35 protein-coding genes, 3 tRNA genes and 1 pseudogene (1 of these 39 running past the window's edge) are annotated in these 57,671 nt (G+C 63.5%); 25 read left to right on the forward strand and 14 right to left on the reverse strand.

From position 1 onward, the window contains the following. Nucleotides 1-99, forward strand: a 99-nt coding sequence (locus ACLHZ1_RS15135; RefSeq protein ID WP_427262416.1) for an IS3 family transposase, incomplete at its 5' end; no start/stop codon positions are given. 46 nt (nt 100-145) lie between these two features. Here ACLHZ1_RS15135 and ACLHZ1_RS15140 read toward each other — a convergent pair. After that, a complete protein-coding gene (locus ACLHZ1_RS15140) occupies nt 146-11,257 on the reverse strand; it encodes a retention module-containing protein (RefSeq protein ID WP_427262752.1) in 11,112 nt (3,703 codons plus the stop codon). A 261-nt stretch (nt 11,258-11,518) separates the two neighbouring features. On the opposite strand from ACLHZ1_RS15140, the pseudogene glpA reads away from it, so the two are divergent. The 6 genes and pseudogenes from glpA to ACLHZ1_RS15170 all read left to right on the forward strand — a co-directional run. After that, nucleotides 11,519-13,187: pseudogene (gene glpA, locus ACLHZ1_RS15145) on the forward strand (anaerobic glycerol-3-phosphate dehydrogenase subunit A); the annotation flags it as partial. After that, nucleotides 13,180-14,508: a glycerol-3-phosphate dehydrogenase subunit GlpB gene (gene glpB, locus ACLHZ1_RS15150; protein ID WP_427262753.1), complete on the forward strand. Its 1,329-nt coding sequence runs from the start codon at nt 13,180-13,182 to the stop codon at nt 14,506-14,508. The pseudogene glpA and the gene glpB, both read left to right, overlap by 8 nt. Beyond that, nucleotides 14,508-15,710 (forward strand): anaerobic glycerol-3-phosphate dehydrogenase subunit GlpC, encoded by a 1,203-nt coding sequence (gene glpC / locus ACLHZ1_RS15155; RefSeq protein WP_427262785.1) that lies wholly within the window; start codon nt 14,508-14,510, stop codon nt 15,708-15,710. Before glpB ends, glpC begins: the two co-directional genes overlap by 1 nt. A 219-nt stretch (nt 15,711-15,929) precedes the next feature. Continuing rightward, entirely contained in the window at nt 15,930-16,844 is a 915-nt protein-coding gene (locus ACLHZ1_RS15160; protein ID WP_427262754.1) for a serine hydrolase, read from the forward strand. A 429-nt stretch (nt 16,845-17,273) separates the two neighbouring features. Continuing rightward, entirely contained in the window at nt 17,274-18,560 is a 1,287-nt protein-coding gene (locus ACLHZ1_RS15165) for a D-amino acid dehydrogenase (RefSeq protein ID WP_427262755.1), read from the forward strand. A 157-nt stretch (nt 18,561-18,717) separates the two neighbouring features. Further along, nucleotides 18,718-19,989 (forward strand): DUF2254 domain-containing protein, encoded by a 1,272-nt coding sequence (locus tag ACLHZ1_RS15170; protein ID WP_427262756.1) that lies wholly within the window; start codon nt 18,718-18,720, stop codon nt 19,987-19,989. A 9-nt stretch (nt 19,990-19,998) separates the two neighbouring features. Here ACLHZ1_RS15170 and ACLHZ1_RS15175 read toward each other — a convergent pair whose 3' ends face one another. Both ACLHZ1_RS15175 and metE read right to left on the reverse strand, forming a co-directional pair. Further along, a complete protein-coding gene (locus ACLHZ1_RS15175) occupies nt 19,999-21,114 on the reverse strand; it encodes an HPP family protein (protein WP_427262757.1) in 1,116 nt (371 codons plus the stop codon). A 231-nt stretch (nt 21,115-21,345) separates the two neighbouring features. Then, complete coding sequence (metE, locus tag ACLHZ1_RS15180) at nt 21,346-23,610, reverse strand: 5-methyltetrahydropteroyltriglutamate--homocysteine S-methyltransferase (RefSeq protein WP_427262758.1); 2,265 nt, start codon at nt 23,608-23,610, stop codon at nt 21,346-21,348. A 160-nt stretch (nt 23,611-23,770) separates the two neighbouring features. On the opposite strand from metE, the gene ACLHZ1_RS15185 reads away from it, so the two are divergent. Continuing rightward, nucleotides 23,771-24,682 (forward strand): LysR substrate-binding domain-containing protein, encoded by a 912-nt coding sequence (locus tag ACLHZ1_RS15185; RefSeq protein WP_427262759.1) that lies wholly within the window; start codon nt 23,771-23,773, stop codon nt 24,680-24,682. A gap of 106 nt (nt 24,683-24,788) precedes the next feature. Here ACLHZ1_RS15185 and ACLHZ1_RS15190 read toward each other — a convergent pair whose 3' ends face one another. Together ACLHZ1_RS15190 and ACLHZ1_RS15195 are read right to left on the reverse strand one after the other, a co-directional pair. After that, nucleotides 24,789-25,568 carry a siderophore ferric iron reductase gene (locus tag ACLHZ1_RS15190; protein WP_427262786.1) on the reverse strand — a complete coding sequence of 260 codons (780 nt, stop codon included), beginning with the start codon at nt 25,566-25,568 and terminating at the stop codon, nt 24,789-24,791. Between the two features lie 62 nt (nt 25,569-25,630). Further along, nucleotides 25,631-27,772, reverse strand: a complete 2,142-nt coding sequence (locus ACLHZ1_RS15195; protein ID WP_427262760.1) for a TonB-dependent siderophore receptor — start codon at nt 27,770-27,772, stop codon at nt 25,631-25,633. Between the two features lie 459 nt (nt 27,773-28,231). Here ACLHZ1_RS15195 and ACLHZ1_RS15200 point away from each other — a divergent pair, with 459 nt between their 5' ends. Next, nucleotides 28,232-29,752 (forward strand): sensor domain-containing diguanylate cyclase, encoded by a 1,521-nt coding sequence (locus ACLHZ1_RS15200; RefSeq protein ID WP_427262761.1) that lies wholly within the window; start codon nt 28,232-28,234, stop codon nt 29,750-29,752. Continuing rightward, nucleotides 29,742-31,265 carry an EAL domain-containing protein gene (locus tag ACLHZ1_RS15205; protein ID WP_427262762.1) on the forward strand — a complete coding sequence of 508 codons (1,524 nt, stop codon included), beginning with the start codon at nt 29,742-29,744 and terminating at the stop codon, nt 31,263-31,265. The genes ACLHZ1_RS15200 and ACLHZ1_RS15205 overlap by 11 nt, the downstream gene beginning before the upstream one ends. On the opposite strand, the gene ACLHZ1_RS15210 is transcribed toward ACLHZ1_RS15205, so the two are convergent. Continuing rightward, nucleotides 31,237-32,199, reverse strand: coding sequence for an AraC family transcriptional regulator (locus ACLHZ1_RS15210; RefSeq protein WP_427262763.1), 963 nt, complete (start codon nt 32,197-32,199; stop codon nt 31,237-31,239). The two genes, ACLHZ1_RS15205 and ACLHZ1_RS15210, sit on opposite strands and share 29 nt — an antisense overlap. Before the next feature lie 731 nt (nt 32,200-32,930). Here ACLHZ1_RS15210 and ACLHZ1_RS15215 point away from each other — a divergent pair. Then, a complete protein-coding gene (locus ACLHZ1_RS15215; RefSeq protein ID WP_427262764.1) occupies nt 32,931-34,145 on the forward strand; it encodes a hypothetical protein in 1,215 nt (404 codons plus the stop codon). Between the two features lie 347 nt (nt 34,146-34,492). On the opposite strand, the gene ACLHZ1_RS15220 is transcribed toward ACLHZ1_RS15215, so the two are convergent. The 8 genes from ACLHZ1_RS15220 to dauA all read right to left on the reverse strand — a co-directional run bounded on the left by ACLHZ1_RS15220 (nt 34,493) and on the right by dauA (nt 43,181). Beyond that, a complete protein-coding gene (locus ACLHZ1_RS15220) occupies nt 34,493-35,821 on the reverse strand; it encodes an IS4-like element ISAeme12 family transposase (protein WP_427262765.1) in 1,329 nt (442 codons plus the stop codon). A 401-nt stretch (nt 35,822-36,222) separates the two neighbouring features. Further along, a complete protein-coding gene (locus tag ACLHZ1_RS15225) occupies nt 36,223-37,032 on the reverse strand; it encodes a hypothetical protein (protein ID WP_234035409.1) in 810 nt (269 codons plus the stop codon). 40 nt (nt 37,033-37,072) lie between these two features. Beyond that, nucleotides 37,073-37,618, reverse strand: a complete 546-nt coding sequence (locus tag ACLHZ1_RS15230; RefSeq protein WP_374842769.1) for a recombinase family protein — start codon at nt 37,616-37,618, stop codon at nt 37,073-37,075. A 112-nt stretch (nt 37,619-37,730) separates the two neighbouring features. Continuing rightward, complete coding sequence (locus tag ACLHZ1_RS15235; RefSeq protein WP_427262766.1) at nt 37,731-37,868, reverse strand: hypothetical protein; 138 nt, start codon at nt 37,866-37,868, stop codon at nt 37,731-37,733. Nucleotides 37,869-38,279: 411 nt separating this feature from the next. Further along, a complete protein-coding gene (locus ACLHZ1_RS15240) occupies nt 38,280-39,185 on the reverse strand; it encodes a hypothetical protein (protein WP_427262767.1) in 906 nt (301 codons plus the stop codon). Beyond that, nucleotides 39,182-40,954 (reverse strand): DUF6538 domain-containing protein, encoded by a 1,773-nt coding sequence (locus ACLHZ1_RS15245; RefSeq protein ID WP_427262768.1) that lies wholly within the window; start codon nt 40,952-40,954, stop codon nt 39,182-39,184. The genes ACLHZ1_RS15240 and ACLHZ1_RS15245 overlap by 4 nt, the downstream gene beginning before the upstream one ends. Before the next feature lie 127 nt (nt 40,955-41,081). Continuing rightward, nucleotides 41,082-41,169, reverse strand: a tRNA-Ser gene (locus tag ACLHZ1_RS15250). A gap of 287 nt (nt 41,170-41,456) precedes the next feature. Beyond that, complete coding sequence (gene dauA, locus ACLHZ1_RS15255) at nt 41,457-43,181, reverse strand: C4-dicarboxylic acid transporter DauA (protein ID WP_427262769.1); 1,725 nt, start codon at nt 43,179-43,181, stop codon at nt 41,457-41,459. Nucleotides 43,182-43,584: 403 nt separating this feature from the next. Here dauA and ACLHZ1_RS15260 point away from each other — a divergent pair, with 403 nt between their 5' ends. From ACLHZ1_RS15260 to ACLHZ1_RS15325, 14 genes are all read left to right on the forward strand, one after another. Beyond that, nucleotides 43,585-44,988 carry a Na+/H+ antiporter NhaC family protein gene (locus ACLHZ1_RS15260; RefSeq protein WP_427262770.1) on the forward strand — a complete coding sequence of 468 codons (1,404 nt, stop codon included), beginning with the start codon at nt 43,585-43,587 and terminating at the stop codon, nt 44,986-44,988. A gap of 204 nt (nt 44,989-45,192) precedes the next feature. Beyond that, nucleotides 45,193-45,268, forward strand: a tRNA-Asn gene (locus tag ACLHZ1_RS15265). A gap of 2 nt (nt 45,269-45,270) precedes the next feature. Beyond that, nucleotides 45,271-45,346 (forward strand) — tRNA-Asn (locus ACLHZ1_RS15270). Nucleotides 45,347-45,657: 311 nt separating this feature from the next. After that, on the forward strand, nt 45,658-47,094 hold the full coding sequence (locus ACLHZ1_RS15275) for a circularly permuted type 2 ATP-grasp protein (protein WP_182785675.1): 1,437 nt from the start codon (nt 45,658-45,660) through the stop codon (nt 47,092-47,094). Next, a complete protein-coding gene (locus ACLHZ1_RS15280) occupies nt 47,088-48,014 on the forward strand; it encodes an alpha-E domain-containing protein (protein WP_043130372.1) in 927 nt (308 codons plus the stop codon). The genes ACLHZ1_RS15275 and ACLHZ1_RS15280 overlap by 7 nt, the downstream gene beginning before the upstream one ends. After that, nucleotides 48,011-48,811, forward strand: a complete 801-nt coding sequence (locus ACLHZ1_RS15285) for a transglutaminase family protein (RefSeq protein WP_427262771.1) — start codon at nt 48,011-48,013, stop codon at nt 48,809-48,811. The genes ACLHZ1_RS15280 and ACLHZ1_RS15285 overlap by 4 nt, the downstream gene beginning before the upstream one ends. 16 nt (nt 48,812-48,827) lie before the next feature. After that, nucleotides 48,828-49,529 (forward strand): peptidase, encoded by a 702-nt coding sequence (locus ACLHZ1_RS15290; protein ID WP_427262772.1) that lies wholly within the window; start codon nt 48,828-48,830, stop codon nt 49,527-49,529. A gap of 82 nt (nt 49,530-49,611) precedes the next feature. After that, the gene (locus tag ACLHZ1_RS15295; protein WP_182785676.1) at nt 49,612-50,097 is read left to right on the forward strand and encodes a YqhA family protein; all 486 of its coding nucleotides are present in this window, start codon (nt 49,612-49,614) and stop codon (nt 50,095-50,097) included. A gap of 123 nt (nt 50,098-50,220) precedes the next feature. Further along, nucleotides 50,221-50,670: a hypothetical protein gene (locus tag ACLHZ1_RS15300; protein ID WP_005327423.1), complete on the forward strand. Its 450-nt coding sequence runs from the start codon at nt 50,221-50,223 to the stop codon at nt 50,668-50,670. 4 nt (nt 50,671-50,674) lie between these two features. Beyond that, the gene (locus ACLHZ1_RS15305; RefSeq protein ID WP_427262773.1) at nt 50,675-53,668 is read left to right on the forward strand and encodes a YncE family protein; all 2,994 of its coding nucleotides are present in this window, start codon (nt 50,675-50,677) and stop codon (nt 53,666-53,668) included. Continuing rightward, the gene (locus ACLHZ1_RS15310) at nt 53,668-54,507 is read left to right on the forward strand and encodes an FTR1 family iron permease (protein WP_427262774.1); all 840 of its coding nucleotides are present in this window, start codon (nt 53,668-53,670) and stop codon (nt 54,505-54,507) included. Before ACLHZ1_RS15305 ends, ACLHZ1_RS15310 begins: the two co-directional genes overlap by 1 nt. A gap of 76 nt (nt 54,508-54,583) precedes the next feature. Further along, complete coding sequence (locus ACLHZ1_RS15315; RefSeq protein ID WP_427262775.1) at nt 54,584-56,008, forward strand: FAD-dependent oxidoreductase; 1,425 nt, start codon at nt 54,584-54,586, stop codon at nt 56,006-56,008. 139 nt (nt 56,009-56,147) lie between these two features. Next, nucleotides 56,148-56,708, forward strand: coding sequence for a hypothetical protein (locus ACLHZ1_RS15320; protein WP_427262776.1), 561 nt, complete (start codon nt 56,148-56,150; stop codon nt 56,706-56,708). Between the two features lie 109 nt (nt 56,709-56,817). Next, nucleotides 56,818-57,671, forward strand: the 5' portion of a protein-coding gene (locus tag ACLHZ1_RS15325; RefSeq protein ID WP_427262787.1) for a hypothetical protein. It continues 406 nt past the right edge of the window; the window shows 854 of its 1,260 coding nt (coding positions 1-854); it begins with the start codon at nt 56,818-56,820; the stop codon falls past the right edge of the window.

Here is a 57,671-nt window from a genome sequence, read left to right on the forward strand (position 1 = left end):
GAATACATCCACTACTACAACCACGAGCGGATCAAAGCAAAACTAAACGGCCTGAGCCCGGTACAGTACCGAACTCAGGCCATGTCATCCGCCAACTAATGTGTCCAATAAATGGGGTTCACTTCACGAGGGCGGCCTTGTTGCATCAGGGGTGGTGGATGATGAGGTGCTGACTGTCGATGAGGGAGGTCAGGATCTCGCTCTGACTGCCCCCGCCGAGATCGAGGCTGGAGAGATCCACGTCTCTCAACGCGATGGACTGGGTCACCTGACCGCTGCCATCGGGAGAGATGTCCAGCCGCAGATCGCTGGCGCCATCGCTGCCCGCCGTCACCGACACCTGGACATGGGCGAGCAGGTCGTTGACGCTGCCAGCGCCGCTCCCCTTGAGCATGTCGCTGAGATCCAGCCTGTCTCCCTGTGCCAGGTTGAAGTCGGTGATGGTGTCCAGGGCCGGCTGGCTGGCCGTGCCCGCATCCGGCAACTGCCAGACGAAGGTGTCGCTGCCCAGCCCACCGGTGAGGATGTCACTGCCGGCGCCGCCATAGAGGATGTCGTCCCCCTGACTGCCCACCAGGTGATCATCGCCGCCGCTGCCATGGAGCTCGTTGCCCGCCACCGTGTGCACGGCCAGGGTGTCCGGGAGCGAGCGGATGACGCTGCCGCCCGAACTGGACTCGGCCTGCAGGGCAATGCTGTGATCCCCAACCCCCAGTCCGTCCAAGAAGAGGGGCAGATTGCTGTCCCCGGGCAGCAGCCAGTCGCCGTTGCCCAGATCTTGCCCCACGGTATGGCCATCCTGATCCAGCACCTGGGCACCGCCCAGGCCACTGAGCCGTATGCTGAGCTCACCGGGCTCGGGATTGGCGACCCAGGCACTCAGGCTGAGGGGCACCCAGCCCCCCGCGAGGGCAGTGACGTCATGGCTGTCCAGGGTCAGGGTGGGCTGATCGGCCTGGGCCGCGATCGCGATGCCCACCTGGCCGCTCGCCTCCAGGGCGCCGCCCGCCCCCGTGTTGCCGAGATCCGAGACCACCAGGCTGAGGTTGTCGTCTCCCCAGTAGTCGGGACTTGGCTGATAGTGCACCTCGCCGGCCAGGAAGGCGTTGAGGGCATCCTGGGAGCCCGTCAGGGTCAGGCTGTTGCTGTTGTTGCCGAGCACACTCACCCCGGCGCCAGCGGCGGCCACCAGCAGGCCGTGTTCGACCCTGAGGGTGACTTGCACCGGCGCCGTGCCCGCATCCAGATCCTTGACGCTGATGCCGCCAAGGATGAGCTCCCCATCCTCATCCACCGAGAGGCCGCCCGCAGGCAGGGTCAGCTCGGGGGCGTCGTTGACCGGCTCGACCAGGATGGGCAGCAGGTCGGTGTCGCTCAGGGCACCACCGCTGCCGGTGTTGCCAAGGTCATTGGTCACCATGGTCAGGGCATCCTGGCCATTGAAGTCCTGCTCACCCTGATAGGTCACGCCGCCTGCGAGCAGAGCATTGATGGCATCCTGGGAGCCGCTCAGCACCAAGGTGTCGCTGCCGCTGCCGCTCACCGTCACGCCGCTGCCCGCCGCCAGTTCCAGGGTGCCGTGCAGCACGGAGAGGGTCACCGAGAGAGGGCTGTCGCCCGCATCCACATCGCTCACCTGCAGCCCGTGAATGGCGAAGGGCTGATCTTCCTGCGCCACCTGGGGCGTGGTCGGCAGCTGGTTGACGGGAGCATCGTTGACCGGCTCGACCAGGATGGGCAGCACATCGGTGTCACTCAGGGCGCCGCCGCTGCCGGTGTTGCCCCTATCGTCCGTCACCATGGTCAAGGCGTCATTGCCGTGGAAGTCCGGATCCCCCTGATAGGTGACCCCGCCCGCGAGCAGGGCGTTGAGATCCGCCAGGGTGCCGGTCAGCACCACATCGCCGGTGCCATTGCCGGTCAGGGTCACCCCGCTCCCTGCCGGCAGGGTCAGGGTGCCGTGATCCACCGACAGGCGGACTTCCATGATGCCGCTGCCCGCATCCACGTCCTTGACCTGCAGACCCTGGATGACGAGGGGCTCGTCCTCCTGGGCCACCTGGAGATCCCCAGGCAGCACGTTGATGGGGGCATCGTTGACCGGGCTCACATCGAGATGGATGGTGCCGTTCACTTCGGGGCCGAGGGCGCCGTTGTCCAGGCTCTGGGCCGTCACCTTGATCTCCATGGCGCCGTTGGCGTCATGGGTCACCAGCTCCACCCCGTCGAGCTTGCCGCCCGCCGTGGTCACCTGCCAGACGCCGCCGCCCAGATCCACCACGGTGCCATCGACCCCGTCAGGCAGGCGGATCTCGGCCCCGTCGGGTACCCCTTCCAGGGTGACCCGCACCTGCTCGGGCCCGTTCTCGTGAACGTTGGGGGCGCTGCCGCCGGTGGCCTGGGTGTCTCTGGTCTCCAGCCCCAGGTTGAGGGTGACGACATCTCCCTCGGTGCCGCTCGCCTGGTCCTGGATGTCGGCGATGATGGTATCCCCCACCGGATTGACGGTGACGGTGAAGCCGCCGCTGGTCTCGAGCGGCAGGGTGAGCCCCTGGTCCAGGGTGAAGGCGCTCAGGGTGAGATCCACTGTGCCGCTAAAATCTGCCGGCGGGATCAGGGTCAGGGTGGAAAAGTCGGTGCCCACAGGCACCTGCCACACCCCGCCGCCGTTGTTGACCGCCGGGGCGGACAGGGTGAAGCCGTCCGGCACCCCTTTTATCTGCAGCGCCACTATCTGCTCGGAGCCATCATTGTCAATCAGGGTCGCGCCCAGCCCGCCCAGACTCACGCAGCCATCCTCGTTGCCGTTCACATCCTTCACCGTGAGGTTGGCCGGATCGTTGACCGGCAGCACCTCGAAGCTCGCCTGGCCGCTCCAGCTGCCCCTGTCCGTGCCCGTGGTGGCACTGTCCAGGATGTCGACCCGGATATCCAGGGGCACCTTGCCGCTGAAGTGCTCCTTGGGCACGAACACCAGATCCTTGAGGGCAGCCGGATCATCATCGACCGTCAGCGTGGTGACCGGCTGGCCGTGCTCGTCGAGGAAGTGACCATATTGGGGATCCACGGTCACGACCACCCGCTCCACCGTCTCGAGACCGCCATCGTCTACCGAGGGGCTGATGTCCGCGAGTTTGACCGAGAGATCGAGGTGGATCTCGGTGTCTTCCAGGTTGCCCGGCTGGCCGTTCTCCTCCTTCACCTGCAGCGTCAGCTCTGGCTGGCCGTCACGACCGCCGTTGATGTCCACCTCCGGGGTGATGGAGAGGGTGACCTCTTTTTCCACCGTCTTGGTGTCGCCACTCACTGTGTCGGTGTTGACCAGGCGCACGTTGAAGTGCAGGCCGTCGCCGGCGTAATCCTCCGGCAGGGTCAGGGTCAGCCGGTCGAGGTCATCGAGGCCGCCCGGCAGCTTGATGAGGTACTCGCCGTTGACGAAGTCATAGGTGAGCCCCTGCACGTTGACGCCGGGGGGCAGACCTGTGAGGACGATGCTGAGCTCGTCGTCGCCGATGTCCGCCGTGCCCAGGGTCACCATGTCCTTGAGCTGGCTGCCGAAGTTGACGCCATGGTCCTCCACTCCTGTGATGGGGGCGCTGTTGTCAAAATCGACGTCGGCCGCGATCTGGCCCGAGCTGGTCGAGTCATGGAAGTCGGCGCTGACGGTGATCTCCCGATAGACCGGGGCGCTCACGTCCCCCTCGTTGTTGTCGCCAAGATCGATCACCCTGGCGCTGACCTTGAAGGTGACGGTGCCCGTATAGTCATCGGGCGAGCGCAGGGCATAGCTGCCGAGGGCGTCGCGGGGCACAGTCCAGTTGCCCTGGCCGTCGTTGATCCCGCCCACTACCACGAAGCCGGGGGGCAGATCGCTGATCACCAGGTAGTCGATGACCTCATCGCTGCTGGGGTCCAGATCCTCGAACGCGAATACCCCGCCCAGCGGGATGTCGTGTCCGTCCGGACTCTCCAGGGCGCCCCCGGTCTGCACCAGGTTGCCATCGGGTTCGACCACGGCCTGGATATCCACATGCAGGGTGCCCTCGATCACCTTCTGGGCGGTGGCGCTGGAATCCACATCCACTTGGGTCACAGTGACATGACTCTGGATAGTGGTGTCCTTGTCACTGTCCTCGGGCCCTTTCACCAACAGCTGGCCGCCGTTTTGCAGGCTCTGCAGCTCAGCGTCGCTCAGGTCCACGGCGCCACCGTTCACATCGAGCCGGGTATCCACACCGCCCACCCGGATCCAGACTTCATACCCGGGCTCGATGCCGGAGAGGCTGAGGTGGGTCACCTGCTCGGCGCCGTCGGTCAACTCCGGCTGCCAGTCGAGCACGATGAACTGATCCTCCAGACCCTCGCTGGTCTTGGCGTAGTCGGTGGCGTCGATAGCCGGCTCCACCTTGATGGTGAGCGGCACATCGAAGCTCTTGTGATCCCCGTCGTTTTCGGTCACCACCACGTGGCCGACCAGGTGCAGGTCTTCGGTGCTGTTGGGGGGCGGCTGGATCTGCAGGTTGCCCAGGTTCGAGACGTCCACCTGATAGGTCGGCTGGCCCTTGCCATCAAGCCCGGCGAAGGTGAGGGTCAGTTCGTTGCCGTTGCCATCGAACACCCTGGCTCCTTCCGGCAAGCCTTCCAGCACCAGGTTCAGGGTTTCCGAGTGATCGAGCGGGGTATCGGTCCACTCCCCTGACTCCAGCTTGAAGTCCAGGGGTGCCCGGCCATCTTCCTCTATGGTGATGCTGTAGCCGTTGCCCTCCTGGGTCCAGTCGGTGGTGTTGAGGTCAAGATGGGGCTCATCCACCACCCCCACCAGATCCACGTGCAGGCCCTGGCTGCCGATCACCTTCTCGTTCACCACAATGTGGGTCTGGCCATTGGCATCGGTCAGGGTGGCGCTGTCCTTCACCACCCCTTCAATGGTGAGATCGAAATCGACGTTGCTGTTTTTGGGCGGCTCGAGCCTGAGCTCGCCGATGCGGTCATAGGGCACCTCGTAGTAGCCGTTCCCATCCTGGGCCACCGCCACGCCGCCGAGCCAGAGGGTGGCACCGGCGGGCAGGCCGCTGATGCGCACGAACAGGCTCTCGGAGCCATCCGTGGTGTCCCCCAGATGGGTGAGCACTATCTTGCTGCCCAGATCCAGCAGGGTATCTTCCTTGCCCTGGATCTCGCGCACCGTCAACTTGGCGTCATCCGCCACCGGGTTGACGTTGACAACCACCTCCAGCGGATCGCCGAGGGTGGTCTCCTGCCCGGTCACCACAGGGGTCTTCTCCGTGCTCACCGGGGTCAGCACCAGCTTGATGTCACCGCTGTAATCCTTGCCGGGCACCACGGTCACCTTGTTGATGTCGCCACCGGCCACCGTATAGAGGCCGTTCGCCCCCGGGATGAGCGCCTTGCCATTCAGGATCAGCGTGCCCTCGCCGGACGCCCACTCTATCCGGTAGCTCAGGGTCTCGGAGCCGTCCGTGTCGGTGAGACCCGCCTTGACGTTGAGGGCGATGCCGCTGCCGTCCTCGTCCGTGCTGTAGTGCTGATGGGTGCTGCCCGCATCCCACAGGGGTTTGTCGGCGATGCCCTGCACCGTGATCTCCAGGTTGCCGGTCAGCACCGGAGGCTTGCTCCCCTCGGTGACACCCACCTGCAGCTGCACCGGGAAGCGCAGCGGGTTGCCGCCATCGTTGTAGCTCGAATAGTCGTGAGAGGGTACGAAGGTGAGCCCCTGGGTCTGGTAGTGCTCATTGTCGCTGGTGACCATGGCCTCCGGCGGCACCTGATACCAGGTCTTGCCCCCCTGGGTGACCGTGGTGAGCGCCACCCCGTTGAAGTAGAAGGTGCCATGGGTGTTGGCGGGCGCCTGGATAAGCAGTGTCTCCACATGCTCGCCCCGATCGAAATCCCCCACATCCAGGTTCATGGTGATGGGGATCCCCTGGCCGGGATCGCCGGCCCCCGCGTCCTCGGCGCCGCTGACGGCACTGACGGTCAGCTTGCCCGCCTCGTCCCTGATGGTCAGGGTCAGCACACCGTCGTCGGTATCCCCATCCCCGTCCACCAGCTGGAAGTCTATGGTCTGCACCAGGGTCTTGTTGCTGTGGTCGATCCCGGCCAGGGCGGTGAAGCTGTATTTGCCCTCGGCATTGATCACCAGGGTGCCGATGGGCTGACCCGTGCCGTCAGTCACCGCTATGGTGGTATTGCCCGTGGCGGCGATGGGGTGCTCGGTGCCATTGATGGTCACCGCTCTCACCACCGCATCATCCGCCCCCTCGCTGGCGGTGGCCAGCAGATCGCCGCTCACCTTGGCCCCCTCGTTGAGGGTCTTGCCCGCGTCCACGGCCACGGGCACGTCATCCTCCACGCTCACATGGCCTATCACCTCGGCGCTCAGATCCCCGTCGCTGTCCAGGGCCTGCAGTGGCAGCTGGATATCCAGCAGATCCTTGCCCTGGACGCTGTGATCCAGATTGCCGGTCAGCTCGAAGGTGTAGCGGCCGGAGACATCCAGGGTCAGCGTGAAGATGAGCTTGCCTGCGCTGTCCTTGCCAAGATAGACACCCGGCTGGCTGTCGGCACTCATGGTGACGGGCTTGCCCCCCGAGGTGAGCTGATTGAGGGCGTTGAAACGGGCCACATCCAGTTGCAGGGCGGCCACCCGATCGCTCCCGGCGACGATGGTCACCTGGCCGACGGCGATCTCCCCCGTCCCGGACGGGCTGGTGCCGATGTGCTGGCCGCTGCCCCCATCGAGATCAGACTCCTTGACGGTGACGCTATCGATGGCGCTGATCACGGGATCGGCGGCATCGGTGATCACGGCAGTGGTCTCGCCGGTGATCACGCTGCCGTCGCTGTCGGTCACCTTCACCGGCAGGGTGAGGTCGAGCCTGTCATCCGCGCCGTGATCCAGGTTGGTGTGCACCGTCACCTGGTAATCCAGGGTCTGGCTGCTGTGGGCCGCGATGCTGCCCGGCACGCCCGGCAGGGTGACGCTCAGCACCAGGGTGCCGCTGGCGGTCAGGGCCTGGAAGGAATGGCCGTTGCTGCCCGCCACCTCCTGCCAGGTAAGGGTCTCGCCGTTGTGGGTGATGGGGTTGCCACTCCCATCCACCACCTGACCAGAGAGGGTCAGCCGCACGTCCACCACGGGATCGGAATCCGCCGTGATGGTCAGGGTGCCGGTGGCGTGCTGATCGTCTGCGGTCTGGTTGCTGGCGGCGCCATCGAAGCGCCCCTCATTCAGGGTCACCCCGGTGAGGCTGAGGGTCGGGTTGGCCCCTTCCGCCACGCTGATGTTGAGAGTGCCCGTGGTGCTGTCGTTGTTGCCCGCCCCCTTGTCGCTGTCGACCACATTGACCTTGAACGGCAAGTCGGTGCTGCCGCCATTGGCCTGGTGGACCCCCTCGAACAGGGTGACCTTGTAGTCAAAGCCGTTGCTGGCGGCGTTGTCGAGCTTGCCCACCAGTTCCACCTGGAGCACCTCGACCCGCACCCCGTTCACCTCCACATAACCCTTGAGGATCTGGTTGCCCGGGATGCTGGCATCGCCGTCCACCAGTTCGTATTTCACGCTCTGGCCCAACGCGGTCAGCGCCGGTTGCTCGCTGATGTCGGCAAACGACACCTCGCTCACCCGATCCGAGCCCGCGTCCACGGTGAAGTGGCCGGTGCCGGTCAGGGGGCTCTGGCCGTCGAGATCCCCTTCGTTGAGGCTCACGCCACTGCCCGCCACGAAGCCCGGCGCATGGCCGTCCTTGATGGTGAGCGGCAAGTCGGTGGAGACCCTGTCCCCATCCTTGTCGGTCAGGGTGACGGTGAGCGGCAAGTCGAGGGACTCGCTGCCCTGGTGATCCAGCTCTGCCTCCAGGGTCACCTTGGCGGTGACGCTCCAGTTGCCGTTGGTTTCCACCAGTTCCAGCTCGGCCCGCAGCACTTCGCGACCGTCGCTACTGGTCCCCACCAGCTCCCCATTGGCATTCAGGGTGAAGGTCACCGGGCTGCCATGGCTGCTGTACTTGCCATTCAGGCTGCCTTGAATGGCCGTGATATCGAATCTAAGGCTGCTTGCATCGAGCGCGTCCGAGCCGTGGTTCACGGTGAAGCTCATGGTGCTCACCAGGGCGCCGTCGCCCTGGTTCGCCTCCGTCATCTCGGTGCCGGTCACGGCGCTGATGACCGGATTGGCCCCATCGCCGATGGCCACGGTCAGGCTGGAGGAGACGGTGTCGCCATCGCTGTCAGTCAAGGTGAAGCCCGCCAAAAGCAGGCTGTCGACACTCCCCTGATCCAGCGGTTGGTTGAGGGTGAAGACGTAGTGGCCGGCTTGCCCCGCCTTGTCGAAGGTCAGGGTCAGGGTGAAGACGTTCTGGCCGTTGACGGCGCCGCTGATGCTGTTGCCGCTGATGGTGATGACCACGGGCTGGCCGCCGCTGGTGAGCCCCTGCAGGCCAGGCTGGCTGGCATCGAATGCGATATTGACCAGGGGGTCGGCCCCGGCGCTGATGGCCAGATCCCCGGTGAGGGTCTGGGTCGCGTTCCAGTCGCTGTCCTCCACCAGGGTGAGGGAGACGGGGTCGACCTGGGGTAGCACGCCGTCGGTGATATGGATATTGAGGGTGCCGAGGTTGCTCTTGTCCCCGTCAAAGTCGCTGCCCACTACTTGCAGCCCCAGGTTGATGCTGTTGGTGCTGACCGGTTGATCCAGCACGCCGTCGAGCGCCACCTGGTACTTGCCATCCAGCCCCAGGGTCACGGTCAGAATGGTCTTGCCGTCCGCATCCTGCAGGGTGATGACGTTGCCGTTGACCTGATAGTGGGTCGGCTGGCCGCCGCTGGTGAGACCATCCAGGGCGGGCTGGCTTGCCTCGAAGTTGAGGGACACCAGGCGATCGCTGCCGACACTCACCGGCAACTGGCCCTCCAGAGTCTGGCCAGAGGCCCCTTCCTGCAAGGTGATGCCGGTATCGATGCCAAGGCGGGGATCCACACCGTCGTCGATGGAGACAACCAGATCGGCGCGGGTCTCGTCACCGTCTATCTCCTTGGCGGAGACGGAAAGCCCGAGGGAGAGCTGGTCGCTGCCCTGATGATCCAGAGGCCCGACAAGGGAGACGGTGATCTTGCCATCGATATCGCTGCCATGTTGGCTGGCAGTCAGCTCGGCCTTGAGCACCTCGACCCGGTTGCCGTTGCCATCCAGGTAGTAACCGGTCAGCAGGCGATCGCCGCTGAATTCGAAAGTCAGCACATGACCGTCGCTGCTGATGCCGCTGCCATTGAGGCGAGCCAGGGTATTGGCCTGATCGGCGAAGGCGACGGAGTCCGCCAGCAGGGGATCGGCCTGATGGCCCACCACGAACTGGCTCTGTCCCACCACGGCCGCCGCATTGGTGAAATCATCCTCGGTGAGGCTGATGGGGGCTATGGTGAAGTCCGGCGGCGTGCTGTCCACCAGGTTGACGGTGAGATTGGCACTCACCCGATCCCCGTCGCTGTCGCGGTACTCCAGGGAGAACGGCAGGCTCAGGCTGTCCTGGCCGTGATCCAGGCTCTGGTGCCAGACGATGCGATAGCTGCCGTCGTTGGCCAGGGTCAGGGTGAAGACGGTCACGCCCCCCGCGCTGGCACTGAGGGTCTGGCCGCTTGTTTGATAGCTGAGGGGAGCGCCATGGCTGGTCAGGCCAAGCTGCTCGAGGGCGCTCTGATCGGCGGCGAAGCTCACCTGCAGGTTGCCATCCAGACCTGCCCCTGTGTGCAGGGATCCGGTGGCGCTCACCGGCCCCTTGGCCAGATCCGCCTCGGACAGGGTCAGGGTATCGCTCTGACCGATGAGGGGAGCCCCGTCGATCACCCGGTTGCCCGCCAGATCCGTCACCTCGGCGCGCACCTCATAGGGACCCTGGATGCCGGAGAGATCCAGGCCCCCCAGCTGCCAGCGACCATCGCTGCCCACCAGGGCGCTGCCGCTGTAGAGGGTCTGGCCGTTCTGGCCGATGAGGCTGATGGTGACGCTCTGCCCCGCCTCCACGTCCGTGGTGCTGCCGCTCAGGGCGACATTGTCATGGCCGAGGATGCTGTCGGTATCGAGGTCGTCGATGTCGATACCGGCGCGGGTATCCACCGTCACCGTCAAGGTGTCGCTGGCCCGGTTGCCCGCGATGTCCACCGCATCGACGCGAAAATCATGGGCGCCCTCGGCCAGGGTATCGGGGATGGGATACTGCCAGTTGCCGTTGCCATCCACGGTGAGCACGGCCATCACCCTGCCTTCCAGGGTCAGGGTGACGGTGGCGCCGGGCTCCCCCTTGCCTTGCAGCAGCGGCGTGCTGTCCCGGGTCAGATCGTCGGTCTGGCTGGCGCCGGTGTCGCTCTCATCGGCCAAGTCGAGCGTGATGGTGGTGATGGTGTCAAGCAGGGTCTGACCGGTGTCGACCGCCTCGTTGCCGAAGCGATCGACGGTATGGGCATGAATGGTGAGGGGGCCGTCCACCAGCTTGCCGGTGACGTCGCCAAAATCGGCGGCCCACTGGTTGCCGGGCAGCACCACTGTGGTCATTGTGAGGCGGTTGCCATCCTGATCAATCAGGGTGACGGTGACGGGCTGCCCCTCCTCCACGTCCGAGACCTCGCCCCGGATGATGAGGTTCATCACCTCGTCGGCGTTGATGATGTTGTCGCTGGTCTGGGGCTCGAAGATGGTGATGGCGGCATAGGCATCCACGTACTCACCATCGTAGCGATCACGCACCTCCTGGCGCGCGCCCTGGTGATCGGTGTCGAAACCGGCCTCGGCCAGGGTGGCGTCATTGGTCCGGTCGACCACGATGAAACCGGCGGCACTGGAGCCCGCGCCCACCACGCCGCCCCCCGCGGTGTCCCCGGGACCGGCGGCGGTGTCGGCGAAGACGGCCGTGGGGTCAACCCCGGCGCGGATGGCCTGTTGCAACGCCTCCAGATCGACATGGGTGGGCGCCTTGTCCGGCTCGCCATTGAGGGTCAGGGTGTGGGCGCTGCTGACCCAGTTGCCCTCTTCATCGACGCAAGTGGCACAATTGGGGCCCACCTGCAGCGCCTGGCCATCACTGCCCAGCCAGGCCTGACCGTGGCGCCCGGTCAGCATCACCTGACCGGGAGCGATCTGCCCCTCGGGCGGCATCCGGGAGACAGCCCCGGCCTGGTCGATAATGAACACCTCTCCTTGCACCTGCTTGACCTGAGTCGGAGTATCCATTCGATTATCTTCCATACTGCCCCCTATTTATTTCATCAAACATGAAAACGCCAGCTGAATGCTCGACAACCAAGCACGATGGCGGTCGAACCCACCACCTGAGTGCCGCCATGATAAATCAACATGATTGGTATGGATAGCCAACGGGTCCCGGCGCCAGTGGCTCACTCCACCCACAAAACTTTCGATAACGCTCATAAATTTGGTCTAAATCAAACATTTTTGCCCTGACTCAGGCCACACTGGCACCACTGTCAGTAAAAGGGAACGGGCAAGATGAACAGGGTCTCGACTAGCGTAGTCATCATAGGAGGGGGCGCAACTGGCGCCGGTATCATGCGCGACTGCGCCTTGCGGGGCATAGATTGCATCCTGCTCGAGCGCGACGATATCGCCGCCGGCACCACGGGCCGCAACCATGGTCTGCTCCACTCGGGGGCGCGCTACGCCATGACGGATCCCGAGTCGGCCAGGGAGTGCATCGCGGAGAACCGCATCCTCAAACGCATCGCCCGCCACTGCGTCGACGAGACCGGGGGCCTGTTTGTCACCCTGCCCGAGGACGATATCCAGTTCCAGGCGCCGTTCATGGCGGCCTGCGCGGCGGCCGGGATAGAGACCCGCCAGCTCGAGCCAGGGGAGGCCCTGCGCCTCGAACCCAGCGTCAATCCTGCCCTGATCGGCGCCATACAGGTGCCCGACGGCACCGTCGACCCCTTTCGCCTAGCCAGCGCCAACGTGCTCGATGCCAGGGAGCATGGCGCCCGCCTCTTCACCCACTGCAAGGTGGTGGGGCTGCTGCGCCAGCAAGAGAGGGTGCTGGGAGTGCGCGCCGTCAACCTGCGCAGTGGCGAACCGGTCGAGATCCTGGCCGAGCAGGTGATCAATGCCGCCGGCATCTGGGGTCAGCAGATCGCCGAGTATGCCGAGCTCGGCATCCGCATGTTCCCCGCCAAGGGCTCCCTGCTCATCCTGGATCACCGCCTCAACCAATGCGTGATCAACCGGGCCCGCAAGCCGGCAGACGCCGACATCCTGGTGCCCGGCGACACCATCTCCCTCATCGGCACCACCTCCAGCCGCATCGATTACCAGGAGATAGACAGGCTCGCCGTCACCCCGGGGGAGGTCGAGGTACTGCTGCGCGAGGGGATCAAGCTGGCGCCCGCCATGGCCAGGGCCCGCCTGCTGCGCGCCTATGCCGGGGTGCGTCCCCTGGTGGCGGTGGATGGCGACCCCTCGGGGCGCAACATCAGCCGCGGCATAGTGCTGCTCGATCACGCAAGCCGGGATGGTCTGGAGGGGTTCATCACCATCACCGGGGGCAAGCTGATGACCTATCGGCTGATGGCCGAAATGGCCACGGATCTGGTGGCCAGCAAGCTTGGCAACGACAAGCCCTGTCGCACCGCCCAGCTCCCCCTGCCCGGATCCCAGGATCCCGAACGCCACCCGGCCCCCGGCCTGTCGAGGCCGGTCAAGGGCGCGGCCGAATCGCGCCATGGCGAACGGGTCATCGCCTTCTTTCAAGGCAACCCCAGGGCCAATGCCCTCATCTGCGAATGCGAGATGGTGACGGCCGGAGAGATAGGCTATGCCCTGCGCGAGCTGGCGGTGGACAACCTGGTGGATCTGCGTCGCCGCACCCGCCTCGGCATGGGGCCCTGCCAGGGCGAGCTGTGCGCCTATCGCGCCGCCGGCCTGATGCACGAATACGGCAAGGCCGACGGCCAGGGCGCCTGCCAGATGCTGCGCGACTTCCTGGAGGAGCGCTTCCAGGGGGTGAGGCCCGTGCTCTGGGGCGATGCCCTGCGAGAGACCGAGTTTACCCACTGGATTTATCAGGGCTTGTGCGGCCTGTCCCCTGAGCTGGCGCCGGCCCCCGGGCCCAAAGACGCCCCCTTGTCCCCGAGCGAGACCTATCAAGGAGCATCCGCATGAGATTCGATACCCTTATCATCGGCGGCGGCATGGCGGGCCTGTGCGCCGGGCTGCGCCTCGCCGAGGCGGGCCAGAAGACCCTGATCATGGCCTCGGGCCAGAGCGCACTGCACTTCTCCTCCGGCTCGGTGGACCTGCTCGAGGGGGAAGGCGACCCCTACGCCGCCCTGCCCGCCTTCCTCGCCGCCAACCCGGCGCACCCCTACGCCAAGGTGGGCCCTGCCAACATAGCGGCGAGCCTGGCCGATCTGCAGCGCCACTGCGCCGCCCAGGGCCTGCCCCTCTATCACGAGCAGCACAACCACCTGCGGCTCACCCCCCTCGGCACCCTGAAAGCCACCTGGCTCTCCCCCCGCAGCAGCGCCTGCATCGGGGCGGCGCCCGCCCCCTCCGCCATCATGCTGGCCACCCTGGCAGGCTTTCGCGACTTTCACCCCGCCCTGGCGGCGGCCAATCTGGCGCGCCATCCCCGCCTGGCCCACAGCCGCCTGCTGACGGGGGAGATAGACCTGCCCCAGCTTGGCACCTTCGGCCGCAATCCCCACGAGTGCCGCTCCGCGGATCTGGCCCGGCTGTTCGATCGGCAAGACGCCAAGGGAGATGCACTGCTGGCCGCCCTGGCCCAGGAGATCCGCCGCCTGCTGCGCGAGCACCAGGCACCGGCTGACTGCCAGCTGGTGCTGCCCGCCTGCCTCTCCCAGGGGCTGGTCGGGTCGCGGCTCGCCGCGCTCGAGGGCCAGTGCGGCTGTACCCTTCGCGAGGTCGCCACCCTGCCCCCCTCCCTCATCGGCATGCGGATGCAGGAGGCGCTCACCCGCCGCTTCGTCGCACTGGGGGGCACCTTCCTCACCAGTGAGCGGGTCTTGGGGGCCAGGGTGGCAGGAGACAGGGTGCTCGGCGTCCACAGCCAGAACGGGGACGATCTCCTGTTCGAGGCGGATCACTTCGTGCTCGCCAGCGGCAGCTTCTTCAGCCGTGGCCTGACCTCGCGTCTTGGCGGCATTGACGAACCCATCTTCGGGGCCGATGTGCTGAGCCTGGCGGATCGCGATGCCTGGGCCGGACGCCGCCTGTTTGGCGCTCACCCCTTCATGGGTTTCGGGGTCAAGACCGATGCCCAGCTGCGGGTCCTGCGTGGTGGCAAGGCGCTCGCCAACCTCTATGGCGCCGGCAGCGTGCTGGCCCACTATGACCCCATCGTGGAGGGATCCGGCTCCGGGGTGGCGGTCGCCACCGGCTGGCAGGTCGCCGGCCACATACTGGCCCGGATGGGGGGCACCCCGTCCGACTCGGCCGCCCATCAGCTCGCCAGGGAGGCATCATGATGCCGCTAGACCATGCCAACCACAGCTTCGATCAATGCATCAAGTGCACCGTCTGCACCGTCTACTGCCCGGTGGCCAAGGCCAATCCCGCCTATCCAGGCCCCAAGCAGGCCGGCCCGGATGGCGAGCGGCTGCGCATCAAGGATCCGGACCTCTATGACGAGGCGCTCAAGCATTGCACCAACTGCAAGCGCTGCGAGGTGGCCTGCCCGAGCGGAGTGCCCATCGGCGACATCATCGCCCGGGCCAAGCACCAGTACGGCGGCGTCAAGCCGGGGGTGCGCGAGTTCGTGCTCTCCCACACGGATCTGATGGGCAGCCTGTCCACCCTGATGGCCCCCCTGGTCAACTTCACCACAGGCCTCACCCCCGTGAAGCGGGTGCTGGACAAGGGGCTGGGGGTCTCCTCCCACCGCGACCTGCCCAAGTACTCCCAGGGCACCTTCCGCGGCTGGTACAAGCGCCAACAAGCCACCCAGGCCAGCTACGGCCGCCAGGTAGCCTACTTCCACGGCTGCTATGTGAACTACAACCACCCCCAGCTCGGCAAGGAGCTGGTGCGGGTGCTCAACGCCATGAACATAGGCGTGCAGTTGCTGGCGCGGGAGAAGTGCTGCGGCGTGCCGCTCATCGCCAACGGCTTCATGGACAAGGCCAGGCGCCAGGCCGCCTTCAACATCCAGCAGATGGAGAGCACCCTGCTCGGCAACGAGATGCCGCTGCTGGCCACCTCCTCCACCTGCGGTTTCACCCTGAGAGACGAATATCCCCACCTGCTGGATCAGGACAACCGCAAGGTGCGGGATCGCATCTCTCTGGTGACCCGCTTCCTGTGGAGCGAGTTCAACAAGGGCAACCAGCCCGCCATGAAGCCGCTGGACTTGCACATCGCCTACCACACCCCCTGCCATCTGGAGAAGATGGGAGGGGTCATCTACACACTCGAGCTGCTGCGGGCCATTCCCGGGGTCAGGGTGAGCGTGCTGGCGTCCCAGTGCTGCGGCATCGCCGGCACCTATGGCTTCAAGTCGGAGAACTACGCCACCAGCCAGGCCATCGGCGAGGGACTGTTTGATCAGATAAACCGCCTGAAACCCGATCTCGTCATCACCGACTGCGAGACCTGCAAGTGGCAGATAGAGATGAGCACCCCCTTTCGCTGCGAACACCCCGTCCATCTACTGGCACAGGCCCTGGCCTGACCATGGCAACCCCCTCGCCGGTGATCCGGCGCGGGGGCATCTGCCCTCATCTTGCGCTGTTTTTCAACAAGATAGGTGCCAGGCGAGCATCGAACTGACCCCGCTCGCCCCGGGGTCAACTTATATTTAATCACTTCAAGGCGGCGGGGATTGCGGCGCGACAGAACCCGACATATAACTGAGAGGTTGATTTCGGTTTTTTTCACGCGGTAAACCATCATGATGCTATCTTCCCTTGCCAGAATGCTGCTCGGTGCCTTGCTCCTTCCCGTCAGCCTGGGGGCCTTCGCCACCCCTTTTCTCAATCCCCCCTCGGCCCAGCCCGCTCAGCAAAAGGGATTTCTCGAGCGGCGCGATGATCCCACCCTGAGTTCGGCCGCCTTCGTCATTGCCAATCCCCGCACCGGGGAGATCCTCTCCGAGCGCAACGGCAACCGGGTCATGCCGATCGCCTCCATCACCAAGCTGATGACGGCCCTGGTGGTGCTCGATGCCAACCAGCGCATGAACGACATCATCACGGTGAGCAAGGCCGATATCGACCGCATCAAGGGCACGGGCTCGCGCCTGGCCATCGGCTCGCGCCTGAGCCGGGCCGAGATGCTGCACATCTCCCTGATGGCCTCGGAGAACCGCGCCGCCTCCTCCCTCGCCCGCTACTACCCTGGGGGTCAGCGCGCCTTCATCGCCGCCATGAATGCCAAGGCCCGCATGCTCGGCATGTGGCACACCCGTTTTGCCGACAGCACAGGCCTCAACCCGCGCAACGTCTCCACCGCCCATGATCTGGCCAAGCTGGTGGCGGCGGCCTCCGCCTACCCTCTCATCCGCCAGTACACCTCGGCCCAGCAGCATTATGTGCGCACAGGCAAGCACCAGCTCCACTATCGCAACTCCAACCGCCTGGTACACGATGCCAACTGGCAGGTGCTGGTCTCCAAGACCGGCTATATCCGCGAGGCGGGCCGCTGCCTGGTGATGGAGGCGAGGATCAACCGCGAGCCCATGATCATGGTGCTGCTCAACGCCGACACCTCGGGGGCCAGGGTCGCCGATGCCCAGCGCATCAGGAGCTGGCTGGAGAGCAACAACCGCACCACCCTGGCCCGCACCACCGCCTTCAACAAGCAGTAAGCCGGCTCCGGATCTGCCCGCCTTGCCACGACAGAGCCCCGACAGGGGCTTTTTCGTTATCCGGACTACGCAGAGAGGGCCAGCCCCCTGCCTCCCATGGCTTGCCTCCCCTCCTGTCGCCCCGCCGCGCGCCATGAAATGACTCATTCAAACCTCTTCTTCCCCCATCGGCGAGGACCAAGGGGACAGGCTGCTATTGAGCAGGTCATTCATAGTCAAAAAATGGCAACACGATATGTTGCAACACCATCACCACAACGAATAACAAACCAGTAAACTATGTAAAGTTAGCGGTATATCATATTTTTTTGATGCAACATTTGCCGATTGCGCTGCCAGTGATAACGTGAGTGCCAGCCGGTCACCCTGGGGGCCGGTTTTGGTGGAAACGGCTGCCCCGCCCTGACGCGGACGCCGTGATCCCTGACATTGAAAGCGCGCAGCGAATACAAGGATGGTGCGATGAAGATAGTGGTTCTGGGAGGTGGCGTCATTGGGGTGACCAGCGCCTGGTATCTGGCCAAAGCGGGCCACGAGGTGACCCTGCTCGAGCGCCGTAGCGGGGTGGCACTTGAAACCAGCCACGGCAACGCGGGGCAGATCTCCCCCGGCTATGCGGCCCCCTGGGCGGCCCCCGGCATTCCCCTCAAGGCGGCCAAGTGGTTGCTGCAAAAACATGCCCCCTTCACGGTGCGCCCCACCTCGGATCCCTTCCAGCTGCGCTGGATGCTGAAGATGTTCGCCAACTGCACCCCGGCGGCCTATGCCACCAACAAGGGGCGCATGGTGCGCCTGGCCGAATACAGCCGCGACTGCATGAAGACGCTGCGAGACGATCTGGCCCTGGACTACGAGGGGCGCCAGCTCGGCACCCTGCAGCTGTTTCGAAGCACAGCCCAGCTCGAGGCGAGCAAGCGGGACATCGCCGTGCTCGAGGAGTACGGCGTCCCCTATGAGTCGCTCGATGCCAGCGGCTGCGAGGCGGCAGAGCCTGCCCTGGCACGGGTGCGCGGCAAGGTGGTGGGCGGGCTGCGCCTGCCCGGGGACGAGACGGGGGACTGCTATCGCTTCACCCGCGCCCTGGCCGCCGAGGCCGAGCGGCTCGGGGTCAAGTTCGTGTTCGACTGCCCCCTCGACGAGATCGAGGTGCAGGGGGGACGCGCGGTGGCGGTGCGCGGTGGCGAGCAGCGCTGGCAGGCCGATGCCATCGTCTGCGCCCTGGGCAGCTATGCCACCGGCTTCCTGCGCCCCCTCGGTCTGGATCTGCCTGTCTACCCGGTCAAGGGCTACTCCCTGACCCTGCCGATGACCAATGGTGACGCGGCCCCCCGCAGCACCGTGCTGGATGAAACCTACAAGGTGGCCATCACCCGCTTCGACGAGCGGATCCGGGTCGGCGGCATGGCCGAACTGAGCGGCTTCAACCTGGCGCTCAATCCCAGGCGCCACGACACCCTGGCCATGGTGGTGCGCGACCTCTTCCCCGAGGGGGGCGATCTCGCCCGGGCCGAGTTCTGGACAGGTCTGCGTCCCATGACGCCGGACGGCACTCCCCTGGTGGGGCCGAGCCCCATCCCCGGGCTCTGGCTCAACACCGGCCACGGTACCCTGGGCTGGACCATGGCGGCGGGTTCGGGTCAGCTGCTCAGCGACCTCATCAGCGGCCAGACCCCGGCCATCAGCGACGAGGGGCTGACCCTGGCGCGCTACGCCTGAGGCTTGAGTCCCGTCAAAACAGCAAGAGGAGCGGCCACGGCCGCTCCTCTTCGCTCAGCCCGGCGGGGCCGCTCACGGGTCAGGGCCCCTCGAGGTGATTGCGGCGCCGCCCGGAACACCCTAGGCTGGGGTGTCCCCATGCGCCACAGGAGTGTCCATGTCATTTATCCCCTCCCGCGATAGGATCCGCTTTCTGCTCAACCGCCTGCGCGAGCGGCTCTGGGTCAAGCCCCTGGCCATCTGCCTGCTCTCCATCCTGGGCGCCCTGGCCGCCAGACTCGCCGATCACGCGGGGATAGGCCGCTTCCTGCCCGCCATCACCAGCGAGGCGCTGCTTTCCCTGCTCTCCATCATGGCCGCCAGCATGCTGGGGATCGCCACCTTTGCCGTCGCCTCCATGGTGGCGGCCTACGCCTCCGCCAGCAGCGCCGCCACCCCTCGCAGCGTCAGCCTGGTGATCGCCGATGACGTGTCGCAAAACGCCCTCTCCACCTTCATCGGCGCCTTCATCTTCAGCGTGGTCGCCCTGATGGGGGTCAAGAACGGCTACTTCGAGCTGGCGGGCCGTTTCACCCTGTTCCTGCTCACCCTGGTGGTGCTGGCCATCGTCATCCTGATGTTCGTGCACTGGGTGGATCGCATCGCCCGCCTGGGGCGTCTGGGCACCACGGTCAACCGGGTGGAGCAGGTGACCCACGACGCCTTGCAGCGTCGCCGCCTCTCCCCCACCCTGGGGGCCCACGCCGCCGACGGCGCCCCGATCGGGGGCCTGCCGCTGGCGAGCCCCGAGGTCGGCTATGTACAACAGATTGACATGGCGCGCCTCCAGGCCCTGGCCGCCGAGATGGATACCCGGGTGCAGATCCTGGCCCTGCCGGGCACCCTGGTGGCGCCGGGTCAGGATCTCGCCCTGCTCCACGGCTGCCCGGAGCCGGCCAGGCTGGACAGGGCAAGGCTGGCGGGCGCCTTTCAGATAGGACGGGAGCGATTGTTCGACGAGGATCCCCGCTTCGGCCTGGTGGTGCTCGCCGAGATAGCCGGACGCGCCCTCTCCCCCGCCGTCAACGATCCCGGTACCGCCATCGGCATACTGGGCACCCTGGTGCGCCTGTTCGTGATGTGGGACGCCCCCCTGTCACAGGCTCAACGGGACGAGGGTGCCCTCCTCTACGACAGGATCAGCGTGCCGCCGCTGGCCATGGCCGATCTGTTCGATGATGCCTTCACCGCCATCGCCCGGGACGGCGCCGCCACCGTGGAGGTGGCCCTGCGGCTGCAAAAATCCCTGCAGGCACTGACCCACGGCAGCCCGGCCATGGCCGAGGCGGCGCGCCACCATGGCAGGCTGGCCCTGGCCCGCTGCGAGCTGGCCATGAGCCTGGAGGCGGACAAGGCGCTGATCCGGGCCCAGGCTCCCTGTGCCGACTGAAGGCGCGGATCAGGGGCGCTCGGCCCCGGGGTCCGGGCGCAGCGCCAGGTTGAACAGGGCCGCCACCATGTCGGACTGGGTGATGATGCCCACCAGCTGAGTCCCTTCTACCACCGGCATATGGTGCAGGCCGCCGTCGGAAAACGCCGTCACCAGGTCGTACAAGGGCTGGTAGCGCCGCGCCGTCTGCACCTCCCGGGTCATCAGCTGTGCTACCGTCAGGCTCGCCAGCACCCCCAACGCCCTGGGCTCGGCCAGGGCGGCGTCGATCAGCAGATCGTGCAAGGTGATGATGCCCGCCAGCCCCCCCGCCCCATCCACCACGGGCAGGGCCTTGATCTGGTGGTGGGAGAGGCGTTGCCACGCCGCCAGGGCGGGCTCATCTGGCCCGACCACCACCAGATCCCGCGACATCACGTCCTGCACCAGCACTGTGCCCACTCGCCCCCGCAGGGCATGCAGCTGGGCCTCCTGCAACAGATCCCGCAGATCCTCGCGGCTGATGTCGAGCAGCTCCCCGTGTTTTTGCAAGGCGAAGTCGATGTCCCTGGCCTGGGTGGCCAGCCGCTCGCTCGGCTGGGGATCCCGGGTCTGGTGTGGATGGGGCGCCGCCCTGCCCGTGTTGGGGTAGCGTCGCCCCAGCAGCCGGTTGTAGAGCAGGGCCATGGCCAGCAGCAGGAAGGAGTTGATGAGCACGGGGATCAACACATAACCCATCCCCAGGCTCGTCACCCCTTCGCCGCCGATCACCGCGGTCAACGCCACGGCGCCGCCGGGGGGATGCAGGCTGCGGGTCAGGAACATGGCGGCGATGGCCAGCATGACGGCGCCGCCGGCGGCCAGGGCCGGATCCGGGATCACGCTCGCGGCCAGCACCCCCATCAGGGCCGAGACGCCGTTGCCCACCAGGATGGACCAGGGCTGGGCCAGGGGGCTGGCCGGGGCGGCGAACAGCAGCACGGCGGAGGCCCCCATGGGAGCGATCAGCCAGTGGGGGCTCACCCCGAGCCACCACTGACAGAGCAGCTCGGTCGCCACCAGGCCGATGAGGGCACCGAGGGCGCCATAACAGCTCTCTTTGAAGCTGGTGTTGGTTGATACCGGGAAGAAGTCTCTGATCTGCATGGCACGTCCGAACGGGATAAGATTCATTTAAAATGCGCAATTGTAACGGCATCCCCACCATCAACGCCAGCCCGTGGCGGGCCACCCAAGGGCAAGCGGGAAACGCCCTCACGCGGGAGGCTCGCAGGGACGGCGCCCTGCCTTCTCCCGTGATGCAAAAAAGGGGAAGGCTTGCGCCTTCCCCCTTCGTCATCTCAATACTCTGTTGTGGCTGGCCGCGGTGGCTGTTGCTCAGGCCAGCTCGGCCCGCAGTGCCTTGGTGGCATCGACCATCACCTTGAGGGCGGCTTCCGTCTCTTCCCAGCCGCGGGTCTTGAGGCCGCAATCCGGGTTGACCCAGAGACGCTCGGCCGGGATCTGTCTGGCCGCCTTGCGCAGCAAGCCTTCAATCCAGCCCTGGCTCGGCACGTTCGGGGAGTGGATGTCGTACACGCCCGGTCCGATCTCGTTGGGGTAGTTGAAGCGCTCGAACGCTTCGAGCAGCTGCATCTGGCTGCGGCTGGTCTCTATGGTGATGACATCGGCGTCCAGGGCCGCCACCGCCTCTATGATGAGGTTGAAGTCGCTGTAACACATGTGGGTGTGGATCTGGGTGCTGTCCACCACTGGGCTGGCGCTCAGGCGGAAGGCGCGCACCGCCCAATCCAGGTAAGCCTGATGATCCTGCTTGCGCAGGGGCAAGCCTTCGCGGATGGCCGGTTCGTCGATCTGGATGATCTTGATGCCGGCGGCTTCGAGATCTGCCACCTCGTCGCGAATGGCGAGGCCAATCTGCAGGGCGGACTGCTCGCGGCTCACGTCTTCCCGGGGGAAGGACCAGCAGAGGATGGTCACGGGGCCGGTCAGCATGCCCTTCACCGGCTTGTCGGTCAGGCTCTGGGCAAACTTCGTCCATTCGAGGGTCATGGGGGTCGGGCGGTCGATATCCGTGGTGATCACCGGCGGCTTGACGCAGCGGGAGCCATAGCTCTGTACCCAGCCGAAGCGGGTGATGGCAAAGCCGTCCAGCAGCTCGCCGAAATACTCCACCATGTCGTTGCGCTCGGCCTCGCCGTGCACCAGCACGTCCAGCCCGATGGCCTCCTGGCGCTCAATCGCATCCTTGATCTGGGCCTGGATGCCCGCCTCGTAGGCTTGGTCGTCGATGCGACCGGCACGCCAGTCCTGGCGCAGCACCCGGATGTCGGAGGTCTGCGGGAAGGAGCCGATGGTGGTGGTGGGCAGCAGCGGCAGCTTGAGATCCGCGCGCTGCGCCTGGGCCCGCTGCTGGTAAGGGCTGTGGCGGTTGAACTCGGATTCGGTCAGCTGGGCCAGACGGGACTGCACCCCTTGCTTGTGGACCCGGCTGTCGGACTCCCGATCGACGATGGGCTGGCTGTAGGCCGCGATCTTGTCCAGGGTGCTGCCGTCCAGGTAGTCGGCCAGCAGTCCCAGCTCGTAGCACTTTTGCAGGGCGAAGGCGAACCAGCTGCGGGTCTGGGGATCCAGCTCGTGCTCCAGGGTCAAATCCACCGGGCTGTGCAGCAAGGAGCAGGAGGAGGCGACCCAGAGGCGCTCGCCCAGCTTGGCTTTCAATGCCTTCAGCGTCGGCGCCAGCTTGGCCAGGTTGGCACGCCAGACGTTGCGGCCGTTGATGACGCCAGCGGAAATCACCCACTGGGCCGGCAGGTGCGGCACCAGGGTCTCCAGCTGCTCGGGGGCCGCCACCAGATCCAGGTGCAGGCCGTCCACCTTCAGGCTGGTGATGATGTCGCGCTGATGGGCCACGGATCCGAAGTAGGTGGTGAGCAGCAGCTTGCAGGGACCGCTCAGGCGCTCATAGGCATTCAGATAGGCCAGGCGCCACTCGTCAGGCAAGTCCAGGGCCAGGGCCGGCTCGTCAATCTGCACCCACTCCACCCCTTGCGCGGCCAGTTTGGCCAGGATCTCCTGGTAGACGATCAGCAGGCGATCCAGCAGTTCGAGACGGGAGAAGCCGCTCTCTTTCTCCTTGCCGAGCCAGAGGTAGGAGACAGGCCCCAGCAGCACCGCCTTGACCGGCAGACCCAGGGCCTTGGCCTCCTCCACCTCGTCAAACAGCTGGCTCCAGCCCAGCTTGAAGCGCTGGTCGCGGCCAAACTCGGGCACCAGATAGTGGTAGTTGGTGTTGAACCACTTGGTCATCTCGGCGGCGGCCGCGGCCGGGCCGGTCGGCGCACGGCCACGGGCCACCCGGAACAGGGTGTCGAGGTCGGTATCGCCGTGGCGGTGGCGTTCGGGCACCGCATCCACCAGCAGGCTGGTCCCCAGCACCTGATCGTACCAGGCAAAATCCCCTACCGGCAGCAGGTTGACCCCGGCGGTGCGCTGGGCCTGCCAGTGGCGCTCACGCAGGCTCTTGCCCACGGCGACCAGTTCGGCCTGGGTGGTTTCGCCACGCCAGTAGGATTCGAGGGCAAATTTCAGTTCGCGCTTGGCGCCGATACGGGGGAAACCGAGGGTGTGTGCACGTGTCATGGGTCAATTCCTTACGCTCATTCATCTGATGGGAAACTGGATGATTTAGCCATCCAGATGTTTACACATCTAGAATGGCGAGATAAGGTGACCCTGGCTATTGAATCCTCTTCAACTGGCTCTCAAATAATCCTCAACTGTCATTCAAGGGAGACGTGCCATGGCGGTGCAAAATAATTCAGGCTTGGAGATCAAGCACTTGAAGACGATAACGGCCCTGGCCGAACAGGGCTCCCTGGCGGGGGCGGCCCTGTCCCTCAACCTCACCCAGTCCGCCCTCTCCCATCAGTTGAAAGAGCTGGAGACCCGCCTCTGCCTGGAGCTGTTTCTTCGCAAGAGCCGCCCCCTGGTGCTGACGGCGGCGGGCCAGCAGCTGCTCCATCTGGCGCGCCAGGTGCTGCCCGCCCTGGCCCAGACCGAGAAGCAGTTGCAGGCCCTGCACAGCGGCGAGGCGGGCCGGCTGCACCTGGCGCTGGATTGCCACAGCTGCATCCAGTGGCTGCTGCCGCTGTTGCCGGACTTTCGCCGCCAGTGGCCCGGGGTGGATCTGGAGGTGGAGTCCGTGCCGGGCTTCGACGCCCTCACCGCCCTGCTCGGCGGCCAGCTGGACTTGCTGCTCACCTCGGACGTGCAGGCCCGCGGGGATCTCCACTTCGAGCCGCTGTTTGGCTTCGAGCTCACCCTGGTGATGGCGCCGGAGAGCCTCCTCTGTCACCAGATCCGGATCACCCCGGAGGATCTCAAGCAGGAGGTGCTGCTGGTCTATCCGGTGGAGCGGGCACGGATGGACGTGTTCAGCCGCTTCCTGCAACCGGCCGGGGTGGAGCCCAAGCGCTGCAAGCCGGTGGACAACACCTCCGTCATGCTGCAGATGGCCGCCGCCGGGCTCGGGGTCGCCGCCCTGCCCCGCTGGGCCAGCGAGGAGTTCGTGCGCCAGGGCCTGCTTGAGGCCCGCCCGCTCGGGGAGGGAGTGCGCCGCCACATGTATGGCGCGGTGCGGGCCGCCGATCGGGATCAGGCCTGCCTGCAGAGCCTGTTCGAGCGCATTCGCGCCAAGATGGGAGAGCGCTGAGCCAGGCAAACACGCCGCCCCGAGGGGCGGCGTGTTTGCCTGGCTACCGACCATCAACCCGGACGACGGCGTCTTGCACGGCTATCGACCAGCAGACGATGGCGCCTCAGGCGCCGTCATCGCAGCTTGCGGCCCCCTGGCGCCTCGGGCAGTTGCCACAGAGATCGCCATCCCGGCGCTTGTAGTGCAGGCAGCAACGTTGGCGCACATAGCCGGGCAGCAGACCAGCCTGGGGCAGCGAGGCCGGGCGCCAGCCCGCCAGGTGCCCGGCAGGCAGGTCGCAGGCGGCGAGCCAACGGGGCGCATCCTGGCTCACCCGCTCGCGGCTCACCTCGGGAAAGAAGTCCGGCACCCGGGCCAGGGCCACCAGCAGATCGTCCGCCAGGAGCGGACGCACGAAGCCGGGTCTGAGCCGCTGTACCTCGGCAAACGTCTCGAACAGGGCCTGCCAGTGGCGCTGCAACCGCCGCCCCGCCTCTTGGATCAGCGCCGCGTGCTCCCCCTTGACCATGGGCTCTGGCGCCAGCGCGACGCCGCACACCAGGCCATCCTGATACCCCATCCCCATCCGATCCAGGGCCGGCAGGGCCGCAAACCGGTAGACGGCGATCACCGCCAGGTAGATGGACTGCCAGCAGAGCATGCCCCAGCTGCGGGTCAGCCAGTAGGCGGGGCCCGCCTCCGGGTGGGCCTGGCGCCAGTGCGCGAACAGCGCGGCCATCACCTCGCCGCTGTTGCCATGGGGCGAGGCGCTAAGCAGAGCCCAGGGCTCCTCCGCCGCCACCAGCCGCCCCTTGAGGGAGGGGATGATGGCGGCAGCCGCCGCAAACAGGGCGTCATGCTCCCCTCGCAGGTCGCTGTCTGGCTGTCCGGTGGCGCGGGCCAGGGCGTGCTGGCGGGCGAAGCCGGGAGTGGGGGCATGCCCCGGATGCGTGCCGGGGCGCAGGGTCAGAATGCGTATTTGAGTCGAGCCTCCAGGTTGCGCTCTGCCCCGAACCAGCAGTTGTTCTGGTCGTAGCAGGAGTAGTAGGTCTGGTCGAACAGGTTGCTGGCGCTAACGGAGGCCTCCACCCCTTTCAGGCGCTGGCTGAGCCGGCCGAGATCGTAACTGGCGGCCAGGTCCATCAGCAGGTAGTCCGGCACCTTGTCGGTGTTGGCGGCATCGAGCTGGGTCTCCCCCACGTAGCGCAGGCCGGCCCCCAATCGCAATCCGGCCGCGGCCCCTTGCTCCAGACGGTAGTTGCCCCACAGGGACGCGGTCTGATCCGGCACCCAGACCGGGGTCTTGCCCTGCAGGCCCGAGCTGTCGCGGGTGATCGCCATGTCGATCAGGGTGTAACTGGCGCTCAAGTCCAGGTTGCTGGCGAGATCGATGCGCCCCTCCAGCTCCACTCCCTTGGAGAGGGTCTCCCCGGTCTGCAGCTTGGGCCCGTAGACGTTGTCCGGATCCGTGACCAGGGCATTTTTCTTGGTGATCCGGAAGGCGGAGAGGGTGACCATCTTGCTCATGTCCTCGGAGAGAAACTTGAGCCCCCCCTCCCACTGCTGACCGGCGGCGGGATCGAACGCCGCACCGTGCTTGTCCGCCCCCGGCACCGGCTCGAAGCTCTCGGCATAGCTCACATAGGGGGAGATGCCGCCATCGAGTTCATAGAGGGCGCCGAGGCGCAAGGAGAGGTTGTCCTGATCGATGCGGGCCAGGCTGCTGCTGGCCGCCCCGGCGTAGAGGCTGTGGCTGTCGGTGTCCATCCGGTAGCTGTCATAGCGCAGCCCGGCGATGGCCACCAGCCGATCGAGGCGTACCTGATCCTGCAGATAGACCCCGGTCTGGTGCTGCTTGATCTGCTTGCGGTCCTGATAGACAAAATTGAGGCTATCGGGGTCAATCTGGCTGTGATTGGGGTTGAAGATATCGATGTCCCCCGCGTTGTAGTCGAGGGTGTCCCGATAGAGCACATCCGCATCCAGGTACTGATAATCGACCCCGAGCAGCAAGTTGTGCTGGGCAGAGCCGGTCTGCACCTTGCCGGAGAGCTGGTTGTCGATGACAAAGCCTTTCGACGCTTCATCGGTGAGATAGGCGTTGCGTGACAGGGTGCGATCGTCGCCCGCCAGGGCCCCGTTGTAGGTGTTGCGCTGCCTGGCGGAGGCGTCCATGTAGCGGGCATTTTGCAGGAACTGCCAGTTCGCGCTGAAGTCGTGGCTCAGCTTGTAGCCGAGCAGGGTCACATCCCGGTTGTATTGATTCCAGTGCTGGTCGCCGAGGAAGGTGTCGCTGCCAAGCTCGCCCTGGGGGTTGGCCTTGACCGATCCCTTGGCGGGGACAGTGGTGTAGATCCCCGCCTCGGGGTCTTTCTGGTAGTAGAGGTTGAGGTTGAGCAGGGTCCGCTCGCCAAGCTGCCAGTCCAGGGAGGGCGCAAAGACGTAGCGCTCTTCTTCGGAGGTCACCGCCTGGCCATCCTTCTCCCGGGCCAGTCCCACCAGGCGATAGGCCAGTTGCTCGTTGATGGCGCCTGTGCTGTCGAGGGTCATCTCCTTGAGGGTGCCCGTGCCGGTCGCCACGCTGACGCTGTGCTTGGCGTCCCGCTGGGGGCGCTTGGCGATGAGGTTGACCATGCCGCCCGGGGGCATGCTGCCGTAGAGCACTGAGGTCGGCCCCTTGAACACCTCCAGCTGCTCGATGGCCACCGGATCTATCTGGGGTTGCAGGTTCCACTCGTTGTATTGCAGCAAGAGGCCGTCATAGAAGTTCTGGTAGTTGTCAAAGCCGCGGATGTTGAACAGATCCAGCCGGTTGACCGCCCCGCCCCTCAGCTCGGTGTTGACCCCGGGCACGTAGCGCAGCGCCTCGCTCACCGAGCTGACGCCCCGCTGGGAGAGGGTCTCGCCATCCACCACCGAGATGGCCTGGGGCGTTTCGATGGGATCGAGCCGGGTCTTGGTGGCCGTGTTGCGATAGGTCTGACCCAGCACCGTCAGGGTCTCTGGCACTGCGGGCTGGGTCGTGCCGGCCTCGGCCAGAGCCTGGGCGGCAAACAGGGTGGAGAGGGTCGCGGCGACCAGGGTCAAGGGGGGGTGAGTGGCGTACATCTGATCCTCGAATGCAATGATTGAATAGTAACAAATATCATTTGCATTTTAATCAGCTATTTTTCGGCAAACTTGGCATTTTGGGGCATGTTGACGGAAAAGAGGCGAAGGAAGGAGGCGAGGCGTGAGCCGGCAGGGCCTCATCCGAATTCCACCTGGCGGCCCCGCCATCTCTCACATGGCACTAGTCAGCCCCCAGTGATCAATGGCAGGCCCCGTCAGACACACCGACCACAGTGTTTATCTCTACGCATTAAGGTTTATTGACTTAAAAAGTCTTTATATTCAGAAGTTAACGTTGATGAAAGCCGTTTTTCAGCAAGGAAATACTATCAGGAGAAAAGTCCTTTCTTCCGGCGGCTTGATCCGGGTCAAGCCCTATTGATAAAGATGACTATAGTATGCGCCTCCCCTGTATCAGCCCGACCCGAGACAACACAAGGCCACCAGACCGCACTCATGAACAACATCATCAGCAAAGACCTGCACTGCAACACCCAGCTCAATATCACCTTCGGCGTGATCGTGCTGACCCTGCTCATCGCCCTGCTGGGCGTCAGCTACAGCATCCAGAACTCCGCCGAGAAGAAGTATCACCAGGTGGCTGCCATGTTCGTTCACAACATGGCGACCCAGTTTATCGAGCAGCAATTCAAGCCACTGGAACATGCCCTCAGCGAGACGGGTCACTTTGTGAATGAGCAGAATCTGCAGGCCTTCCTGACCGATCCTCACTCTCCCCTGCGTCTGGATCTGATGCAGACCTTGTCCCTCACCCCGAACGTGGTGAGCATAGCGGCCGCCGATCTCCAGGGGCATTTCAACTCTGTGCCCCATCTGCCGGCCGGATCGGACCTCGATGCCAGGCAGAGCCCCTGGTTCAAGCCGTCCGCCTCCCGCAATCTGTTCGTCAGTTACACGGCGCACTATCCCAGCCTCTTCAGCGACCACCATACCGTCTCCATCTCCCAGCCCATCCTCGATCGGGAGGGCTTTCCCCTCGGCACTCTGGCCATGGATCTCAATCTCGAGCACCTGAGCTATCCCCTGCGTCAGCTGAAGAGCCCCGTCAGGGGAGAGTTCCATCTGGTCGATCGGGCGGGCGACACCTTGCTGCATTCGGACGTGGGCAATCTGTTCAAGCGCCATGTGGAGCCATCCCTCATCAAGCAGATGACCAATGGTGCCGGTCATCTCTTCGACGCCGAGCGCCAGGCTCACGTCTACTACTACTCCTTCTCCAATCCAGACTGGTTTGCCATCTACACCGTCAGCGACGACGAGTTCAAGCAGGCCAGCCACAGTGAATCCCGGCAGTTGCTGGTCGCCATGGCCGGCTGTCTGCTGATCTGCCTGCTGTGCTGGGGCTCGCTGCGCCACGCCCTCAACCGGATGATCGTCGAGATCGTCGCGACGCTGCGAGTGGGGCGCATCGACCTGAGCAAACCCGGCAACCTGCTGCGTCAGGAGATAGACAGTGGTCACCGCCAGATGCAGGAGGCCGTCACCGCCTCCACCACGGATGCCCTCACCGGCCTGTTCAATCGGCGCAGCTTCGATCAGGATCTGGCCATGAACCTGGCCGATGGGCGCCCCTTCTTCCTTGGCATGGTCGATCTCGACAACTTCAAGTCCATCAACGACAGACTGGGTCATGTGATGGGGGACACTGTCCTCCAGGCCGTTGCGCAGGAAGGCCTCAACGCCGCCGGCGAGCGGGCCCGCCTCTATCGCTACGGCGGCGAGGAGCTGGCCATCCTGATCCCGGGGGATGATACCAAGGAGGCCATGGCCCTGCTGGATGGCTGGCGCCTGCGGGTAGGGGCGCGCCAGTGGCGTGAATCGGACCTGGTGGTGACCTTCTCCGCCGGGCTGGGGCCATGGCGGCAAGAGTCGGCAGAGCAGCTGATCGAGCGGGTCGATCAGGCACTCTATCAGGCCAAACACACCGGCAAGAATCGGGTATTGCATGCCAACTGAAACCCTTTCACAGCGACTTCGCCTGGCCAGCCTGCTCGGCTTCGGCCTGCTGACCGGGCTGGTCCTGCTCAATGCCATGCAAGCGGCCACGGGTCTGCACAAGGACAACAAGCGCAGCCTGCATCACGCCCAAGCCATGATTGAGGGGGCCATCAACGACAGCCTGACGCTGGTCGATGCGGCTCGCCCCCTGGCCGCGCAAGCCTGTGAGCAGAACAAGCTGGCGCTGCGGGATCTCATCACCGCCTCCCCCTATGCCAGGGCGCTCTACGTGCTGGAGGGCAACCGGCTGCTCTGTACCACGCTGCACAGGCCCATTTCGTCTCAGAACATGCCCGATTATCTCTTTGGCGATCAGGATCTGATCCTGGCCAGCCACAGCCCCATCACGGGGCAGACCGCCATCCTCTATCGCCAGCGGCTCGGCAAGCGCACCCTGCTCGCCGAGCTGGATGGCTTTCACATCTTCGGCGCCCTGCAGGCCGTCAAGGGGGAGGACAACCTCTTCTTCATCCTGGGGGATCGGGCCCTGGATGGTCATGGCCGGGCCCAGAAAGCCGCCCCCCTGCTCGCAGGCAAGGGCAACCTCATCTCGAGCCCGCCCGATGATCACCCCTATCGGCTGGTCGCCCTCAATGGTTATCAGCAGATCCTGGCGTTCGCCTGGGATTACAACCGTGACACCCTGCTGGCCGCCCCCGTACTGGCCCTGCTGCTGGGGCTGTTCACCTTCCATCTCAGCGGTCGCGGGGGATCACCACGCCGTGAACTGGCGCGGGCCTTGGCTGCACAGGAGTTCATCCCTTATCTGCAACCCGTGATGAACCGCGATGGCCAGCTCTGCGGGTGCGAGGTGCTGATGCGCTGGGTCCACCCCGAGCAGGGCATGATCTTCCCCGGCCACTTCATCCCCCTGGCCGAGGAGAGTGGCTACATAGTCCCCATGACCCGTCAGCTGATGGCACAGACCCGGGACTACCTGCTCACGGTGGCGGATCGCCTGCCGGCCGGCTTTCATGTGGCCATCAACATCTGCGCCCAGCACTTCAAGAGCCCGGAGATAGTCGCCGAGTGCCAAGCCTTCCTGGATGCCCTGGCGGGCCAGGATATCAAGCTGGTACTCGAGCTGACCGAACGGGAGATGCTGGATGACGACGAGCAGACCCTGGCCATCTTCGAGGCCCTGGATACCATGGGAGTCCTGGTGGCCATCGATGACTTCGGCACGGGTCACTCCAGCCTCGCCTATCTAAAAATGTTCCATGTGGATATCATCAAGATCGATCGCAGCTTCATCATGGGCATCCAGGAGGAGGGCCCTTCCCGCCAGATCGTCGAGAACATTCTGGATCTCGCCCGCAGATTGGGGGTGGCCCTGGTGGCCGAGGGGGTAGAGACCCAGGCTCAGGTCGAGATGGTGCACAACTACAACATCGACTATCAGCAAGGCTTCTTCTACGCCAAGCCCCTGCCACCGGCGGAGTTCAGTCAGCACTTCGTCCCGTCGACATAGGGACACCCCGTTCGGCAGGCGCCTGGCAAGGGGCGATGGGCAACCAGTACTCCATGCGGGCATCGGCCTGCTGACCATTGAAGCCGGCACCATAGCGTTCCAGCTCATAGCCATCGAGCCCCCGATACCCGGAGTCCGGCAACCAGTGCTGGATGAAGCCGTTGAGCGTCTGCGCCAACCGATGGATGGGTCCCACATGGGTAAGCACCGCATACTCCTGCGGCGGGATGAACAGGGGGGTCAAACCGGCTGGCGGCGCGCCCCCCTCCTCCACGAGGAGGCCCGCCCAATAGGGCAGCCGCTGCTCATCATTGGTCTCAGTGACATCCACCACCCCCAACCGTTCGCTGCAAGGCGGTAGACGGGCTGCGGCGTGCAAGGCTCGCCAGATGGCCGGAACCGTCTGCTGAAAGTCGGGCTCGCTGGCAAACAGCCCCCGTATTTCCCCCCTCACCCCGTACAGGGTAACGCCCGGCAGGCTCTCGACCCGCACCTGCAGCCAGCGCCCCTCCCCCGGCCTTGCCGCGATCTGCTGAATGGGCAGACGCAGCCCGATCCGCTGGCCCCGCTTGCGATAGGCCAGGGGCGAGCAGCCAAACTGCTGCTTGAAGGCGCGGCTAAAACTCGCCTCGGCGTCATAACCGTGACGCAAGGCCAGATCCAGCACCCGCTCACGGCCATCGAGCAGGGCGGCGGCGGCCTGGCTCAGCTTGAGCTCGCGCACATAGGCCGCCACCGTCAGCCCGGTCTCGTTGTGAAACACCCGCTGCAACTGCCAGCGCGACCAGCAGCTCAGCTCGGCCAGCTCGCTGACCGAGAGCGGCGCATCCAGGTGCTGATGGATATGGTTCAACACCCGTTCGATGCGGGTGAAATGGGCGGGCTCGGGCAGACACTTGTCCGCCGGGGCGACAGCATGGAGGAGACGAGACATGGGACTGACCCTGACAACAAGGGGCGTCAGTGTGACATATTCCCCTCGGGCCGGTACAGGGGCCCCGGCAAGCTGTGCAGCTCGGCACACTATCCCCATGATCTGGCGCCTCAGAAGGGGGCCTGGGATCCCCGCCAACCATACGTCCAATCAATGAGCATGCTCAGACAAGGTCCACCACCTCGCCCTGCGGTCGCCATGCAGGCAAAAGAGCAGGAACCGAAGAGATCAGGCTTCGAGCGGAGCACAGCCATCACCGTCGCCAGAGGAGCCGACCACAGTGTTTCCCGTCCATCTTGCGCCAGGCCATTCTGGCCCAGGGGGTGATCTTGGCGCAGATCTGACATGGCGCTGGCTTGAGTCTTGGGTCTGAACGGTAATGACCCCCAAACCGATATCGGCGCTCATGCCGGCCATCCCTGGCAAGGCGAGAGACGCCAAGGGAAAATTGTCGCGGGCGGATCACATCGTCTCTCCATGGCAGACGCTATACCTATAAGCACGGGGCTTGCTCAAGGCCGCTGTGATTGCACCTACTGCCACCGCAACCATTCGCCGCTATAAACAAACGCCTTTATTGACGGACTTTTCAGCCAGCAAATGCGCGGAGAGAAGAGGCTCCGCCAAGGTGTTCCCATGGCAAACGTCCCCCAATCCAGTCCCACCCGGGTGGCAAGGCGAGTCCGTTCCAGCTGGATGGCACATTCATCGCACACCAAGGTGGTTCCATCATGTCCCATCACAGGCCTGTCACTCCGCCCGACGCCCTCACGACTTCCCTGTCCGACGCGAATAATTTCACCCTGATCCTGGGAGGCCCCCTCTATCAGCTGTGGAGCCGGGCCCACCTTGGCGATATCGAGGCACACATCAGGCGGCGGATCCTCATCCTCTGCGGGATCTGCTGGCTGCCCCTGCTGCTGCTGTGCAGCTGGGAAGGCAGCCTGCTGCAAGGGGTGGCCGTGCCTTTTCTGCTGGACGTAGAGACCCATGTCCGCTTTCTCATCTGCGTCTCTTTGCTGGTGTTCGCCGAGCTTGTCGTCCATCAACGCATCCGGGGGATCGTCAGCCAGTTTATCGAGCGAGGGCTGATCTCGCCGCTCTCCTTGCCGCGTTTTCATGACGCCATCCGCAGCGCCATGAGCTGGCGAAACTCGATCCCTGCGGAGGTCGGGCTCATCCTGTTTGTCTTATCTATGGGCTATTTCATCCGGACCAGCACCTTCACCCTGGAGTCGTCAACCTGGTACGCCCTCCTCCAGGAGGACCGGGCGACCCTGACCCTGCCCGGCTTCTGGTTCTTCTGGGTGAGCAATCCCATCATCCAGTTCCTGCTGCTGCGCTGGCTCTACCGGCTCCTGATCTGGACCCGCTTCCTCTGGCAGGTCTCCCGGATCCCCCTCGCCCTCATGCCGACCCATCCCGATCGCAACTGCGGCCTTGGCTTTCTCGGGGGCTCGGCCTACGCCTACTCACCGCTACTGACCGCATTAGGTGCCCAGCTGGCCGGCTTTATCGCCAACCGGATCTTCTATGATGCCGCCGTGCTGACCGCCTACAAGCCGGAGATCATCCTGCTGACCAGCTTCGGCCTGCTGCTCGTACTGGCGCCTCTGACGGTCTTCGCCCCTCATATTCTGGCGGCCAAGCGTCTGGGGATGCGGGAATATGGCGCCCTTGCCGCAGAATACAGCCGCCGCTTCGAGCGCCGCTGGCTGCGCACGGCGGACAGAGACGGGGAATCCCTGCTCGGCGCCGCCGATATCCAGTCCCTCGCCGACCTGGGGACCGCGTTTGCCGTCATCAAGGAGATCAGGCCCATGCCATTTAACCGGGACATGTTTTTGCAGCTGGTGTTCGCGACTGTGGTGCCCTTCCTGCCGCTGCTGCTCACCCTGTTCTCCTTCGAGGCACTGCTCGACAGACTGATCGGAGTGATCTTCTGATGGATCGGCACAGCAGGGATAAAGGGAGTCATGATGCCTCACCCCGTCGTGGGCGTCTCTTGCCCTAATGACCGCAAGGAGCCTGGTTCACCTCCGGCGGAGAAGCTTCGCCATCCCAGCCCCCGGGAAAAACCCAACGCAAAGAGCCCGACCATGAGGTCGGGCTTTCCACTTGTCGATGGGGAGCAGGATCCACCGCTGCGTCCCCCTGCGGGAACGGCCGTTGATCGTTCAGCACGGCAAGCCGTTTCGCTCGCACCCAGCCGAGGAGACTCCCCCCCTCATCATCAGGATGCTATGGCAGCCCCCCAATGCAAAAAACCGACCCTAAGGTTAATGCCAGTCAGTTAAGGCTGACTGGCATTGTTTTTATTGGCTTTTTTCACACTGTACTTCTGTGGTCTTGGCTTCACGCAGCGAGGGTAACTTCGCTCTCTTCGTGCCGGCAGCACAAACTGCCCCGCCTGCTTCTCCAGCTCCGCCACCCGCCCCGGGATATTCCCCGGTGACACATACGGCATGCAACTCAGTTCATGGATGAGGTACACCGACGCCATGTGAAAACTCAGCTGGCTCGCCGTGTATCCCTTCAGGCTCGCCGCCATCTTCACCATCTGGCTACGCAGCAGGTTATAGGCCAGCAGCACGCCCCACAGCTCTTGCCGTATCCCCGTCGCCTTCTTGCTGCGCAGGGTCAGTCTGTGCTGCTGCAGGCTGTGTTTCATCTCCCGATACCCCAGTTCGATTTCCCAGCGATGGCCATACAGCTCCACGATGTCAGCCCCCGGGAAGCGCATCGGGTCGACCATCGAGGTCAGCACCTGCCGCTCCTTGCCGTTGATAGTGCGCGTCAGCAAGCGGGCTTCTATTGCCTCTGGCAACTGCGGCCACTTCTTCCTCGCCTGCGGACTGGTCTTGAGCTGCACCAGCGCATCCTGGCGCCCCAGCTTGCGCACCACCTCGTATTGGGTGCCCTTCTTGAGCGGCAGCAGCCAGTGCCGCTCACTGCCAGCACGCTGCCAGGCGTGGAGCAGGCCAAGGGAGTAAAAGCCTTTGTCGAACAGGGTCAGCGAGTGGTCCGGTGTGCGTGCAATAAGTTGCTCGGCCAGCACCATCTCGTTGACGGCACAACTCTCCATCACGGCCTGAACCAGCAGATGGCTGGTCAGCTCCATCTGACAGAGCATGCGCACCTGGGGATAGGCAGTCTCGCCATGCTGGGTGCCGGGCTTGGCAAAGGCGGCGGCATTGTCCGGAGTATCGGGGGTGCGCCACATCACGCCATCGACGGCGAGCAGTTGCAGTCCGGCCCAGCCGGGGTGGTTGGCCTGTTGATGCCAGCGGGTGGCGGTCTCGTGGAACAGACGCTCAATGCTCTTGTGGCCAAGCTTTTGGCGAGCTTGCAGGAAGGCGCTGGGGGCGACGAAGGGGCGGTCACCGGGCAGCAGGATATCGAGTTGATTGACCAGTTGGGTCATGGGGACGTTGCGGAAGATGGCCATGCCGATGATGGCCCAGACCAGACGTTCCATGGGCATGCGGCGACGGCGCAGAGTGGCGACGCCCTCTTCGCCGAGCAGGGAGGTGATGAGCGCGGGGGGAATGAGGTCAGAGAGTGACTCAAACTGGGCCATATTGCTGGCGTGGAGGAAGTCGAGAGCTTGTTCGATACGCATAAAAAATCCGAAACCAAATCAACAGGTTTCGGATTTTTACACATCAGGAGGATCGGTCAATGGATCCTTAACTGATCGGCATTAGACCCTAAGGTCGGTTTCTTTCAATTTGGCGGTGGGTCGGGATTGACTCGCGCCATCCCTGGCGCTCGCCCTGCGGGCAGCCTGCGGCGGTCCAAGCGGGCTATCCTGCCCCCTGGTCGAACCAGAATTCAAATCGAGCCGCCCATCACCGGATAAAGTAAAAGGGCCTGTCGCAAGACAGGCCCTTTTACTTTATTTGGCGGTGAGGGAGGGATTCGAACCCTCGATTCTCACTAACATTCAGTAACTCACTGATTTCATTACAGTGATGCACCTTGAATTCTTAGCTGTTGTACCAGCGTTTTGTACCACTTAGCTCAACAGTTGCAAAATAGCGTGTCATAAAGCTCGTCAAATGTCTCGATTTTTTTGAAGTTCCTTTTCGGAACCTCTCGAAGCATCGGACGCTCTAACTTTTCACCATCAGCATTGCCCTTAGTATGCTTCGCTACTCTATCCCCTAGGGGCGGCAGCTTTTCACCCGGAGCACCACCTAAGAATAAATAATGGTCAATATCGAGGGCTTCTTCGTCAAAAACAGTCCACACCACACAACCAGATGGCTTATCTGCCAAGGACAAATGGATTTTCTGATTGCTGGCACGTCCCCCCTTACGAGTTGACTTCAACTGTATGTGCCTCAAAATACCCCGTGATTCAACAAGGATGTCATAACCTCGATGATCGACCTCCGGTTTGGCAACCTCCACATCACATGCACCATCACGCCATGAACGTTTAAAAAGTTCAGCGATAAACAAATGCTCCAAGAGCTTTTCCCTGAATGTCGAGTTCACTGAATGGCGTGAATCATCAGCAACCTCTTCAGGTTCATCATGGCGATGATCTATCTGGCTTACCTCCTCCGATGGGATGTAAGTCACCATCTCCAAATACTTTTTCATGGCCGAACGGGTATCTCTGATCCTGTGTGCTGGCATCCCGGCATCCGCTAAACGTGAGCACAAGTTGCTGATATGCAACTCGCAGCTCAGCGTTGAGTGAGATATGTCGCAATGCAGTACACTAGATGCGGCGTTGAGATTACTGACATAGGAACTGATAGACCTCTCCGCTATACGTCCTGACAGGAATGATCTGAATTCGTTTTCATTTTGGATTGCCATGAAGTTTCCTGATGTCAAAAAAAGGCCCCAAAGAGCCTTGTCAGTTTTCATGCGATAATATGCGATGAACACTCGATACACTGATACCGAGCCGCTTTGCCACTGATGCTTTAGCGATGCCCTGTGATAGAAGATGCAGCACCTCGTCCCGCTTCTCCATCGCTGTCGGCTTGCGGCCTTTGTAGACCCCTTTGGCCTTTGCCAAGGCGATCCCTTCCGCCTGACGCTCCAGCATGATTTCCCGCTCGAACGTGGCGATGGCCCCGATCATGGTCAGCATCAGTTTGCCTGTCGGTGTGGCCGTGTCGATGCCCAGATTCTGGATCTGTAATGTTACCCCTTTGGCGTGTAGCTGGTCTGTGATCTCCAGCAAGTGCCGGGTGTTCCGGGCCAGACGATCCAATTTGGTCACCTTTAGCACGTCTCCAGAGCGGGCAAATTCGAGCATTGCCTGTAGTTGCGGCCTATCCGTCTTGCTACCGCTGACCTTCTCCTGAAAAACTTTTTCACACTCCGCCAGAGCTGTCAGTTGCTGCTCCAGCGATTGCCCCGTGGTCGAGACACGGGCATACCCGATGATTGCCATGATGGCCTCCCAATAGGCTCAAGACCCTGCAAGAAAAACGTGTCAAAACTCGAAAACCAACCCGTGTGACAGGGGGTGCCGGGGGGCCTCCGGTCTGTCACACGGGCATGGTCTATTGAGCGTCCGGCTCCTTCGGCGGGGGTGGCGGTGTCTGCATCGAGTTGACGGCTTCCTTGATGAGGACGCCCAAGGCTGCCAGCAGTGCCGCCTCCAACGCTTTCAGTAACGGGTTTCCTTGCTGCTCACTCATACGCCTTCTCCTTGCTGGATGGCTCCCGACAAGGGGCCAGATGTGATGTATTCCATGGAGTTCTCCTATGGGGCTGATCTCATCTGTCTTATACCGGCGTGGGGTCTGAATATTGCCTGCTCGTTTTTCGTGTGCTCGTGAGGTTTGGGATTGTTTTTGCCGGGCAATAAACCGGGCAAGATCGTTGGTATCTTCTCGGAATCTGTCCTCCGGGTGGCTTGTATGTTCCCGTCTCGGGCCGTGATGATGAAAAAAAGAGGTGTGAATATCGGCCTGACACACCGACACAGTTGACACATAGATGGCGGCTCCCTCTTGCTCTCAACACTCTTGCTTGTGTGTGACCCCAAATGGAGCCACACACATGTTGAGCAATGTGTTTGCCGCTGACACAACTAAGCGGGACTGAGCTCAGAGGTAGAAGCGATAGAACGCCTGCTTGCCTGTGTGCATTGCCTTAACCCGCAACCCTAGCCGTTTGGCTATCCGTTTCAGGTCACGCAGTGGCTGCCTCGGATAGAGCAAATACCCGGCTGCGTCACAAGCATAAGCAAGTTGGGCATCCTCTCGCGTAATGTCGATGTATTTTTCCCCACGTCGCCAGACCATCAGCTTCAACAGTCGTTGCAGGTAGTCTTCTACGCTGATGATCTCCTGCTCAATGCGGCAGATTACCGCCCAGAGTTCCTGCTCCTCATGACGTACCCTTATGGGCCTTAGCCCGGTGACTTGCTCTATATGCTCATCACGCTGCTGATCACGCAAGCGGTTGGCAGGTTCTTGGTGATAGGCTTCATCAAACTCAATCAGATACGACTCCCAGCCCCCTATGTCTCTGAAACCCGAAGAGTCTGGTCTGTATACGCTCAGGCCAACTTGAAAATCGACCCGATAGGAATCACAGACATACTGGGGCTGAACCATCGTCCAGACGTCACGCTGCTTGAACTCGTTAAGCAGCGGCAGCAAATAGACGAGGTAGAAGGCCGCCTCGAACCGGCTCTTTCCCTCCATGCGGGGGAGAGATTCACCAGTGACGCGTTCAATCTCCACTATCAGTTCGACGTTGAGATGGGAACGAGGGCCATAGGTCAGCACAGCGAGGGCCTGCTCGGGTGTCCATGAGCCCAGCCCATCGCCGGGTTCTGGGATCTCTAACCAATCCAATTCAGAAATTTCACGGAGGTTAGCCAACGCCCGCTGGACGTATTGTTCATGCTCGCCATCGAATCCGGGGATAAGATCCAGCACACGGTAAGGACACAGAAAGTCATACCATCCCGGCTCTTGTAGCAATTCATCTAGTGTCAGTTTCATACCTTCACCTCCGCCGCAGCGGCAGATGCATCAACTACACCAAGCGGCCGCCATACCGGAACCGGCCAGCGGGGCATCTTGGCGATGGCGTTATGCAACTGCCTGAACGAGCCGTAACGCCTGCCCACGCTGGTGCCCTGCGAATGGCCAGTGATGGCGTTTTGTATGTCTTCCCGGATATCCAAATCCCGCATATGGGTTACGAAGGTATGCCGGAAGGCATGTAATGGGGAGATAGAGCCTGTCTTGAGCCCGAGGATCTGGCGGATCTGCTCCCCGAGCCACTTCCCTAGTTTGTCGCTATAGCGCCCAGTCGGCTTGCTCACCTTCAACTCGGAGAAAAGCGGGCCTTCTGCGGCACAACTCGCCAAGAAACGTTCGAAGCCAAGCTCCAGTAAGTGTGGATGGAGCGGAACCTCTCGACTCTTCCCGGTCTTGACCGACTGAGACTCGTCCCAATCCCGGATATGGATGACCCATTGACCATCTTTTTGCTCGACATCACGCCGGAACAGTTGGCAGATTTCCTCCAAGCGAGCCCCTGTATAGATCAGCAGCACCGGCACCCAGTAAATCGCCTCGCCATAGTTGGCACGTGCTGGACGGATGTCACCCGTGAACAGGCCGCTGCTAGACAGGGTTTTCATCTCGGTATCTGTAAACTCGGGGGCTCGTTCACGAGTAACGTTAGGCACCTTGACCTTGATGCCGCTGCAAGGGTTCTTGCTGATCAAAGCATCGTCCTGAGCCCTCGTCAGTATTCCGGAGAACAGGTGAAGGAGTACCTCGACCCGTGACAAGGCGATGGTCTTTAGCCCCTCCTCCCGAGCCTTTTCGATCTGCTCTTTGAAGGGTAACTGATTGATCTCTTTGCTTGGCCGGTAAGGGGTTTGCTTGAGTAGCTCACGAAACCTGCGGCACATCGAATCGGTAATGTGATTGAGCGGTAAATCGCCAAACACCTCGATAAACCGGCGGACGACAGCCGCTCGTTCCCTTCGCCAAGTGATAGATCCCTTGGGATTAATCTTGGCCTGCTCATCGGCCAGCTTTTCGAAGAACTCGCCAATCTTGGGGGCATCAGGGACTGACGTTGCTGAGGCTACAGCAATACCGACGGAATGAGTGGGAGGAATCAGCAACTGGTGGATACCATGCTTAATTTGCTCTCGAGTAGCGTCGAAGGCGATCTTGCAGATAGTGGTACAATGCTTAGCTAAACGGTCACACAGCACGGTATAGAGCGGGTTGTCGGGGAGCAGCTCTATTTGAGCCAATGCCAGACATTCTTCGGCAAAGTATTTCATCTGGGCATGAAGACGCTGCGGATTGACTCGTCTCACACCAAATTTTTCATCCACTACACTGCATTCGTTATCGTAAAAACCGACGAGCGCTGAGTATTCGTAGTTGACGCCATCCTCATCCAGCTCACGCAGCACATAACGCTCAAGGATCTCAGGGTTACGCAGACGGGAAATCTCCCGTAACCGCCATGCCATAGCGATTTGCTCGACCTGTGACTGAATCAGCGGGGCAGCGTTGGACTCTTGCTGAGCCAGCTTGTTGCGAGCTGTAGCCAACGTGGCTTGAAAGTCTAAGAGGACTTCAACGGCCCTGACCTTTGCTTCTTGTGGATCTGTAGTGTGAAGGGAACGCTTCAGCTCAACAGCACCTTCAAGGAAGGGGCGAAGCTTTAACGGGATTGCTTGACGGAGATAATACTTCCCCGAGGTAGGGTGTTTTTTGGGGTTCGGCATAATGGCCATTTTGTACCACCTTTCTGGCCCTCCTGACAAAGTGACAGGGGGCGAAGTGTGAACGAAACACCACTAAAACCAGCAAGTTACTGACGAAAAAGAAAAACCCCAACCATCAAGGTCGGGGTTTACTGTTTGGCGGTGAGGGAGGGATTCGAACCCTCGATACGTTGCCGTATACACACTTTCCAGGCGTGCTCCTTCAGCCACTCGGACACCTCACCAAATTTTTTACTGCTTTGAAGTGGCTTTCGGAGCACGCGTTGCGTGCTTCTCGTTCCGACTTCGTCGGTGGGCAGCCACTGGGTCGCCTCACCAAATTTCTGCTCATTATTTAATGTGTTTGAGCATCACAATTGTTGGCGACCAATGTCGCGACAACGGGGCGTAATGTAAGGGATGAACCTGGGTCGGTCAACGCAATTTATTGCTTTTCTTGCCGTTTGCTCAAGTTCTGCGCCAATTGGCGAAAATCTTGGCAATGCCCTCCATCAAGCCCCGTCTCTCCCGTTTATCCGGGGGCGTGCTCTCCCGCCAATGCCTCCTCAAGGGAGCCGTAAAACTCCAGCTTGCCCGCCACGGGTGCCACTTTGGCGCGGGCCAGGGTCTTGAGGGGCTGAAATTGCAGTTCGGCGATGCGTAAACACACACCCGCCTTGGCCATCTGCTGCTCGAAGTGGAGGAAGGCAGAGAGCCCCCCCGCATCCAGGATGGAGACGGCGTCCAGCTGCAACACCAGCAGACGGTGGCCCTGCACCTGCTCGGCCAGCTCGCCAAAGACCCGTTCGGCGGCGGCGAAGAAGAGGGGGCCATTGACGCGATAGAGCAGGCCCTGCTCGGGCACCTGATGCTGATGGCGCTTGTGCTGCCCCAGATCCTGCAACCGGGTCATCCTGGCTATCTCGCGCATGAACAGCAGGGAGGCCAGGATCACCCCGAAGGTGATGGCGATCACCATGTCGAAGATGACGGTCAGCGACAGGCAGACCAGCAGCACCAGCACGTCGGAGCCGGGGGCGCGGCGGATGAGCTCCACCACCTTGTGCGCCTCGCTCATGTTCCAGGCTACCAGCAGCAGCAGGGCCGCCATGGCGGAGAGGGGCAGCCAGGAGAGCCAGGGGGCCAGTACCATCACGGCGGCCAGCACCACCAGGGCATGGATGATGGCAGAGATGGGGGAGCTGGCCCCGGCCCGCACGTTGGCGGCGGAGCGGGCGATGGCGGCGGTGGCCGTGATGCCGCCGAAGAAGGGGGCCACTATGTTGCCCAGCCCCTGCCCCACCAGCTCGGCATTGGAGCTGTGCTTGCGGCCCGTCATGCCGTCCAGCACCACGGCGCAGAGCAGGGATTCGATGGCCCCCAGCATCGCCATGGAGAAGGCCGCGGGCAACAGCCGCTCTATGGTGGCCAGATCCCAGTTCACCGGCTGGCCATCGGGTCCGGGCAGGGACCAGGGCAGCAGCAGGCTGGGGGCGATGGGGGGAATGCCCGCCCCCTGGCTGCCGTCCGGCAACAGATAGTGGAACTGGCTGCCGATGGTGGCCACCTCGACCCCGGCCCCGTGCAGGGCGATGCCAAGCCCTGCCCCCACCAGCACGGCGGGCAGATGACCCGGCACCGGCAGCTTGAGCCTGGGCCAGAGCAGCAAGACAGCCAGGGTCGCTACCCCCACCAGGGTGTCACCCCACTGCCAACTCGGCAGGGCCTGGGCCAGGGCCTCCACCTTGCCCAGATAGGTCTCGGGCATCTCGGGCACCCGCAGGCCGAAAAAATCCTTGATCTGCAAGGTGGCGATCACGATGGCGATGCCGCCGGTAAAACCCAGGGTCACCGAGGGGGGGATGTACTCGATGAGGCGACCGAGCCGCGCCATGCCCATGGCCACCAGGAAGCAGCCCGAGATCAGGGTCGCCACCAGCAGCCCCCCCACCCCGAACTGCTGGGAGACCGGGTAGAGGATCACCACGAAGGCGGCGGTGGGGCCGGAGACGGAGTAGCGGGAGCCACCGGTCACGGCGATGACGACACCGGCGATGATGGCGGTGTAGAGGCCGTGCTGGGGCGGCACGCCACTGGCGATGGCCAGGGCCATGGCCAGCGGGATGGCGATGATGCCAACCGTGATCCCCGCCACCAGATCGCGACCCAGTCGGGTCAGGGTGTAGGGTTCATCCAGGCAGGATTGGCGCAAGGCCACGGCGAGCCTCACGGGAAGTGGTGCTTGTTGAGTGTGCATGAGTATCGTCATACCAGAACAGAGAGACAAAGGCCGACGGGGTCGGCGCCCGATCATCGTCAAGGGCCGGCAACGGTGTCGACGCGGCGATGGTATCCTGTGCAACCTTAACCGATAGCCGGCCCGATTTCGATGGCCGGGATCAATGAAACGCCTCTCCTGCCGCGAATTTGCACCGTTCGCCGCCATATTGACGACTTTTGCCGCTTTGCCCGGAATTTTGGGTTGACTCGGTCCGGGATGCGTCTTAGTTTCTGCGCCGATGTTTTGGCCGGTGACGGTGCAGGTGGTTCCTCCCCCTCGTCATCCCGACAAGAAGCAGTGTTGCCGCCCGACATCCCTTGCCGGGCACTCTCTTTTCCATGCCGGCCAAGGCCGGTCCAGATACAAGGACCCTATGCGCATGTCCGAACCGACAGCCCTGAGTCTCATTCCCCCCCTGGTGGTGCTGGCGCTGGCCATCTGGTTGCGCCGCCCCATTCTCTCCCTCATCATCGGCACCGTCTCGGGCCTGCTGCTGCTCAGCGCCAACCCGTTCGATGCCCTCAATACCTTCGCCGAGGTCTCCCTGCGCACCATGCAGGATGAGACCATCGGCTGGCTGATCCTGGTGTGCGGCAGTTTTGGCTCCCTCATCGCCCTGCTGGTGCGCACCGGCGGCGCCATGGCATTCGGCCAGCAGGCCCTCAGACTGGCCAAGGGGCCCCGCTCCTCCCTGTTCATGACCTTCGTGCTGGGGCTGGTTATCTTCATCGATGACTACCTCAACGCCCTGACCGTGGGGGAGACCATGAAGCGGGTCACGGATCGCTTCAAGGTCTCCCGGGAGATGCTGGCCTATGTGGTGGACTCCACCGCCGCCCCGGTCTGCGTGCTGGTGCCCCTCTCCACCTGGGCCGTCTTCTTCGGCGGCCTGCTGGAGAACAACGGCGTGGCCGCCACCGGCCAAGGGATCAGCGTCTACTTCCAGGCCATCCCCTACATGATCTACGCCTGGCTGGCGGTGCTCATGGTGCTGCTGGTGATCCTGGGGGTGGTACCGGCCATCGGCCCCATGAAGCGGGCCGAGCTGCGGGCCCGGCACGGCAGCGTCGGCGCCATGCGGGTGAGCGACGGCGAGCTGGCCCAGGACGCCGAGCTGACCCCGGACAGCTACGCGGTCAAGTCCATCGAGGGGGAGTTTGCCCAGGCCGATCGCGGCGGCAAGCTGCACAACTTCCTGGTGCCCATGGCCATGCTGGTCGGCTTCACCGTCTACTTCGACATCGATATCTGGAAGGGCTTGCTGGTCACCCTGCTGCTGACCATCCCCTACTATCTGGCCCAGCGCCTGATGCCCCTGGCGGAGATGATGGAGCAGATGATAGACGGCTTCAAAACCATGCTGCCCGCCATCGGCACCGTCATCGCCGCCTTCGTGTTCAAGGATGTGTGCGACCAGTTGCAGCTGCCCCAATACGTGATCAACAGCCTGACCCCCTACATGACGCCCCAGCTGCTGCCCGCCGTGGTGTTCGTCTCCATGGCGGTGCTGGCGTTTGCCACCGGCTCCTCCTGGGGGATCTTCGCGGTCACCATTCCCATCGTCATGCCCCTGGCCCACTCGGTCGGCGCCGACATCCCGCTGGTGATAGGGGCCCTGCTCTCCGCCTCCTCGTTTGGCAGCCAGGCCTGCTTCTACAGCGACTCCACCGTGCTGGCCGCCCAGGGCTCGGGCTGCGATCTGGTGAGCCATGCTGTGACCCAGCTGCCCTATGCCCTGCTGACCGCCGCCATTGCGTTTGTTGGCTTCATCATCATCGCCTGATTGCAGGCGGGCCCTGTGCCCGCCTCTCCAGGTAATTGATAGTTGGGCAGTAATGACGGACAAGGTATTGATTGTGCTGAAAATGTCCCATAGCGGCCAACTTTTCGGCAAACGGCACCAAAAGTGATATTTGCAGCCGGAGGGCGGCTTGACACCCGCGCCCCGGCTCTTTAATATCCGCTGCGTCTCGACGAGACAGGCTATTCCTCCTTAGTTCAGTCGGTAGAACGGCGGACTGTTAATCCGTATGTCACTGGTTCAAGTCCAGTAGGAGGAGCCAATTCCCTCGTAGTTCAGTCGGTAGAACGGCGGACTGTTAATCCGTATGTCACAGGTTCAAGTCCTGTCGAGGGAGCCATTTTCTAAAGCCCAGTCTCAGGACTGGGCTTTTTCGTTTCTGCTGCCCCAGCACGGGGCAAGGCGAAGCAGCATTGCCTCCCCTCCTTGCCGGTCTCTCCTCATCGCGCCTGGAGGCACTGCCACAAGATGGCGCAGGGCTACCCTCTATGGGGTACCAGTCTGGTGCGGCGCCCTTTTCCCCATGCTGACAGAATAATCATCCATATGATTTATCAGCAGAAAATTACTGATACCGGCCTTCATAGCGACTCAATTGACTGGCACACCCCTTGCAAGTCCTGACGCCAGGGACGTCACAAGGAGTTGCCTATGCTACCCATCAAGCCGCCCGGACCCGGTTGCTACGACGAGATGTTGCTCGCCGACAACCAGTTTCGCGATCACTACCACGCCTACCTGGCGTGGCTGCAGCAGACCGACGAAAAGAGCATAGAGCGCAAGCGTGAGGAGGCCGACCTGCTGTTTCACCGGGTTGGCATCACCTTCAACGTCTATGGGGACGGGGACGGCGCCGAGCGCCTCATCCCGTTCGACAGCATTCCCCGCATCATTCCCGCCCGGGAGTGGCAGCATCTGGACAAGGGGATCCGCCAGCGCGTCACCGCCCTCAACGCCTTCCTGCACGACATCTATCACGATCAGCGCATCCTGAAGGCGGGGGTGATCCCGGCCGCCCAGATCCTCACCAATGCCCAGTACCAGCCCTGCATGCAGGGGGTCGACCTGCACCGCAACACCTATGTCCACATCACCGGGGTCGACATCATCCGCAACAGCGACGGCGACTACTACGTGCTGGAGGACAATCTGCGCACTCCCTCCGGGGTCTCCTACATGCTGGAGAACCGCAAGATGATGATGCGCCTCTTCCCTGAGCTGTTTCACAACCAGCCCATAGCGCCGGTGGAGCGCTACCCGGCGCTCTTGTTGCAGACCCTGCGCGAGAGCAGCCCGGTGGACAACCCCTGCGTGGTGGTGATGACCCCGGGCCGCTTCAACAGCGCCTACTTCGAGCACAGCTTCCTCGCCCAGCAGATGGGGGTGGAGCTGGTGGAGAGCGCGGATCTGGTGGTCAAGGATGGTCAGGTGCTGATGCGCACCACCACGGGACTGAAAAGGGTGGATGTCATCTATCGCCGCATCGACGACGACTACCTGGATCCCCTCGCCTTCAACCCGGACTCCCTCATCGGTGTGCCCGGCCTGCTCTCTGTCTATCGCGCCGGCGGCGTGGTGCTGGCCAATGCCATCGGCACCGGGGTGGCCGATGACAAGTCCATCTACCCCTATGTGCCGGAGATGATCCGCTTCTACCTGGGGGAGGAGCCCATCCTCAACAACGTCCCCACCTGGCAGTGCCGGGAACCCGAGGCCCTGGCCTATGTGCTGGCGCACCTGGAGGAGCTGGTGGTCAAGGAGGTCCATGGCGCCGGCGGCTACGGCATGCTCATCGGCCCCTGCGCCAGCCGCGAGGAGCTGGCCCGTTTTCGCGAGCTGCTCAAGGCCAGGCCGGACAACTACATCGCCCAGCCGACGCTCTCTCTGTCCACCTGCCCCACCTTCGTCGAGGCGGGCATCGCCCCCCGCCACATCGACCTGCGTCCCTTCGTCCTCACCGGACAGGAGCTGCGCCTGGTGCCGGGCGGCCTGACCCGGGTCGCCCTCACCGAAGGCTCCCTGGTGGTCAACTCCTCCCAGGGCGGCGGCACCAAGGACACCTGGGTCATGGAGGGCAACCCATGCTGAGCCGTACCGCAAGTGAACTCTACTGGATGTCCCGCCATCTGGAGCGGGCGGAGAACACGGCCCGCATGCTGGACGTCACCCAGACCATGTCGCTGATGCCCTCCATCGACGCCGATCACAGCGAGCTGCTGGCCCCCCTCACCATCAGCGGCACCCACGAGCCCTTCCTGGCCCGCTATGGCCAGGTGAACATGGAGAACCTGCTGCAATTTTTCTGCTTCGACGAGGAGAACCCGGTCAGCATCTTCAGTTGTCTGCGCATGGCCAGGGACAACGCCCACGGGGTGCGCGGCAAGATCCCGGGAGAAGTGTGGGAGAGCATCAACGCCGCCTGGATAGAGATCCGCCGGCGCCGCAAGGCGGGGCTCTCCAGCGGCCAGGCCCAGGAGTTCTTCGACTGGATCAAGGAGCGCTCCCACCAGTTCCGCGGCGCCACCTACGGCACCATCATGCGGGGGGACGTACTCTGGTTCCTGCGCCTTGGCACCTTCATCGAGCGGGCCGACAACACGGCGCGCATCCTCACCGTCAAGTACCAGGTGATCCGGGAAGATGAAGACAGCGTGCGCGAGTTCTACCGCTGGAACGCCCTGCTGCGCTCGGTGGGGGCCTACGAGGCGCACCAGACCCTCTACAAGACCCTCTCCCACGCCTCCATCGCCGAGCTGCTGATCCTGCGCAACGAAGTGCCGCGCTCCCTGCGCGCCTGCCTCGACGAGATGGAGCTGATCCTGGCCCAGATCGAGGGCAACGCCGGGCAGACGCCCCGGCGTCTCACCACCATACTCAACGCCCATCTGACCTATGGCACCATCGACGATGTCTTTGCCCTCGGCATGCAGGCGTATCTGAGCAATTTCCTCGGCGACATCGGCGCCATCGGCCAAAGCATCCACGCCGCCTACCTGGAGGTATTATGAGACTCATCATCGATCACCAGACCCGCTACCACTATGCCGACGTGGTGCGCCGCAGCACCCAGTACCTGCGCCTGACCCCCCACAGCACCGCCCGCCAGCAGATCCTCTCCTGGCAGCTGGAGCTGCCGGGGGAGGCCACCTGCACCACGGACGGTTACGGCAACATACTGCACGTGCTGAGCCTGGAGTCCCCCCACGAGGGGATCCTCATCCGCGCCCGTGGCGAGGTGGAGATCCGCGACGATGCCCAGGAGGACGAAGAGCACTCCCTCATCTCCCCCCTGAGCTACCTGAGACCCACCACCCTCACCTGCCCAAGCGAGGCCCTGCGCGCCCTGGCGCAGGAGTGCCTGCCCTCCGAGCCGACCCAGGCAGACCTGCAGGGCCTGATGGCGCGCATCCTGGCCCGCATGCCCTATCAGCCCGGCAGCACGGACGCCACCTTCAGCGCCGACGAGGCCCTCGCCTCGGGCAGCGGCGTCTGTCAGGACCACACCCATGTGTTCCTGACCTGCTGCCGCCATGCCGGTCTGCCGGCCCGCTACGTGAGCGGTTACCTCTACAGCCAGGACAGCAGCCACGTGGCGATGCACGCCTGGGCCGAGGTGTGGATTGAGGCGCGCTGGCACACCTTCGATGTCACCAACCTCACCTGCTCCGCCAACGAGCACCTCAAGCTCGCGGTCGGCATGGATTACCTGGATGCCTGTCCGGTGCGCGGGGTGCGCTACGGCGGCGGCTGCGAGCAGTTGCAGAGCCAGGCGCGGGTCACTCGCCTGGATGGGCAGCAGCAATGAAGGCCGGGAGAGTCTCATGACCTACTGCGTCGCCATGTGCCTGCAAGACGGCATGGTGTTTGCCTCCGACTCGCGCACCAATGCGGGGGTGGATCACATCGCCACCTTCCGCAAACTGCACCTCTTCAACCGGGAGGACAGGGTGCTGGTGCTGCAAAGCGCCGGCAATCTGGCCACTACCCAGAGCGTCATCAGCCTGCTGACACAGGGGCAGGAGCTCCTTGCCCTCCCCAGCCTCTACGAGGTCGCGGCCCTCATCGGCCAGACCATACGCACCGTCATCAGCCGGGATGGGGGCCAGCAGCAGGGCCATGTCAACTTCGGCTGCAACATCCTGCTGGGGGGGCAGATCCGGGGGGAGCGCCATCGCCTGTTCCACATCTATCCGGAGGGCAACTTCATCGAGGCAAGCGTCGACACCCCCTACTTCCAGATCGGTGAGAGCAAGTACGGCAAGCCCATCATCGACCGCATCATCCACCATGAGACGCCGCTTCAGACCGCCCTGCAGTGTGCCCTCATCTCCATCGACTCGACCCTGCGCAGCAACCTTTCGGTGGGCTTGCCCCTGGATGCCCTGGTCTATCCCGAGGGGAGCTTCTCGGCGGCACACCAGCACCGCATCACCGAACAGAACCCCCACTTCCTGGCGCTGCGAAAGGCCTGGGGAGAGGGGTTGCAGCAACTGTTCCAGGGTCTCCCCACCTTCCCCCTCTAAGCCGGGCGGGAGGCGCCAAGGCGCTTTCCCGCTCCTTTCTTTCCGGATATTCTGGCTGCCTTTCTTTTCGATGGAGTTTCCCATGCGCCGCTTCAACGTCATGCTCAACGGCAGCCGGTTGATGATGTTTCCCTTCTATGTCTGCATCCTTATCTGTGTCGCCCTCTTGATGGTGAAGTTTGCCATGCAGCTCTATGTGCTGTGCCGCGACATCATCGACATCCACTATCTGGATCTCATCACCGGGGTGCTCACCCTGGTGGACTTCGTGCTGGTGGCCCAGATGCTGATCCTGGTGGCCATCTGCGGCTACGTGCAGTTCATCAAGACCCCGGAGCAGCGGGCGGCCCTGGGTGACAACTGGCTCAGCAAGATCAACTTCGCCTCACTCAAACTCATCGTCATCAACTCTCTGGTGACCATTGCCGGGATCGAGGTGCTCAAGGCCTTCCTGGACGACGGTTCCGGCAACGAGACAGAGATGAAGTGGTCTGTCATCGTCTTCCTCGCCTTCTCCACCGCGGCCCTCATCTACGCCATCACGGAACGGCTGGCAGACCACAAGTGACCCGTCCCTGATTTCATTCAGGATCTATTCATCAAGGACCGAATTGATAACTCTTTTCATTACCCTTACTGCGTTATAAACTTGCTCCCCCCGGGCCGTACCGCCCGGGCGTTGGAGCAATCAATGACAAGCCTTTCCCTCTCACCCCGACAGTGCTGGCAGTGGCTGGCCTACCACCATCAGGCCGCCGAGGGCTCCCTCTACCTGATGTTTTTCTCCGGCCTGCTGCTGTGGGAGCCGCTGACCCCGGTCTGGTCCCTGGCACGCTGGAATCTGTTTCTCCATGTCATGCTCTCACTCACCCTGTTTCCCTTGCTGTTTGGTGCCTTCTGGCTCTCTCATCGCAGTCTGCTGAGCAAGAGCCGCAAGCCTTTCTTGCGCACCACCGGGCGCATCATCGAAGCCTTGCTGCTGGTCTGTCTGGCCAGCGGCCTGCTGCTGGTGCTGCACGGCACCCCGGGGGATAGCCTCGGCAACCTCGCCAGCTGGGCCCACTGGCTGAGCGCGCTCGCGTTGACTCCCCTGGTGCTGCGCCACGCATGGCGCTGGACCATCTTGACATGGCGCACCTGATCTTATGTTGAAGTTGTTGTTATCCCTGATGTTCGCCGCCCTGCTGCCGGGGACTGCCTCGGCCCAGGAGATGGGCACCGCCATGATCGCCTATGACGAGGGCGACGCCCCTCGCCTGCTGGTGGCCAACCAGAGCGCTGGCTCGGTCACCCTGCTTGAACGAAAAAGCGGCAAGCGACTCAACGAGGTGCAACTGGGGGGGGATCTGCGCCAGCTGGCCCGCGCAGACGACGGTACCCTGCTGGTCACCGATTACAGCGGCGATCGCCTGCTGCTGCTGGATGATGATCTCGACCTGGAGAAGGCGATCCCCACCGGCCATCGACCCTACGGCGTCATCTTCGACCCCAAGCGGCGCTGGTTCTGGGTCAGCCTGTTCGAATCGGGTCGCCTGCAGGCCTATGACAGCTCAGGCAAGCTCCAGCTGGATGCAGAGACTGCCGAGACCCCGCGCGGGCTGGCCCTGACCGACGACGATCGCCTGCTGCTCACCCACGCCATGACGGGCCAACTCGCCATCTATGATCTCGCCAAGCTTGGCAATAGCGCCAAGGGTGCCACCCTGCCCAAACCCAGCCTCATCACCCTGGCCGAGACCCACAGCGCCACACCAAGCGACTCCCAGGGCTTGCCGCGCCTGCTCGATGGCATCGCCCTCTCCCCCGATGGCAGCGAAGCCTGGCTGCCCCACGTGCTGTGGAGTTTCGACCACCCCTTCCAGTTTCAGAGCACCGTCTTCCCGGCGGTCTCCATCATCGATCTCGATGAGGAGAAAGAGCGGGTAGATGAAAGAAAGCAGCTCTTTTTGCAGATCAACCTGCCAAACGTCGGCAACCGCAGCCAGATCGTTTCCAACCCCTTCGCGGCGCGCTTCGCCGCCGACGGCAAGCGTGTCTATCTGACCCTGGCGGGTTCCGAGGATCTGCTGGTGTTCGACCTCTCGCGCAGCGGCAAGCAGAACAGCAACCGCCACCGCCGCAAGAAGTTCCAGGGGGGCGCCAAGGCGACCCAGCTGCTGCGCCACCTGCCGGGCCAGAATCCTCGGGACTTGCTGATCGATGGCGACCACATTCTGGTGCACAACGTCATGGGGCAGGACCTCACCCGCCTCCATACCGGCGGCAGCGGCCCCTTCGCCCGGGTGACAGTGGATGTGCCCCACTTCGCCAAACTGGTGGAGACGGATCCCCGCCCCGAGCCTCTCAAGCGCGGCGAGCGGTTGTTCCATCTTGGTAACACGCTCGGCAACAACGGCGCCAATAGCCGCTTCCCCATGGCCGGGGACAACTGGATGAGCTGCAACTCCTGCCATCTGGACGGCTTCAACTTCACCAACCGCCACCTGATGGCGGCCCATCGCCAGAAGAGCGGCGACAACGCCATCAACGGCCACGCCAACCTCGCCAACATGGTGGCCGGGGACTTCGTCGGCGAATACCTGCGCATGACCCAGCAGACTCAGGGCGGCATGGGCCACGACGGTCGCGATGGGGCCGAGACTGTGGATCCCGCCAAGCCCCAGCCCGAGGTGAAGGCGATGATGGAGGATCTGCACGCTTTCGTGACCAGTGATGGCAACCTCCCCTATCTGGCCAACTGGCTGCGGCTCGATGCCCCGCGCCCTGACCTTGACAATCAGCCCACCAAGGCGCCGACCACCCACCCGAAAGAGTGGCTCAACTCCGCCTCCTGCCAGAACTGCCACCAACAGGCCTTCAAGGACTGGAGCGAGAGCAACCACAGGCTGATGGGCAACTCCCACCCCTACTACAAGGTGGTGCAGGCGCTGGCCCGCAAAACCGAAGGGGAAGCGTTCGGCCAGTGGTGTCAGGGCTGCCACATGCCCCAGCAGGTGCTGAACGGCCAGCAGGATCTGCCCAAGGGCTCCCACATGTTCGAGCAGGGCGGCGCCTCGCTGATTGCGGCCCACAAGGCAGGTGAACCGGTCGTCGAGGAAGGCACCGGCTGCGTGCTGTGCCATCGCATCACCAAACTCGAGGATGCTGGCGGCAACAGTGCCTTCACGGTGAACCTGAAAGACAGGGAGAGCTATGTGTTCGAGGATGCCCCGGGGGGCAGCCTTCAGCACTGGCTGGCCGAGCGGCAGATCAACTCCCGCCCCGCCATGCACAAAGCCTCCTACCAGAAGGATTTCTACCAGGATGCGGCCCTGTGCAAGTCGTGCCACAACGAGTTTGCCCCAGGCACCGGCGCCAACATCGTCAACACCTGGGATGAGTGGGAGAACTCCAGCTTCGCCAAGGCCGAGGATCTCGCCAAGCGGCGCACCTGCATCGACTGCCACATGAACCCGGAGCCCGGCAACGGCGGCGCACCGGTAGCGGGCCAATCCACCGAAAACGGCCCGGTGAAGGAACGGCTCTATCGCCACAACTTCACCGGCGCCCAGCACCAGCTGGTGGGGCTGAGGAACCCGGCCCTCGAGCAGGAGAGCCTGGCACTGCTGCGCGCCAGCGCCACCCTCTCCGCCCGCATTGATGGGACTGTCGATAACCGCCAGCTGGTGGTGCGGGTTACCAACGTCGGCGCCGGCCACGCCTTCCCCACCGGTGTGGCCGATTTTCGCGAGATCTGGCTGGAGCTGACCGTCACCGACGCCAACGGAGAGATCGTGCTCACCAGCGGCCAGCCGGTGAACGGTGCCGTGCCCGAGGATGCGCGCCTGTTCAGGAAGGTGTTCGGCGATGCCGAGGGCAAGCCGGTGGGACTCAAGTTCTGGCGCTACGCCAAGCTCCTTGAAGACACCCGCATTCCGGCCGATGGCTGGCGCGATGAAGCCTGGCCGCTGCCAACCGAGGCCAAGGGCCCCTTCAAGGCCGATATCAGACTCAATTTCCGCACCTACCCCAAGTGGGTCAGTGATGCGGTGCGCGCCGCCGAGCCGAGCTTGCCGGCGCCACCCATAGTGCAACTCAATCGGCTGCAACTGACCCTGCAGCCCCTCCCCGTCACGCCCGATACGGAGCCTCAATCCTGATGTTTGCAAGTTTTCTCATTACCCTGCGCGAGGGGCTGGAAGCCTTCCTGCTGGTCGGCATCTGCCTCTCCTACCTCGCCAAGCTGGGGGCGAGCCGCTACAACAAGCTCATCTATCTGGGAGTCGGGCTCGGCCTTATCACCTCCCTCGTCGTCGCCTTCCTGTTCCAAGTGGTGGTGAGCCAGTTCGAGAGCGAGCGCTACAACCACCTGCTGATGGCGGGGATCCTGCTCTTCGCCACCCTGGTGCTCACCTACATGGCGATCTGGATGCAGAAGCAGGCCAAATCCCAGGTGGGGGCCATGACGGCACGCATCGATGCGGCCATCGACGGCGGCAACCTGTTCGGTCTGGTGCTGCTCGCCTTCCTCGCCGTGATGCGCGAAGGCTTTGAGACCGTGCTCTTCTTCTCCGCCCTGCTCTACTCGGGCCAAGGGGTGGATCTGCAATCCGGTCTCATCGGTGCCCTGGCGGGGCTGCTGGTTTCTGTGGTGCTGGTGTGGGGGCTGCTGCGCTCCACCCGCAAGGTGGCGCTGGCCCCCTTCTTCCGCTGGACCGGCCTGCTCATCATCATCATCGCCGCTGGCCTGCTCTCCTCTGCGGTCAACATGTTGCAGGCGGCAGACGTCATCACCTTCTGGACCACGCCCGTGTTCAACATCAGCCAGGTTCTCGACGATCGGGGGATCTTCGGTACCTTCCTGCGCGCCCTGTTTGGCTACAATGCCTCACCGGCCGGCCTGCAGTTGCTGACCTGGGCCAGCTACCTGGCCATCTTCGTCACCCTCTGGCAGCGCAGCTATCGCCCCCAGGGAAGCGCCACCCCGACCAGGGGCTGAGCCCGGGGATCACCCTCTGTTCGGGAGCCGCGCCCTGGCGCGGTCCCCTTAGCTATCTAGCCGTTTCGGAACACTCATGAGCGACAACAACAACAAGAAGATTGCGGTACTGGGTGCCGGTCCCGCCGGTCTGATGGCCGCCTGGCGTCTGCGCCAGGCCGGTTTTGCGGTCACCCTGTTCGAGCAGGAGAGCGTGGTGGGGGGCATGTGCGCCACCCAGACCTTCAAGGGGCGCGATGGTGACTATCGCTTCGACTACGGCGGCCACCGCTTTATCACCAAGAACCCCGAGCTGCTCGCCTTTATCGACGAGCTGATGGGGGACGACCTGCTCCACGCGATGCGCAAGAGCGTGATCCGCTTTGGCGGGCGCACCTATGACTACCCCCTCAATCTGACCAACCTGCTCAAGACAGCACCGCTGCCGCTGATGGCCGGTGCGGTGAAAGATCTGTTGCTGTTGCCCTTTGCCAAGAAGCCGGACGATTTTGCCAAGGCGAGCTTTGCCGAGTGGATCCAGAGTCACTTTGGCCGCACACTCTATCGCCAGTTCTTCGAGGGCTACACCGGCAAGCTGTGGGGCATCAACCCGGACAAGCTCTCCGCCGACTGGGCCGGTCAGCGTATCAGCCTGATCGATCTCAAAGACGTGGCCCGCCGCCTGCTGCCAAGGCGCAGCGGCAACCTCTCGGTGCGTACCTATGCCCGCAAATATCGTTATCCAAAGTATGGCTTCGGCCAGATCTTCACCACCCTGGGTGAACGGCTGGTGGCAGAAGGAGCCCTGCTGAAAACTGGCGCCACCATCACCCGCCTCGAGCAGGCTGATGGCCGCATTGAGCGGGTGTATTGGAAACAAGATGACGTTGAGCAGAGCGAGCACTTTGATCAGGTGATCTCCACCCTGCCGCTGCCACTGACCTGCCAGCATCTCGGCTTGCCGTGCGATCTGCACTACCGGTCGCTTCGCTTCGTCAATATGCCGCTCAAGCAGGAGAACCTGTCGGACAACACCTGGCAGTACCTCTCCGACCCCCATATTCTGGCCACCCGTCTGCAGGAGCCGCGCCGGCGCAGCCCCTTTATGGCACCCCAGGGCCAGACTTCGGTGATGCTGGAGATCCCCTGCAACCCGGGGGATGCCACCTGGCAGGCACCGCTCGCCGATCTGCGCGGCCGGGTCACCGCTGATCTCGCGAGCCTCGGCGTCGATACCGCCAAGCTTGGCGATGAGACCTTCGAGGCGCGCAGCGAGTACGCCTATCCGCTGATGGATCTCGGCTATCAGGCGCGCCGCAACGACGCCATCAAGGCGCTGATGCCGATAGGCAACCTCATCATGACCGGTCGCCAGGGGACGTTTCGCTATATCTTCACCGACACCGCCATGGAGATGGGGATGATGGCCGCCGACATGGTGAGCGACGGGGTGGACAGACGCCACGCCATCTTTAACCATCGCAATGAAAATACCGTGATTGAAACCCAGAGCGTGGCCTGATGATTGTCGGTGTCCAACAAGTAGACAGACGCCGCAACACCTTCAATCATCGCAACGAAAACACCGTGATCGAAACCCAGAGCGTGGCCTGAGGGCCGCGCCATTGGCATAACCTTTTGGCATAAGTAAGGAGAACAGGATGAACATACGCCCGGGTTTACTTGCCCTCACCCTGCTGCTGACGCTGAGCGGCCAGGCGCAGGCTTACTCCTACGCCGCCGCCGGCAAGGAGCCGCTGATCGACGTCCGTGAGGCGCTGCTTGGCGCCGCCACTGACGGCAAGGATGCCAGCGCCACCTTGAGCGAGATTGCCGACGAGCTTACCTATCTGGAGCAGCATCACAAGGTCGAGTTGCAAGCACCGCTCGCGGCCGCTATCAAGGCCAAAGACGCCGCCGCTACCGCGGCCCTGCTCAACCGGGCCTACAAGGCGGAGATCGAACGCCGTCTCGAGGGGGCCAGCCAGAACCTTGGCGACTACCAGACCGCCAAGGTGCTGGTGGTCAAGAGCAAGCGCTTCCTCGACTTGATCCTCCCCTCCCTGAGCGAAGGAGATCGCAAGGCGGCCGATCAGGCGCTGGCCAGGGTGCTGGATGCCATTGGCAACCCGGGGGTATTCGGGGTAGGCGCCAAGCCCGCCGATGCCGCCGCCTTCGCCGAGGCGGAAAAAGCGCTGATGGCCGTGCTGGCGCCGCTCTGATCACCCCGACCTATCGATGAAAACGGCCCCCCTCATCCCCGACCCTTCTCCCGCAAGGGGAGAAGGGAGGCGTCACTACGACCGATTACGCTTCGCTAATCGACCCTACCTGCTGATGCTTCTGCAAGGGGGGTGGCTTTGCTGGCTGCTGGCCTTCCCGGTGGCGCTGGATTCCGACGATGCCCTCAACTTCGCACACGGGGTAACGCGCTTCAGCGTGCTGGAGTTCTCCCCCCACTTTCCGGGCTACCCCGCCTTTATCTGGCTGGCACGGTTGATCAACCTGGCGGTGGACGATCCCGCCGCCGCAGTGCAGTGGGCGAGCCTCTTCGGCACGGCGCTGATCGCACCACTCGCCGCTGGACTTGCGGCCAGGCTGTGGCAACGCCCGGGTCTCTTTGCGCCGGTCTGGCTGCTGGTGCTGGCCCTGCCGCTCACCCCGACGCTGGCACTCTCCGGCCTCTCGGACGGGCCGGCACTGGCCGCCTGGCTCGGGGCGCTGCTGGCCTTGCTGCATCGCAAGATAACACTGGCCGGTCTGCTGCTGGGCCTCATGCTGGCGCTGCGCCCCTCCTACTTGGTGCTGGCCCTGCTGCCGCTCTGGCTGGGGATGGCGCACAAGGGTGAGCGCCTTAAGCTTCTGCTCTCCATCACCCTGGTGGGGCTAGCCTGCCTGCTGTTTGTCTGGCAGGCCGATGGCTGGGCCTATTTTGCCGAGGGGCGGCGCTTTACCGACGGCCACTTCACCCTCTGGGGCAACACGGCGGCGGCCCATGGGGATTGGCTGCTAAGCTGGGCCCGCACCTTCCATGATCAGCTCACCCCGCTCTGGCCCCTGCCGATGGGAGCGCTGCTGGTGCTGCCTCTGTGGCAACGGGTAAAGGGCCATGCCGCCCTCTCCCCGCTCTGGACCCTCTACTGGCTCGCCCTGCTGCTCTGGACCCTGTTTGGCCAGAACCCGGA

It is taken from the genome of Aeromonas sobria (assembly GCF_050266975.1).
Lineage (GTDB): Bacteria > Pseudomonadota > Gammaproteobacteria > Enterobacterales > Aeromonadaceae > Aeromonas > Aeromonas sobria_B.

Bases quoted from the DNA above. Each gene is read 5' to 3' on its own strand.
- ACLHZ1_RS15140 (WP_427262752.1), bottom strand. From the start codon at position 11,257: ATGGAAGATAATCGAATGGATACTCCGACTCAGGTCAAGCAGGTGCAA.
- glpB (WP_427262753.1), top strand. From the start codon at position 13,180: ATGAGATTCGATACCCTTATCATCGGCGGCGGCATGGCGGGCCTGTGC.
- glpC (WP_427262785.1), top strand. From the start codon at position 14,508: ATGCCGCTAGACCATGCCAACCACAGCTTCGATCAATGCATCAAGTGC.
- ACLHZ1_RS15160 (WP_427262754.1), top strand. From the start codon at position 15,930: ATGATGCTATCTTCCCTTGCCAGAATGCTGCTCGGTGCCTTGCTCCTT.
- ACLHZ1_RS15170 (WP_427262756.1), top strand. From the start codon at position 18,718: ATGTCATTTATCCCCTCCCGCGATAGGATCCGCTTTCTGCTCAACCGC.
- ACLHZ1_RS15175 (WP_427262757.1), bottom strand. From the start codon at position 21,114: ATGCAGATCAGAGACTTCTTCCCGGTATCAACCAACACCAGCTTCAAA.
- metE (WP_427262758.1), bottom strand. From the start codon at position 23,610: ATGACACGTGCACACACCCTCGGTTTCCCCCGTATCGGCGCCAAGCGC.
- ACLHZ1_RS15185 (WP_427262759.1), top strand. From the start codon at position 23,771: ATGGCGGTGCAAAATAATTCAGGCTTGGAGATCAAGCACTTGAAGACG.
- ACLHZ1_RS15195 (WP_427262760.1), bottom strand. From the start codon at position 27,772: ATGTACGCCACTCACCCCCCCTTGACCCTGGTCGCCGCGACCCTCTCC.
- ACLHZ1_RS15200 (WP_427262761.1), top strand. From the start codon at position 28,232: ATGAACAACATCATCAGCAAAGACCTGCACTGCAACACCCAGCTCAAT.
- ACLHZ1_RS15205 (WP_427262762.1), top strand. From the start codon at position 29,742: ATGCCAACTGAAACCCTTTCACAGCGACTTCGCCTGGCCAGCCTGCTC.
- ACLHZ1_RS15210 (WP_427262763.1), bottom strand. From the start codon at position 32,199: ATGTCTCGTCTCCTCCATGCTGTCGCCCCGGCGGACAAGTGTCTGCCC.
- ACLHZ1_RS15215 (WP_427262764.1), top strand. From the start codon at position 32,931: ATGTCCCATCACAGGCCTGTCACTCCGCCCGACGCCCTCACGACTTCC.
- ACLHZ1_RS15220 (WP_427262765.1), bottom strand. From the start codon at position 35,821: ATGCGTATCGAACAAGCTCTCGACTTCCTCCACGCCAGCAATATGGCC.
- ACLHZ1_RS15225 (WP_234035409.1), bottom strand. From the start codon at position 37,032: ATGGCAATCCAAAATGAAAACGAATTCAGATCATTCCTGTCAGGACGT.
- ACLHZ1_RS15230 (WP_374842769.1), bottom strand. From the start codon at position 37,618: ATGGCAATCATCGGGTATGCCCGTGTCTCGACCACGGGGCAATCGCTG.
- ACLHZ1_RS15235 (WP_427262766.1), bottom strand. From the start codon at position 37,868: ATGAGTGAGCAGCAAGGAAACCCGTTACTGAAAGCGTTGGAGGCGGCA.
- ACLHZ1_RS15240 (WP_427262767.1), bottom strand. From the start codon at position 39,185: ATGAAACTGACACTAGATGAATTGCTACAAGAGCCGGGATGGTATGAC.
- ACLHZ1_RS15245 (WP_427262768.1), bottom strand. From the start codon at position 40,954: ATGGCCATTATGCCGAACCCCAAAAAACACCCTACCTCGGGGAAGTAT.
- dauA (WP_427262769.1), bottom strand. From the start codon at position 43,181: ATGCACACTCAACAAGCACCACTTCCCGTGAGGCTCGCCGTGGCCTTG.
- ACLHZ1_RS15260 (WP_427262770.1), top strand. From the start codon at position 43,585: ATGTCCGAACCGACAGCCCTGAGTCTCATTCCCCCCCTGGTGGTGCTG.
- ACLHZ1_RS15275 (WP_182785675.1), top strand. From the start codon at position 45,658: ATGCTACCCATCAAGCCGCCCGGACCCGGTTGCTACGACGAGATGTTG.
- ACLHZ1_RS15280 (WP_043130372.1), top strand. From the start codon at position 47,088: ATGCTGAGCCGTACCGCAAGTGAACTCTACTGGATGTCCCGCCATCTG.
- ACLHZ1_RS15285 (WP_427262771.1), top strand. From the start codon at position 48,011: ATGAGACTCATCATCGATCACCAGACCCGCTACCACTATGCCGACGTG.
- ACLHZ1_RS15290 (WP_427262772.1), top strand. From the start codon at position 48,828: ATGACCTACTGCGTCGCCATGTGCCTGCAAGACGGCATGGTGTTTGCC.
- ACLHZ1_RS15295 (WP_182785676.1), top strand. From the start codon at position 49,612: ATGCGCCGCTTCAACGTCATGCTCAACGGCAGCCGGTTGATGATGTTT.
- ACLHZ1_RS15300 (WP_005327423.1), top strand. From the start codon at position 50,221: ATGACAAGCCTTTCCCTCTCACCCCGACAGTGCTGGCAGTGGCTGGCC.
- ACLHZ1_RS15305 (WP_427262773.1), top strand. From the start codon at position 50,675: ATGTTGAAGTTGTTGTTATCCCTGATGTTCGCCGCCCTGCTGCCGGGG.
- ACLHZ1_RS15310 (WP_427262774.1), top strand. From the start codon at position 53,668: ATGTTTGCAAGTTTTCTCATTACCCTGCGCGAGGGGCTGGAAGCCTTC.
- ACLHZ1_RS15315 (WP_427262775.1), top strand. From the start codon at position 54,584: ATGAGCGACAACAACAACAAGAAGATTGCGGTACTGGGTGCCGGTCCC.
- ACLHZ1_RS15320 (WP_427262776.1), top strand. From the start codon at position 56,148: ATGAACATACGCCCGGGTTTACTTGCCCTCACCCTGCTGCTGACGCTG.